Raw genomic sequence first — 56,583 nt, forward strand, 5'->3', positions numbered from 1 at the left:
CTGTTTATCACCCGGATGTTAGGGTATGGGAAATATTCGATCACGATGGCGTAGGGCTGGCGTTATTTTACGGCGATTTCTTTGCCCGGGAATCGAAAAGCGGTGGTGCCTGGATGGGCAATTTTGTTGAGCAATCGCAACTCAATGAAACCCGGCCGGTTATTTACAACGTGTGTAATTATCAAAAACCAGCAAAGGGTCAGCCTGCATTGTTATTGTGGGATGATGTTATTACGTTATTTCATGAGTTTGGGCACACGTTGCACGGCCTGTTCGCCACTCAGCGTTATGCCACGCTTTCAGGGACCAACACTCCGCGTGATTTTGTTGAGTTTCCTTCGCAGATCAACGAACACTGGGCGAGTCATCCGCAGGTCTTTGCTCGTTTTGCTCGTCATGTTGATACCGGGGAGCAAATGCCGCAGGCGTTGCGGAATAAGATGCAGCGGGCCAGCCTGTTTAACAAAGGTTACGACATGACCGAACTGCTCAGTGCCGCATTGTTGGATATGCGTTGGCACAGTCTGGAAAAGAGCGCGTTATCTCTTTCGGTCGAACAATTTGAACAGCAGGCGCTGGCGGCTGAAGGTTTGGATCTCAAGGCTGTGCCGCCTCGTTATCGCAGCAGCTATTTTGCCCATATCTTCGGCGGCGGTTATGCCGCAGGTTATTACGCCTATTTGTGGACGCAAATGCTGGCCGATGACGGCTATCAGTGGTTTGTAGAGCAGGGCGGATTAACTCGCGAAAACGGGCAGAAATTCCGTGAAGCTATTTTGTCCCGCGGTAACGGTACTGATTTAACTGAACTTTATCGCCAATGGAGCGGGCGTGCTCCAAAAATGGAGCCAATGCTGGAACATCGTGGTTTGAGCGTCTAAGAGAATATTAGCCAGAATATTGAGCCGGGCGTGATGCCCGGTTTTTTATTATTTTAAAAGATGGCAATTTTTAGGGTTTTATATGAAAGTTGACAATAATAGTTATCAACAAATGATGATGAAATATATTCAGGAATGCTAGTTTAATAATGATGATGCCTTTGGATGTTTGATAAGATTAGCGTTCATGTACGGGCAGGTTTCTCAGGTAATTGTTAATGAAAATAGGGTTTCTAATAGCTGTGCTTGTTATGTCCGGATGTGCAGATAGTACAATTGTGCAATCCAGCGTCACTCCGTTTACGCCACATGTTTCACGCTCAAATGCTGAAATCATCGCACGGTATAAAGAAGCGCGTGAATCCGGGTTTTCCCATGGTTCTGCGTATCAATATGCCAGAGGCGACAAGACCTACACATCCGATCAATTAGAGGTGATTGGGCTTAATGAAATGCTGAATGAACCGTTATTGGTTTGACCGCTTTAGTGACAACGCTATGCCACACCAGATGGTATAGCGTAATATCCTGTTAATTACGATTTATTAATTACTATTAAAAAATTTACATAAATTTTCTTTTTTATCGTTAAGATAATTCCATCAGAAACGCTCGAACAGGGAGGGAGAACGTGATGATGAGAAATACGAAGGAAATAGATGCAATTTTGATTGAGTTGAACAAATCCATTGATGCCCACTACAAATGGTTAGTGACCATGTTCCGCTGCGTGGTGTCTTCAGATGTTACGCAGCCAGATATTATGGGTGAAAACTCGCATTTTGTTTGTCGATTTGGACAGTGGCTTGATAATCAATCACGGTACAATGAGGATGATTGTAGTTACGTAAGCAAGATAAGCGCCACCCACGAAAAAATGCATTTATCAGGCAAGAAATTGCTAATGGCTATCGTGGAGAATCGTAGCCATTCATGGCATTTCGACAGCTTCCAGGACGCGCTGCTGGCATTTACCTCATCTGTAATGGACTACAAAATATATTTATTGAGTATCCGCAGTAATATCGACGCATTAACAGGTTTACCTGGCAGAAGAATGCTCGATGAGTCTTTTGATCGGCAGTTGCTCGATGCCGAACCGCTTAATCTTTATATATTGTTGTTAGATATCGATCGTTTTAAATACGTTAACGATACCTACGGCCATTTGGTTGGTGACGTGGTATTGCGGGCTCTGGCATCAAATTTATTGTCATGGACGCGATATGATGAGGCGGCGTACCGCTACGGTGGAGAAGAGTTCATTATCATCATCAGGACAAAAACGGACGAGCAGGCATGCCAGGCGGGTTTGCGACTTTGTCGTCTGATTGGTCAGAAAAAAATTCCCTACGCTGAGGGAGAGATCGGTATCACGGTGACGGCAGGCATAACCCGGGTTCAACAGGGTGAAACGCTGGATACCGCGCTTGGTCGGGCCGACAGGGCGATGTATCAGGGGAAACAGACCGGCAGGAATCGCTGCATGTTTATGGATGAAAATGAGCAAATTGCGTTGGTGGACACCAATGACGGAACCTCGTATCCCCTCAGTGCGTGAGTTTTCGAAAAACGCTTTGAGGTAGTTGCGTTTCGTTTAACTTTCATTGGGGTTGTCGATGATAGGTTAGCTGACTATCCGTTATCTTCGCAGGGAATTGCCAGATAGCGTATAAAAGCAAAACACAAATCTATCCATGCAAGCATTTACCGCTGGTTTATCCGGCGGTTTTTTTTATCTGTAAATCAGGAAAAAGGCACAGCGAGTGCGATTCAGGTAAAAAAATGGCCCCTTGTGCAGTTACGCTACAAGGGGCCGGGTCGGTGCAGGACTATCTCCGTTCATCAATCATCCCATCTGTGGCTAAAATACGCGGCCAGGAAACCGGAAAATAAAATAATTCCCAGAACAGCCATAAAAATATTCATATTACCCAGCATAGTAAATGCTCCTTTATCTGTGAGTTTCCTCTCTTACCTTAAGTTCACCTCGCTTATGACTATAGTAGCAATTCAATCTTAAACAAAGGCTGAACTGTGTGATTATTTCGACTGAAAAGTAAATTTTTGACATGATCACGTCGAATAAAATAAATAATAGTGACGAGACACATTTATCTGCGCACAAATAACTCTGTTTTTAAACCCTGAGACGCTGTTATGACGGTGTGCTGCTGATACAGATTGTTGCACGTTTATAATGCAGAGTTGTCTCATGGTGGTTCAATTTTTCGTGTGATTAATCCTTTTTGCGGGAAAATGTAATACTGATTTATGTGTGCGAGATGCTAATTTATTGATTTTATATGAGGTTTTAATATCTGGCATTGTTTTTGCCTTATCACTTCTGAACACCCTTAATTTGCACCCTTTTGTCTGCCCGGCTGCACCGGAGCTTTCAGCAAGTCTAATTTCAGGAGTGAAACTATGCAGCGTCGTACATTTTTAAAAGCTTTTGCATTTTCTGCCTCTGTTGTCGCAATGGGCGTGAGTTTTAGCGTTCAGGCAGCCGACACCATTAAGGTTGGCATCATGCATTCGTTATCCGGCACGATGGCCATATCCGAAACGCCGCTAAAAGATGTGGCGTTGATGACCATCGATGAAATAAATGCTCAGGGCGGTGTGTTGGGTAAAAAGCTGGAACCGGTGGTGGTTGACCCGGCCTCGAACTGGCCGTTATTTGCTGAAAAAGCAAGACAACTGCTGAGTCAGGATAAGGTGGCGGCAGTTTTCGGCTGCTGGACATCGGTTTCGCGTAAATCGGTTCTACCGGTATTTGAAGAGTTAAACGGTCTGCTGTTTTACCCGGTGCAATATGAAGGTGAGGAGATGTCGCCTAACGTCTTCTATACCGGCGCAGCCCCCAATCAGCAGGCGATCCCTGCGGTTGAGTATCTGATGAGCGAGGACGGCGGTAGCGCGAAACGCTTCTTCCTGCTGGGCACGGATTATGTTTATCCGCGCACGACCAACAAAATTTTACGCGCTTTTTTGCACTCAAAAGGGGTCGCCGATAAAGACATCGAAGAGGTGTACACCCCATTCGGACACAGCGATTACCAGACCATTGTCGCCAGCATTAAAAAATTCGCCGCAGGGGGAAAAACGGCGGTGGTATCAACCATCAATGGGGATTCTAACGTACCGTTCTATAAAGAGTTAGCGAATCAGGGGCTGAAAGCCACCGATGTGCCGGTGGTGGCTTTTTCCGTGGGTGAGGAGGAGCTACGCGGTATTGATACCAAACCGCTGGTGGGTAACCTTGCCGCCTGGAACTACTTTGAGTCCGTCGATAATGCGGCCAACAAAAAGTTTGTCGCTGATTACCGGGCGTATGCCAAAGCGCACAAATTACCGAATGCTGATTCGGTGGTGACGAACGACCCAATGGAAGCCACATATGTTGGCCTGCATATGTGGGCGCAGGCGGTAGAAAAAGCCGGAACTACCGATGTGGATAAAGTTCGTGCAGCTATGGCGGGGCAATCCTTCGCTGCGCCATCAGGTTTTACCCTGACCATGGATGCGACCAACCATCACCTGCATAAACCCGTCATGATTGGCGAGATTGAAGGCAACGGCCAGTTTAACGTGGTGTGGCAAACCGATGAGCCGGTCCGCGCCCAGCCGTGGAGTCCGTACATCGCTGGTAATGATAAAAAATCTGAACAGCCAGTGAAAACCGCCAGCAACTGATCTAACGCCCTCCTGCGGGAGGGTAATGCTTTGGAGAACGCTCATGAAAGCTATGCGCTTTATTCGTGGTGTGTTGTTGCTGATGTGGTTTTTGCCGTGGATAGCCCAGGCCGCAGATGCTGATACCTTTACCGCCGCCAACCGTGCTCAGCAGGGCGCCTTGCTTGAACAATGGGCGGTGAATCCTGACGTTCAGCGCATCCCGCTGCTCAGCGCACTGCGAGATGAGAACCTGCTGACCGATAACACGAAAAATGCCTTTATCATGAACGGCTCGCACGTACAGCCGTTAGGAACAGCGATAGCCCCAAACGGCGAGCTAAAAAAAATTCGCCTGACTAACCGCCTGCGTAATCTGGTAGCCGGAGCGTTGGCTGTCCATCAGCTTTTAAGTGACAGTGTCACGGTAAGGGAGGAGGCAGCTCGTACATTACAGCGTGAGGCGCAGCCGGACATGCTGCCGTTTTTACAACAACGACTGGCTCAGGAGTCAGATGGTGATGTGAAATTCGCACTCGCTATTGTACTGGCAAATCTGCAATTGGGTAGCACCTCGCCGGAAGTCAGGCTTCAGGCAATCGAACTATTAGGGGCGTCAAATGATCCTGAAACTCAGGCGCGCCTGCAGCTATTCACCAGGGCTGAACATGAACCCGATGCCCGAGTGCGTGCTGCCGCTGACGAAAGTCTGAATTCCATCTCGCATCGCATGAAGGTTGGGGATCTTCTTGGGCAGGCTTTCATGGGACTGTCGCTGGGCTCAATTTTGCTGTTGGCGGCACTGGGGCTGGCTATTACCTACGGGCTACTCGGCGTCATTAATATGGCGCATGGCGAGATGTTAATGCTTGGGGCGTACTGTACCTGGATGGTGCAACAGCTTATGGGCCAGTTTTTCCCGCATGGGTTAGCCTGGTATCCGGTTATTGCACTTCCGGTCGCCTTTTTGCTGACTGCGGCAGTAGGAATGCTGCTCGAGCGTGGGGTGATACGCCATTTATATGGCCGTCCGCTTGAAACGCTACTGGCGACCTGGGGTATCAGCCTGATGCTCATCCAGTTGGTGCGTATGACTTTTGGCGCGCAAAACCTGGAAGTCGCCAATCCGGCATGGCTTTCCGGCGGCATTCAGGTTTATGCCAATCTGATATTGCCGTGGAACCGAATAGTGGTGCTTGGCTTTGCCATGCTGGTGCTGTTCTTCACCTGGCTGCTGTTGAACAAAACGCGCCTCGGGCTGCGCGTGCGTGCCGTGACGCAAAATCGCAATATGGCGGCCTGCTGCGGCGTACCTACCGGACGAGTCGATATGCTGGCCTTTGGCCTTGGTTCAGGAATTGCCGGACTGGGAGGTGTGGCGCTCTCGCAACTAGGTAACGTAGGACCGGAGCTGGGGCAAAGCTACATTATCGATTCGTTTTTGGTGGTGGTACTGGGCGGCGTTGGACAGCTTGCCGGGAGCGTGGCTGCAGCTTTTGGGCTGGGGATCTTCAATAAAATTCTGGAGCCTCAGGTGGGGGCGGTTCTTGGCAAAATCATGATCCTGGTGTTGATCATTCTGTTTATTCAGAAACGACCTCAGGGACTGTTCGCGCTGAAAGGGAGGGTTATTGACTGATGACGATGCCAATGACAATAACGCTGGCGCGTAAAGCGCCGCGTACAACACGCGTGCTGGGTCTGGGCTTACTGCTGGCGTTGATTATTCTGCCGTTTCTTGCGCTGTTACCTGCGGAGCATCCGCTGGCCATATCGGTGTGGACGTTGACGCTGGCCGGGAAAATTCTCTGCTATGCCATTGTGGCCGTTGCGCTGGATCTGGTGTGGGGCTATGCCGGAATGCTCTCGCTGGGACACGGTATCTTCTTCGCGCTGGGGGGCTATGCGATGGGAATGTACCTGATGCGCCAGGCTTCCGGCGAAGGATTACCGGCCTTTATGTCGTTCCTGTCGTGGAGCGAGCTGCCCTGGTTTTGGTGGGGGACGCAACATTTTCTCTGGGCGATGCTGCTGGTTGTTCTGGTGCCGGGCCTGCTGGCGCTGGTATTTGGTTGGTTTGCCTTCCGTTCAAAAATCAAAGGTGTCTATTTCTCCATCATGACCCAGGCCCTGACTTTCGCCGGAATGCTGCTGTTTTTCCGCAATGAAACCGGCTTTGGTGGAAATAACGGTTTTACCGGTTTTACCACCATTCTGGGGTTTCCGGTGACCGCGACGTCCACCAGGATCGCGCTGTTTCTGGCGACGGTTATGCTGCTGGTGCTGGCAATATGGCTGGGACTTGCGCTGGCACGCAGTAAGTTTGGGCGTATTCTGACCGCCGTACGCGATGCCGAGAACCGTTTGATGTTCTGTGGTTACGATCCGAAAGGTTTCAAGTTACTGGTGTGGACGCTTTCCGCTGTACTGTGCGGCCTGGCCGGGGCGCTTTATGTCCCGCAGGTAGGGATTATCAACCCCAGCGAAATGTCGCCGACCAACTCGATTGAAGCGGCGATTTGGGTTGCTCTCGGCGGACGTGGAACCCTGATCGGCCCGGTATTTGGCGCTGTACTGGTGAACGGTGCTAAAAGCCTGTTTACCGTCATTATGCCGGAATACTGGCAGCTGTTTCTTGGCCTGATCTTTATTGGCGTTACGCTTTTTTTACCCCGTGGTGTGATTGGCCTGTTTCGCAAAGGAGACAAATAATGCAGCCGGATGAAGGACTTTTTACTCGCCAGATGCCGGGCGATCGGTTTCGCGAACAAACGGACCCAGTGCTCCAACTGGAAAAAATTAACGTTAATTTCGACGGATTCCAGGCGTTAACGGATCTCTCGCTCAATATTGGCGTCGGGGAGTTGCGCTGTATTATTGGCCCTAACGGCGCCGGGAAGACGACGTTAATGGATGTCATAACCGGTAAAACCAGACCGCAAAGTGGTCGTGCGATATACGATCAGTCGACCGATTTAACAACGCTGGATCCCATTGCCATCGCGCGTCAGGGGATTGGACGGAAATTTCAAAAGCCCACGGTATTTGAAGCATTAACGGTGGAAGAGAACCTGGAGCTGGCGCTGAAAAATGATAAATCTGTCTGGGGGTCACTACGGGCACGACTCTCAGGCGAACAACGGGATCGTATTGATGAAGTACTGGCGCTGTTGCGGCTGGGTAATGAGCGGGCCCGCCGCGCCGGTCTGCTTTCGCATGGGCAAAAACAGTTTCTCGAAATTGGCATGCTGCTGGTACAGGAGCCGCATTTACTGCTACTGGATGAACCCGCGGCGGGGATGACGGATGCGGAAACGGAATACACGGCGGAGCTGTTTCGCCAGCTTGCGGGTAAGCACTCTCTGATGGTTGTTGAGCACGATATGGGATTTGTTGAAACCATTGCCGATCGCGTCACAGTATTACATCAGGGACGTGTCCTCGCTCAGGGGAGTCTTCGCGATGTGCAGGCCAACGAGCAGGTTATTGAAGTTTATCTCGGGCGTTAAGGAGTTTACATGCTGCAGGTGAAAGAACTGAATCAATATTATGGTGGCAGCCATATTCTGCGTGGGGTGAGCTTTGAAGCGCGTATCGGTGAGGTAACATGCTTGCTGGGGCGTAACGGCGTGGGGAAAACAACACTACTAAAGTGTCTGATGGGGCTTATTCCGGCCCGTAGCGGAAGCGTGCTCTGGCAGGATAAAAATGTCACTCACTGGAAGCCGCATCAGCGGGTCCGGTCCGGTGTGGCGTATGTCCCACAGGGGCGTGATATTTTTCCGCGTTTGACGGTCGAAGAGAATCTGCTGCTCGGTCTTTCCCGTTTTTCAGCACCGGAGGCCCGGCATGTGCCTGATGATATTTACGCGCTCTTTCCTGTTTTACAGGAGATGAAGCATCGGCGTGGCGGAGACTTGTCCGGCGGGCAACAGCAGCAACTGGCCATTGGACGAGCGCTGGCAAGTCGCCCACAGTTGTTGATTCTTGATGAGCCAACGGAAGGGATCCAGCCGTCGGTGATTAAAGAGATTGGTCAGGTGATTTCTCAACTGGCGCACCGGGGGGATATGGCTATTTTGCTGGTGGAGCAATTCTACGATTTTGCGCAGCAGCTGGCCGACAAATACCTGCTCATGTCGCGGGGCAGCATTATTCAAAGCGGCGATGGTAAAAATATGGAGGCCGAGGGCGTTCGGGGACTGGTTGCAATCTGAGGTATGCGACAGAGCGGCTTCGGCTCTGTCGCTATACTCATCAACAGACCACCGTCTGCCCCCAGGGCTTGGCGCGCATGCCTTTTATCATGAGCGCCCAGGCAAGAACGATCGCCACTATCAGCGCGACAAACAGCGACCATGGCGGCAATGTGGTTAAAATGACGCCGCTGACTAATGGGTTAACCGCTGCGCCAAGCCAGCCCAACGACTGGGCGGAAAAATAGCTGGCTTTCATGCCTGCTGGCGCGATGTTGTCGATAAGCATGTATTCACCCGGCGCGTAAATGACTTCGCCGATAGTGAAAAAGGCAGCAGAAATTCCCCATAACAACAGACTGTTGCCGGAGAAAGCGAAACCGACCAGGCCAACGACAAAGAAGACTGTACCCACTGTCATCAACGGGCGGATATTCGTGGCGGTGAGCCTGCGGCCAAGTGCGTATTGCAGTGATACTACGATGGCGGCGTTAACGGGCAGGACGACTGCTACCACTTTCTCGGCAAAATCGCCATCCGCTACCACCATAACGTATTGCGAAATACAGGACGCAAAAGCACCGCCAACAAACGATGCCAGAAAGGCCGATAACGTAAACCAAAATAATGCCCGGTCGCGCAGGAGTACCGAAGGGGACCACACCGCGGCGTTTAAACCTTCTGATGGTGCTGTCGAACGTTTTACCCAGGTCTGGATAAACACCAGTGGCAATGCTGAACAGGCGGCAGCCAGCCAGAATGGCAGGTTAATGCTTTGCATCACCAGTAGAGTGCCCAGCGGTGGACCAACGGTCCAGCCAATATTCAGCACGGTATAGTTAAGCGAGAAAATTTTAGTCTTGTTGGTGGCAGACAGATTATCGGCAAACCAGGCCTTCAGCACCGTGGCGAAGACGGAGTAGGCACAGTTGATCAGGGCAAAGAGTAAAACCACTACCGCCACGTTATGCACCAGCGGGATTGCAATAAAGCCAGAAGCAAAGCCACAAATTGCCAGCAGCATATAGCGTTTTTTATCGAACTTGTCGGCCAGAATACCAAAGCCAAGGCTGAACACCACGCCAATGGTCAGCGCGACCGTCATCGCATAGCCGATCAGGTCAACGCTCAGATGATACTGCCGACTAAGGTAAATCGTCATGAACGGCAGAGTGGCGCCACGGCCAATTGTTAATAATAATGATGACGCGAGTAACGCGAGAGTGGACCTTCTCAAGGAGATATTCATTTGCCTGCCCGACAATGCATGTTGTTATGTTTTTTTTAGATATAAGAAACAAATAGCATGCCAAAACTGTGATGTACACTCAATAAGTTGTCCGAAAATGCCTTGCGTGGCCTACCTGAAATAATGATCTGTTACGGCACAACGATTTCCGTTACTTTAACTTGTTTACAAAAATTTAATATTTGCAGGGGCGGTGGTATGTCGCGTAAAGACGGGTTGTTAGCGTTACTGGTTGTCGTGGTTTGGGGACTGAACTTTGTCGTTATTAAAGTGGGTCTGCACAATATGCCACCGCTAATGTTGGCGGGATTACGTTTTTTACTGGTGGCGTTTCCGGCAATACTCTTTGTTGCCAGGCCGAAAATCCCACTTTCGTTATTGCTAGGCTATGGCCTGACCATCAGTTTTGGGCAGTTCGCATTTCTCTTTAGCGCTATCAAATTCGGCATGCCTGCAGGGTTAGCTTCTCTGGTATTGCAGGCTCAGGCGTTTTTTACCATTGTTCTGGGCGCATTTGCTTTCGGTGAGCGCCTGCAGGGTAAACAATTGGTTGGGATTGCGCTGGCGGTATTTGGCGTGCTGGTACTGATTGAGGCTAGTCTGAACGGTCAGCATGTTGGCATGCTCGGTTTTATGCTGACGCTGGCGGCGGCGCTAAGCTGGGCCTGCGGTAATATCTTTAACAAAAAAATCATGCAGCATACATCGCGTCCGGCCGTTATGTCGTTGGTGGTATGGAGCGCGTTAATTCCCATTGTTCCATTCTTCCTGGCATCATTGATTCTGGATGGTCCAACGCAAATGACCCACAGTCTGGTGGAGATAGATATGACCACCATTCTTTCACTGGTTTATCTGGCGTTTGTGGCGACCATTGTGGGTTACGGTATCTGGGGTTCGTTACTCGGACGCTATGAAACCTGGCGTGTCGCGCCGTTGTCGCTGTTGGTGCCGGTCGTTGGACTGGCGAGTGCGGTCGTGCTGCTGGATGAAACGCTGACCGGATTGCAACTGCTCGGTGCGCTACTGATCATGGCAGGGTTGTATATCAATGTGTTTGGCTTTCGGTTGCGTAAGGTTGCGTCGGTGAGGGGCTAAAAAAGCCCCGCAGTGGCGGGGCAATATAATTACAGGTTGCGCATATTGTAATAAGGCACACCTAGTTCGTCGGACTTGTCGCTGCCTGCACCCATATGATTAAAATCGAACGGGGACTGATCGTGCGCAGGGGGCATAATCATCGCGTCGCGACTGTTCTGGGTGGCAGGTTGCGCGGTCTGTTCCGCCATGCTCTGGCCCGAAACAACAAACAGCAGGGCCAGCATTGCATAAGACAGAAGTTTCATGATTTCCTCGGTTACGTCGTTAACTGGCGATTAGCAATTACATTGATTGAGTGGAAGCAAATAGCGTGATTCACCGTGCATATTCGTCATACGGTACTTATGCGGCGGAACATCAAAATAGTTTTTGAATGTCCGGGTCAGCGTCTGCTGAGACTCAAAACCGTAACGCTCTGCCAGATAAAGAATGGGCTCGTTACTCTCTTTTAATTTTTGCGCTATTTCAGTCATTTTACGGCTGCGAATGTATTGACCCAGTGAATGGCCGGTTTCTTTTTTAAACATCCGTTGCAGGTGCCATTTGGAGTAACCTGAACGCTCAGACACTTTTTCCAGCGAGAGCGGCGATTCAAGGTTATTTTCGATCCAGTCCAAAATGCTATGAATAGTGATTGTGTCAGTATTGCGTCTGGACATCGTCATACCTCTTTCTGTTTACGGCAGGATTCTCTTAAGCAAGTGCTCAAGTATGGCTACTTCATCCGCCGTTAAGTTTTTTGTTAGTTCCTGGTGCAGGTCTTGCCCTACTAATTGATGACACTGCTCGCAAATTGCTGCGCCATGCTCAGTGAGTTTCACCAGCACGCCACGCTTGTCATGTGGATTCGGAAGCCTTTCGATCCAGCCTTTACAGGCCAGTCTGTCCAGCATTCGCGTCAGGGCGCCAAGGTCGACAGACAGCACTTTTTTCAATTCGACAGGGGTGATGCACACCGCGCAACGGATGGAGCAGAGCACCTTGAACTGCGATGCCGTGATATCCAGCGGTGACAGATAGTCGTTTAGCAAACGATCTTTTTTCTGATTAACCATATAGATCAAACGACCCAGTGGGATTATTTCGTTAAACAGATCACTGGTGTTTTTCACAATGGTTGCCCTGGCAAGTAGTTAGTCACGGCTGATATTATTGCTTAGGCAAATATAAGTCAAATGAATGAGTCAGCAAATGCCACGTTTTGTTAAATCATCAGACTCAACATCCGATGAGTGAAATTTTAACGATCTGATAATTATGGTTTATACGCGTGGATGAAAAATGAATCCTTACATCGCGAAAATGGCTTATCTCGCGGATTTCACCGTATACTTGCCGTTGACGATTAACGCACAGGAAAGATGACATTATGATGGACTTGTTTAAAGCGATAGGACTTGGGCTGGTAGTCCTGTTACCGTTGGCAAACCCGTTAACCACCGTAGCGTTGTTCCTTGGCCTTGCCGGCAATATGAACAGCGCAGAGCGTAACCGTCAGTCACTCATGGCGTCCGTTTACGTGTTTGCCATCATGATGGTGGCGTACTATGCCGGGCAACTTGTGATGAATACCTTCGGGATTTCGATTCCCGGACTACGTATTGCGGGTGGGTTAATCGTTGCGTTTATCGGCTTCCGGATGCTGTTTCCGCAGCAGAAGGCGCATGATTCTCCGGAAGCGAGAAGTAAGTCAGAAGAGCTGGAAGACGAGCCGACTGCCAATATCGCCTTTGTACCGTTGGCTATGCCAAGCACTGCCGGTCCGGGGACGATTGCGATGATCATCAGTTCCGCGTCAACCGTGCGTCATGGTTCCGAATTTCCGGACTGGGTGATCATGGTCGCACCGCCGATTATTTTTGCGGTTGTTGGGATTATCCTGTGGGGCTGTTTGCGCAGTTCCGGGGGGATCATGCGCCTCGTCGGCAAAGGTGGTATCGAAGCGATTTCTCGTTTGATGGGCTTCTTACTGGTGTGTATGGGCGTGCAGTTTATTATTAACGGCGTGCTGGAAATTATTAAAACCTACGCTTAGAACGCTGTGCCCGGTAATCGTTAATGTCTACCGGGCGCATTTTTCACGAATGCTGAGGCTGTTCTTCCAACGATACCGGCCATTTACGAAAGATAATCACCGACCATATCAACGCGGCAACGGCAGGCACTGCGCCGACGTAACCAATCGTAGACATCGACCAGTGTAAACTCACCTGATTGCCTACCAGCGCACCAGCGCCAATACCGATATTAAAGATACCTGAGAACAGTGCCATTGCGACGTCAGTCGCATCCGGAGCAAGCGCCAGCACTTTCACCTGCATTCCCAGACCTATCAGCATGATGGCGACGCCCCAGAAAATACTCAGGACAGCAAGGTGCATTTCGCTGTCAGCAGCGGGAAGTAACAGCACCAGACATACCGTCAACAGGGCAATGGCACTGCTAATCAGCACTGACGCATGCAGATTCCCCAGCTTACCGAAAATGACGCTACCGACAATTCCCGCGCCACCCAGAACCAGCAACAGCACGGTAGCAAAGTTTGCGCTCAGACCCGCGACGGTCTGCACAAACGGCTCGATATAGCTGTAGGCCGTGTAATGTGCGGTGACCACAATCACCGTCAGTAGATACAGACTCATCAATGCCGGACGATGGAATAACACCGGCAGGCTTTTTAAAGAGCCGGAGTGCTCACTGGGGAGTTTGGGCAGGAGCTTTATCAGGCAAAGCAAGGTAACTAACGCCCCCATACCGATGGCGAAGAAGGTCGTGCGCCAGCCAAAATACTGACCGACGATACGTCCGATTGGCAGGCCAAGCACCATCGCCAGCGCGGTGCCGGTGGCAATCAGGCTGAGAGCCTGTGCACGTTTACCGGCAGGGGCCAGGCGGATCGCCAGCGATGCGGTAATCGACCAGAAAATAGCGTGCGCAAAAGCAATACCAATACGGCTAATTACCAGCACGGTAAAATTCCATGCCAGGAAAGAGAGCACATGGCTGGCGATAAACACAACAAACAGACAGATCAGCAGTTTTCGGCGCTCCACCTGACTGGTAAGTAACATAAAAGGGAGCGACATCAGGGCGACAACCCAGGCGTAGATCGTCAGCATGATCCCGACCTGAGCGGTCTGCATATTAAAACTTTGTGCGATGTCGGACAGCAAGCCGACAGGGACAAACTCGGTGGTATTGAAAATAAAACCGGCAATGGCAAGCGTAACTACCCGTAGCCACGCGACCTTGCGGGAAACAGTGTCTGTTGTCATATCAAATAAGAGGATTAGCTGCGAAAAGGTAAGGCCACGATCTTAAAACGTTTGCTGGCGAAAATACAATCATTTTGTGATGTGGATCTCATTTCATTGGCAGGGCGCCACAATGTGCTGCCGAACATTCCTCGTATTTTTAAGTATTTCAATAATAATGAAATTCCGGGCGTATGACTTCACCCGGATTTACAGGTATTCATGTTCTTTGAGGATTGCCAGTTACTCCGGGCTCTGTGATAACTGAGGGTTCAACACCTCAATAAACGCTTCCAGCTGACGTGTCATTGCACCTCTGCGCCAGACCAGCCATGTATTCAGCCAGCGCCAGTTCTCGCTTAGCGGCCAGGCGTTGACCTGATGATGCCCTGGCATACTCTCCAGCATCGATCGCGGGATTAGTGCGATACCCGCACCGGCAATGACGCAGGCCAGCATGCCGTGATATGACTCCATTTCATGAATGGTGCCGGGCATGGCGCGATCGGCATGAAACCAGCTTTCAAAATGGCGGCGATAGGAACAGTTGGCGCGAAAGGCGTAAATACTGCAACCGTTGACGTCGCTGGCCCGCTGAATGGGGGGATGGCCGTGCGGCGTCACGATCATCATCTCTTCACGGTAGACCGGCATTCCTTCAAGTCCCGGATGGGTAATTGGGCCATCGACAAAGGCCGCGTTCAATGTTCCGTCGAGTACGCCGTCCAGCATTGTGCCTGAAGGACCTGTCGCCAGCGCGAACTGAATTTTGGGGTAACGCTGATTATATTCAGCCAGCGTAGCGGGGATGCGAACTGCTGCTGTACTTTCAAGCGAGCCGAGAGAGAAGAGTCCTTGTGGCTCATCCCCGGCGACGACCATCCTGGCTTCCTCAACCAGTGCCAGGATCCGCTGGCTGTAGCGCAAAAAGTTGTGCCCGGATGGGGAAAGCCGCAGGCGCTGGTTTTCACGAATAAACAGATCAACGCCCAGGTCGGCTTCAAGCTGACGTATACGGGTGGTGAGATTGGATGGCACGCGATGCACCTTCGCGGCGGCCTGCGTAATACTGCCAGTCTCCGCGACGGCATTGAACATTTCCAGCTGCGTCAGATCCATAATCTTCTCTATTCGTGAATGGTATGGTTAATATTATTCATTTTTCAGAAAGAGTAAATATGCTCATGATATAACCATACCCTGCGATAAAGAGAGGCACTTATGACTATCACAGCAGCAACACATGCGATTTCCATTGACCCTGCCAGCGGTGAAAGGCTGACGGCGACGCCGTGGGCCAGCGCGGAAGAGATTGATCATGCGCTGAACCTTGCCGCGAATGGCTATAGCGAATGGAAACATACTTCCGTTGAGCACCGTGCGCAAACGCTGCGCCAGATCGGGCAATCTCTGCGCCATCGTGCGGAAGAGATGGCGCAGTGTATCTCACGTGAAATGGGTAAACCCATTAAGCAGGCGCGTGCTGAAGTCGCCAAGTCAGCTGCATTGTGTGACTGGTACGCCGAGCATGGACCGGCGATGCTCAATCCGGAACCTACGCTGGTGGAGAATAACCAGGCAGTGATTGAATATCGTCCGCTAGGAACCATTCTGGCGATCATGCCGTGGAACTTCCCGCTCTGGCAGGTAATGCGAGGTGCCGTCCCGATTCTGTTGGCCGGAAATGGCTACCTGTTAAAGCATGCGCCAAACGTAACCGGCTGTGCTGCAATTATTGCGCAGGTTTTCGCTGATGCTGGTGTACCCGCGGGGGTTTACGGTTGGGTTAATGCCGATAACGCTGGGGTCAGTCAGATGATCAATGACCCGCGTATTACGGCGGTAACGGTGACAGGCAGTGTACGTGCCGGTGCGGCGATTGGCGCTCAGGCTGGGGCCGCTCTGAAAAAATGTGTGCTTGAACTGGGCGGCTCCGATCCGTTTATTGTCCTCAATGATGCTGACCTCGATCTGGCCGTTAAGGCGGCGGTCGCTGGGCGTTATCAGAACACCGGGCAGGTTTGTGCGGCAGCCAAGCGCTTTATTATTGAAGAAGGGATTGCGGCAGAGTTTACTTCACGCTTTGTGGCCGCTGCGAGCGCGCTCAAAATGGGTGATCCGCTGAACGAAGAAAACGATCTGGGGCCGATGGCGCGATTTGATCTGCGTGATGAGCTGCACCAGCAGGTAGAAGCTACCCTTGCCGAAGGGGCACGGTTACTTCTCGGCGGGGAAAAAATTGCTGGTCAGGGCAATTACTATGCCGTGACGGTACTGGGCGATGTCACTCCAGAGATGACGGCGTTCCGCCAGGAGCTGTTTGGTCCGGTTGCGGCAATTACCGTGGCGAAGAATGCTGAACATGCCTTAGCGCTCGCGAATGACAGTGATTTCGGCTTATCCGCCACGGTGTTTACTGCGGATGAAGCGCTGGCGCAGAAGATGGCGTCACGCCTGGAGTGTGGTGGCGTATTTATCAATGGTTACAGCGCCAGCGATGCTCGCGTTGCGTTTGGTGGTGTGAAGAAAAGTGGCTTTGGCCGCGAACTTTCTCACTTTGGCCTGCATGAGTTTTGTAACGTGCAGACCGTCTGGAAAAACCGCCTTTGATGGTGTGGGTGCCTCCGCTGGGGGCACCTGTCTTATTTCTGCAATTTTTCTGTCATTTACTCTCCGTACACTCGCGGCTAACGCTTTGATACAGAAGAGTAATATGAACATAACGCAAATTTTCCATCGTCTAATACCCCGTCAGTTCGGTCTGTTAACCGGCATTTTTTGCATTATTGCGCTGTTCTCTGTTTTGCAGGTCGTGTCCTCCTTGATGCTCTCGGCCTCAGTCAGCGACGCACAGCATAATGAAGGGCGTAATCAACTCGCGCTTTTGCAGCAGGCAAAGGTCGATGAAGCGCGGGTGGCGTTATTATCTGCCAGCGATTTACTTAACCGTGCGGGAATTTATTTTATGCAGGATGCCGCCACCGGTTCGGACGGGAGTTGGCGTCCGTTAATGGAAGAGGCATACCGGGCGCTGGCGCAGTCAAAAAGTGCATGGGATGCCTGGCGGGATATGAAGCCGCAGTCGGACCCGGGTCTAACGGAGAGCTATCAGCGTTTTTATAGCGGTATTCAGGAGCAGGCGGATGGGCTGACGCAGTCAGGTTCCATTGATGCGTTTTTTGCCGTACCCGTGCAGGCCTTTCAGACAGACTTTAACGGTAATTACGCGCGCTTTCAGCAGGACAGTGGGCGACATGCGGAAGCTGGGCGTCAGCAGCTGTTGACCAGTCTTGAGCGTTTACAGAATCTATTTTTGTTTATTCCTCTGGTGCTGGTGGCTATCGCCTTTCTGGTCTGGCGTAGTATGTTCCGTTGGGTGATTATGCCGCTGCGACGGCTGATCGATCATATCGATATTTTAGCGGCGGGTGATCTTTCTCGGCCAGCCCCGCAGGTGAGTCAGTTTAATCGGGAAGTGACGCAATTAAGTTCGCGTATTGCTGCAATGCAGCAGGGGCTCTGCGCGCTGGTGCGGCAGGTGAATAATGCCACCACCGCAATGGTAGGAAATATCAACGAACTTGCGCAGAACAATAAACAACTATACCAGCAGTCGGCAAAACAAAGTGAAGAGTTGAGCACTGTGACATCGCATATTTCGGTTCTGGAAACGCATGTTGAGGATAACAGTGGCTTTGCTGAACTGGCGAATCAACGCGCAGTGCAGGCGCGTGATATTGCGGCAGGTGGAGACCGAATGATGGCGACGGTAAATGCGTCAATGCAGGCGATTGTGACTCGCTCGTCTGAAATGCGAGGGATTACAACGCTTATCGACAACATTGCATTTCAGACAAATATCCTGGCTCTCAACGCCGCAATCGAGGCAGCACATGCCGGGGAGCAAGGGCGCGGGTTTGCCGTAGTTGCGAAAGAAGTTGGGCTGCTGGCGCGGAAAAGCGGTCAGTCTACGCAAAACATTCAGACACTGATTAAACACTCCTTACAGGGCATTGAAGAGGGCTTTCACGCGGTTAACGGACTGGATAAGAATTTGCAGCAGGTTATCGCACTGGTGGAAAACCTCGGCGCGTTACTGAACGACATTTCGACTGCAACGTTAAATCAGGGGAACAGTATTCATCAGTTAACCCGTCAGCTCCATGTCCTGAACGGCGAAGCCCGACAAACCAGTGATCTGGTGAATGCTGCATCTGATTCTTCCTTACAGCTTCACCATGAATCTAACCAGCTTATGCAGGCCGTGGCCAGATTCCGCCTTCCGGCCTGACGCTGCGTATTCAGCTCTGTTATACTCGCAGGCCTTTCATACCTGCGAGCAAGGAGCATGTTGTGGCCAGGGCCATGGACAATTCAATTTTAGAGACTATTGTGCAGCAGGTTCGTCCGCTGATTGGTCAGGGTAAGGTCGCTGATTACATTCCGGCATTAGCCTCCGTCGACGGTTCAAAACTGGGTATTGCTATCTGTACCGTTGATGGACAGCACTATCAGGCGGGAGATGCGCAAGAACGTTTTTCTATTCAGTCGATTTCAAAGGTGCTCAGTCTGGTCGTGGCGATGCGTCACTATCAGGAAGAGGAGATCTGGCAGCGCGTCGGCAAAGATCCTTCCGGTCATCCTTTTAACTCCCTGGTGCAGCTGGAAATGGAGCAGGGTATCCCTCGCAATCCCTTTATTAATGCCGGGGCGCTGGTGGTTTGCGATATGCTGCAAGGGCGTCTAAGCGCACCGCGTCAACGGATGCTGGAAGTGGTGCGGACATTAAGCGGCGTTTCGGATATCGCCTATGATGCGACGGTCGCGCGATCGGAGTTTGAGCACTCGGCGCGTAACGCCGCTATTGCCTGGCTGATGAAATCCTTCGGCAATTTTCACCATGACGTGCCCACCGTTTTGCAGAACTATTTTCACTACTGCGCGCTGAAAATGAGCTGTGTGGAACTGGCGCGGACTTTTGTCTTTTTGGCAAATCAAGGGCATGCCTTTCATCTTACTGAGCCTGTGGTCACTCCGATGCAGGCCCGGCAGATCAATGCGCTGATGGCGACCAGCGGCATGTATCAGAACGCAGGGGAATTTGCCTGGCGGGTCGGGCTTCCGGCGAAATCAGGCGTGGGTGGCGGCATCGTGGCGATCGTGCCACACGAGATGGCGATTGCTGTCTGGAGTCCGGAACTGGATCCGGCGGGAAATTCACTGGCCGGTATCGCCGTGCTGGAGCAATTAACACAACAGCTGGGGCGCTCGGTTTACTGATGAAAACGCTCGATCCTCTTTTTGCCCGGTTGGCGAAATCAACGTTTCGCTCGCGGTTTCGTCTTGGTCAGAAAGAAAGGCAGTATTGTCTGGATAAAGGGGCGCCAGTTATCGAACAACATGCTGCGGATTTTATAGCTAAACGACTGGCACCTGCGTTTCCCGCCAATGATGGAAAACAGACTCCTATGCGTGGTCACCCGGTATTTATTGCTCAACATGCTACGGCGACGTGCTGTCGAGGGTGTCTGGCGAAATGGCATGATATACCTCAGGGTGTAGCGCTAAACGATGAACAGCAACGTTACGTTGTCACGGTTATTTACCACTGGTTAGTGCTCCAAATGAACAAGCCATAGATAACATTATCCTATGATATGCCCCCTTGTGTTGTGTAATTGTTAAAAGCAGTATGAAGGGGTCAATCTAAGGAGAAACCATGGCTTCCGGCAAACCCTGCTTTGTGCTGAGCGCGGCACAGATTCTGTCGCGAATCGACGAGCTCAGCGATGTTCTTGAACAGTGCGTCAATGACGGCGCCTCCATCAGTTTTATGCTGCCCTTTAATCGCGAAAAATCAGAGCCTTTCTGGATGAAGGTCGCGCAAAGTGTTTCTCGCGGAGAACGGATCGTTCTTGGTATGCAGAATGCGCAGGGGGTGCTTGTCGGTACCGTCCAACTCATTATCGATCAACCCGAAAATCAACCTCATCGTGCTGATGTCGCCAAACTGCTGGTTCACCCCTCAGCGCGACGCGGTGGCCTGGCCCGTGAATTGATGAACGAACTGGAAAGTTGCGCGCGTCAACAAGGTAAAACGGTGCTGGTGCTTGATACGGCGACGGGCAGTGGTGCGGAGTTGTTCTACCACAATTGTGGGTGGAAAAAGGTAGGGGTGATACCTGACTATGCCCAAATGCCCGATGGGATGCTGACCGGAACCACACTTTTCTATAAAACGCTCTAATTTGTCGCCGGGGATTGATCAAAACAGGGTTTCAATGTATTAAAGTTTGCTAACCTATTGGACCAATTCAATCAGGTTGTATGACTAATCATAAAGGGAACCCATTGTGCAAACACTAAATCGTCGCGATTTCCCCGGTGCTCAGTATCCTGAACGCATTATTCAGTTTGGTGAAGGAAACTTCCTGCGCGCCTTTGTAGACTGGCAGGTAGATCTGCTCAACGAGCATACCGATCTGAACGCTGGTGTGGTCATTGTTCGTCCTATCGAAAGTTCCTTCCCGCCATCGCTGAGTACGCAGGATGGCCTCTATACCACTATCATTCGTGGTTTGAATGAGAAGGGCGAGGCCGTCAGTGATGCCCGTCTTATTCGTTCAGTTAACCGTGAAATCAGCGTCTATAGCGAATACGATGAGTTCCTGAAGCTGGCGCATAATCCTGATATGCGTTTTGTGTTCTCTAACACCACGGAAGCAGGTATCAGTTACCACGCGGGCGATAAGTTTGACGACGCGCCAGCGGTTAGTTATCCGGCTAAACTGACGCGTCTGCTGTTCGAACGCTTCAGCTATTTTAACGGCGCATTGGATAAAGGCTGGATTATCATCCCTTGCGAACTGATTGATTATAACGGTGATGCGCTGCGTGAACTGGTTCTGCGCTACGCTCAGGAATGGGCGCTGCCGGAAGCGTTTATTCAGTGGCTGGATCAGGCCAATGCATTTTGCTCCACGCTGGTGGACCGTATTGTTACCGGCTATCCGCGTGATGAGGTAGCTAAGCTCGAAGCTGAACTGGGCTATCATGATGCTTTCCTCGATACCGCAGAACATTTCTATCTGTTTGTCATTCAGGGGCCGAAGTCATTAGCCGCAGAACTACGTCTGGATAAGTATCCGCTGAATGTCCTGATCGTGGATGACATCAAACCGTACAAAGAGCGCAAAGTGGCGATTCTCAACGGTGCTCACACCGCGCTGGTCCCTGTTGCCTGGCAGGCAGGGTTGGACACCGTGGGTGAGGCAATGAATGACGCTGAGATTTGTGCTTTCGTGGAGAAAGCGATCTATGAAGAGATCATTCCGGTACTGGATTTACCACGTGATGAGTTAGCTTCTTTTGCCAGCGCGGTAACCGGTCGATTCTGCAATCCGTACATCAAACATCAACTGCTGTCGATTGCCCTGAATGGCATGACCAAATTCCGCACCCGTATATTGCCGCAACTGCTGGCAGGGCAACAGGCCAGCGGTAAGCTGCCGGCGCGTTTGACGTTTGCGCTTGCCGCGTTAATTGCTTTTTATCGTGGAGAGCGCAACGGTGAGTCTTATCCGGTTCAGGATGATGCGCACTGGATAGAGCGTTTTCAACAGCTGTGGTCCCAGCATCGCGATCGCCAGATAAGTACCGAAGCGTTGGTCAAATCTGTACTGGGTGTCAAAGAACACTGGGAACAAGATCTGACGCAGGTTTCTGGACTGGTGGAACAGGTCTCTGCCGATCTGGATACCATTCTGGCAAAAGGTATGCGTGAAGCCGTTAAGCCACTGTGCTAAGACGACTACCGACAACCCGGCTCAGGCCGGGTTTTTTCTTGATATGCATTAGTTACAACATACTGTGTGGTTTATATCATAAACCCGGTCTGTGACTTAGGTGCGGCTTCATTTTAAGCAGGGCAAAAGTTGTTGGGTTAATGTTGCGATTAACTTGCAACATTGATCGCTATCGCGTCTAATGTGACGGATTTCACATTTTCCCGAAGATAACCATGATCGTTCGTCCCCAACAACACTGGCTGCGCCTGATATTCGTCTGGCATGGTTCAGTATTATCTAAAATATTCTCACGGTTGCTGCTGAACTTCCTGCTCTCCATCGCCGTTATCATCATGTTGCCCTGGTATACGATGTTGGGTATCAAATTTACCCTGGCACCGTTCAGTATTCTGGGCGTGGCGATTGCTATCTTTTTAGGTTTTCGCAATAACGCCTGCTATTCACGTTATGTCGAAGCCCGACACCTGTGGGGGCAGTTGATGATTGCTTCCCGATCACTACTTCGCGAGGTGAAAACCACCTTACCGGATGACGCCGAACTGGGACAGTTTGTTCGTCTGCAAATCGCATTTGCCCACTGTTTACGCATGACATTACGTCGAAACCCACAGGCAGAGCCGTTGGCGAAATATCTCAGCGAGAAAGATCTGCAGACGGTATTTGCCGCACAATCGCCAGCAAACCGCATTTTGTTGCTGATGGGGGAGTGGTTGGCCGTACGCAGACGTGATGGACAGCTGTCCGATATATTATTTCATAGTTTAAACAACAGATTAAATGATATGTCGGCAGTACTGGCAGGTTGTGAGCGAATCGCGAATACACCAGTTCCGTTTGCTTATACTTTGATCCTTCATCGCACTGTTTATCTGTTTTGTATCATGCTGCCATTCGCGTTGGTGGTGGATCTTCACTACATGACGCCGTTTATTTCAGTGCTTATTTCCTATACTTTTATCTCGCTCGATGCGCTTGCGGAAGAGCTTGAAGATCCGTTTGGTACTGAGAACAATGACCTGCCGCTGGATGCGATTTGCAATGCAATCGAAATCGATTTACTGCAAATGAACGATGAAACCAATGTGCCAGCAAAACATATGCCGGATAAACATTACCAACTAACTTAGTTTCGTTCAGTTTCCCACCATGCTGGCCGCATATCAGAAAACGAATGAAACTCCGGCGCCAGATTTTCATCATTAGGATCGTCAAAAATGCCGGCTAAAAGCGCAATGACCGGAGCGTCATCGATGGCGCCCACGGAACTACCGCACTGAGGGCAAAAAGCCCGACTGGTGGTTTCAGATGAGCGCCAGGTTGTCGGTTTTCCGGCTTTTCCCGTCCATTCTACATTTTCTGCATCAAACTCAATCCAGACGACGGTCGGGGCACCCGTATGTTTCCGGCATATATCGCATGAGCAGGTATGGGAATTATTAGGACTGCTGGCAGTGAAGCGGATCGAGCCACACAGACACCCACCAATGTAGACTTTAGACATAACAACCCCCGTCAGAAACATGTGGCAAGACACTAGCAGATGCCTGACATAGCCACTAGATCCTTATGATAAAAAGGCGAGGGCGCGCATACTCGGTAGCCCTGTCCTGTGATCTGTCTGATGATAAACGCTTAACTATTGCGTCTGGCAACAATAAACAACCGCGGAAATGCCAGCAAAATATTGCCGTTTTCCTGCAACGGATATTGATCCTGAAGCAGTTCATGGTAGCGAGCCAGGTAATGACGCTGCTCGCTTTCGCTCAAATCCTGCAACCAGGGGCGTAGTCCCGTTGAGCTTACCCAGTCGATAATCGCCTGATGCGAATCCATAATGTGATAATACGTTGTACGCCAGATATCCACATCACAACCCGCTTCGGTCAAAATATCATAGTAGGCGTGAACGCCAGGAAGCGGAGCACGCCCTCGGTCGGGGTAATCTTGTTCATAAGCCACTTCGCGCATCAGTACATGCGTGGGCTCCAGCCAGTTATCCGGCATTTGCACGGCCAGAACGCCGTTGTGACTCAGTTGTGAGACCAAATGTGGGAATAATTCATAGTGATCGGGCACCCACTGTAACGACGCATTTGCATAAAGCAGATCCACGGGATGCTCGGGCTTAAACTGGCTAATATCCGCTTCGATAAAATGGCAGTCAGGTAATGCGTTGCGCGCTTCATTCAGCATAGCAGGTGAAGAATCGACACCTGTTGTCTTTGCCGTGGGCCAGCGCTGATGCAGCAATGCCGTACTGTTTCCCGGACCACAACCTAGATCAACAACTGAGCGGACATTTTCTAACGCCACACGGCTGAGTAATTCTGCTGCGGGTCTTGAACGTTCAGTTGCATATTGCAGATAAAGCCCAGGGTTCCAGTCGGCCATGTATAAATCTCCAGTATGAGAGGAAAAGTCGGAAAAGGACGGTATAAGACCTTGCCGATGAGCCACTTATTTTAGAAGATTATATGAAAATGAATGATAAGGGCAGGAATATGCTGGAAACATCAAGGTTGATATTACGACAGTGGGAGGCTAAAGACCGAGCCCCTTTTGCTGCACTCAATGCCGATTCTGACGTGATGCGTTATCTCCCCGCGCCGCTACAGAAAGCTGAAAGCGATAAACTGGCCGATAGATTTAGTGAAGGTATTGCAGAACGCGGCTGGGGATTTTGGGCCGTAGAGCTAAAAGAAACACACCAGTTTGTGGGCTGTGTGGGGTTGCATCCACAACCTGATAAATTTCATTTTTCACCCTGTACCGAAATTGGCTGGCGCCTTGCTAAAGCATACTGGCACCAGGGTCTGGCGTTAGAAGCCGCGCAAGCGAGTCTTGCATTTGCTTTTGACGTACTGGCGCTAAATGAAGTCGTTTCATTTACTTCTGTGCTGAATAAACCGTCAGAGAATCTGATGATACGACTTGGTATGAATAAAACAGAAGAGTTTACGCATCCCGCGTTGCCGCCAGATCATCGATTGGCACAACATGTTCTGTATCGTCTTTGCCGATAATTAATCAGTCTATTTTGCTCCTTTTCTCATATCAGAGAAAATAACTAAGCCAATTCCAGCCAAAATAATGACGCTTGCGAGAAGGATTCTGACGGTGAGCGTTTCGCCCAAAAATATGATCCCACCGAGAGTGGCCAGACAAGGTACGCTGAGTTGAATAGTACTGGCCGTTGTGGACCTGAGTAAGGGGAGCAATGAATACCAGAGCAGATATGCACCTCCCGATGTAATTGCACCAGAAAGCACGCCCAGAACTAATCCATATATATCAATATGAAGATGAGAGCGGAAGAACAGAGGGATAATCAATGCGACCGGGATTGCCAGGATGAAATTCCCCCCGGTTGAGGCAGCAGCATCCGTGATTTTTTTCCCTGTGATACTGTAGAAAGCCCAGGCTAACCCAGCAATAACCATCATTATTGCAGCATACAAGGAAGGGCGTTCTGCACCAGGAAGCAGCAATATGGCTATTCCAGCCAATGCCCCGAGTATTCCTGTTATTTTTAAAATTATGAGCTTTTCTCCCTGAGCTATCCCCCATACTGTCATGACGAGCTGAACGGTACCAAAGAGCAGCAGGGCACCAGCACCGGTGCTGAGAGAAACATAGGCAATGGAGAATGAAAAAACATAGATACAAAGGAGCAGGGCATTTAACCACTTGAACTCAAATTTTCTGCTGTCAGATGTTATCGCAATAAATAAGAAAAGGGCAATTGCGCCACTTATCAACCGGAGGCTGCTGAATGAAATAGCATCAGCATGCATCCCCTTCAATGCGAGTCGGCAAAGTACGGAGTTGCCGGCAAATGCGACCATTGCGATGATGATTCTGATGAGCAAGATAACGTCCTTTAGTCGATACGATAATTAGCGCAAGATGCAGGTGTTGTCTTTAAAAACAGGTGTGTTGATTAACATAATTGCCAACATCAACGACTCTATTCGTGTTGGGATCGACATTAAGAACGACAAAACGCATTTGCGGGCAGAACAGCTCTGCACTTTTCTTGCTGCATTCAGTTTGTAGCCATCGATGCTCACCCTGTTCGGTTACAACCGTGTTCACGTTTCCGTATTCGCTGCACACAAAACCTTTTTCAGTTGCTCTTTGCCTTGCTCCCTCCAGGCTCAGACCAATAACATTCAGCTCATCGACCTCTTTGGCATGTGTGCTGTCGGAAACACGGGTTAATGTGCAGCTCGACAGCGTAGAGGTAGAAAGTAGTAATAATATGATACGTAAGAAGATGTTATCGTCTTTTAGGAACATGGACTGATGCCTTAAACAGATCGTTATGGTGATGATTTCACGACGCACTGCGCCGGGTCAAATACGGTCTTCCAGTCCTGTTTCATATCAACCACGGTCCAGCCATGCGATTTCGCCTGCGTTAATCCTTCAACAAGTTTTCCGCTTGCGGGTGGGTGACTATCATAGGCGTATTCACGTGCGGCATCGGTATGATGGACCAGCAGTCCGAAGGTTTTCGCGTCCGGATTGGCGGCCGTGTACTGCAGCATGGCGAGATCGCCATCGCTATTGCCAAATGCGCCCACGGGGCGCTGCCCCATAAACAGGTGGATCGCCACGGGCTTGTTCGCCGCGTCATCATTGAAGGCTCCCGACATCGTCTTGGTGATTGTTGTCCCATCTCCGGATAACGCGAACTCGCCGAGCGCGAACGATCCGATCACCTGTTCTGGCGGAATACCATACATTTTTTGCGAGAGCACGCGCATGAAATCTATCCCGCCGCCGGAAACAATCCAGGTTTTAAAGCCATTCTCTCGTAGATAATCCAGCAACTGACGCATAGGTTGATATCCCATCTGGTCATACTGGCAGCCAAAACGTGGGTCTTTATGCGTTGAAACCCAGTTGGCAACCCGCTGAGTAAAGTCCTCCGTTGTCATGCCACTATGCGTGAGCGATAGCAGGTGCATAAGCCCTTTTTCTCCTGAACCGACGACGCTTTTGAGGTCGTCTTTCAATACGGCCTGCACCAGCGGATCGTTCGACCAATTGGGATTTTCTGGGGCAAGACGTTTAATCTCGTCCAGCGCGAACTGGATCTGAAACGTCATCGGCGCTTCCGGCCACAGTGTCCCGTCATTATCAAATACGACGTAGCGTTTATCAGTGGGAATAAACGTTGGACGATCGGGGTTGGTGGCATTTTGTACCCATTCTTCAATAGCGTGTTTGGCTGCCGTGTCATTCCATGCGGAGAGGGGCTCAGCCGCGGCGGTGCTGCAAAGGCCGCATAAAGCCAGTGTAATTAACGTATGCTTCATTGTGAGTTCCTGTTATCTGGGGTTTGTCCCGGTAACGAAATCGGCTGCCAGAATCGGCACCAGCGGTGAGATAAATAACGCGTGCTACGCAGCAATGTGCGGCGGAAAATAAACATAAGAACGAGTAAAGCGAGGCCGCCCGTCAGCAGCAGCACGGTCGACCAGGTGAAGGTGTCGCGGCTGCCTTTTAACACAGATTCTGCCCCAGCGGTGCGTGAAGCGGCAACGGTATATTTACTGCCGGGCAGTTCAGCGATTTGCCATTGCTGATGGGTTGTATCCCACCAACGTAATTTAATCGGCGGTAGTGTGATTTCTCCTGCATCAACCGGTAAATAGCGGAGTGTTTCCACGCGTTCAGCGCCTGTAATGTCACCGCGCCCCGACGTCAGCATACGGTTTTCTGGTGTCAACCGTTGGGTGTGCGTGCCGTTTATAGCATACAGCAGCTGTGGGATCTGAGCGGGCATCACATCGGTAGCGTTGGCTGTGACGACGCGTTCGATTACGTCACCGGCGCGCAGCGTTTTATCTTCACCACTGCGGTAAATATTGACCTTCTGGCTGAGCGAAAAGCTGGAAGCGGGCAGAAAACGGTCCGGTTGTTGGACTCCTGTCGGCCAGCTAACCGCCGTTTCCAGTGCAGGCAGTTTGACCGTAACGGGTGCTTGCCCGGATGCGGTTAATGTCATTTCGAAAGCCGGTAAATCCAGCTTCCCCTGATCCCATGCAGTGATTTGGCGTTCCATGCGCACGCCGCTCCAGCTTGTACCGCCATCGTGACGGGTCAGCAATTGATTCGGTGATGTGCTGGTTAGAATATCGCCATTTTCTACTGGGAAATCGGGCCACTGCGGCGGCGGGTTAAACCAGGAATCTGTCCAGAACGTTACCGCTACCCGCACCGGCTGGCCAGGGACAACGTGTTCTGGGGCGATCAATTCGCGGGAGACCGTCATTGCCGCCTGGCAGGGAAGTACCGCCAGCAGTAATAACCAGATAAGCTTCATTGGTCTTCTCCTGGCTGGGTTCGGTAGAGGCTTTCTAACAGCCCAGAAGGTGAAACCGCCAGATTTTCATACCACTGATTCACCTGTGGATTCCCTCCGGCAATGGGCTGAATATCCTTTTGTTCTGCCCCCTGGTGGGGCTTCAGGTCGTGCTTAATTTCATCGGGTTTGTAATCTTCTTCTTCTCCCTGAGCCGATTTATTTTCGCGCTCCTTTTGTCGCAGTTGCATGATGATTGCGGCGATTTTTGCGCGGTTACCCTGCGCCAGCTTCCAGTCCGGGCGCAGGCTTAACGCCCGATCGTAGCTGTTCAACGCCTGTTGCCACTGCTTTTGCTGGGCGTAGCTATTGCCTGTCCAGAGCAGTGCTTCTGGGGTTTGTTCCGCCTGTCGGAACGCGGCGGTAGCGGCGGGATAATTTCCCGCCCGATACCATGCGATACCTTGCCGGAGTGGATCGTTAAAATGCTGGGCCGCGCGGGCGTAATCCCCTTTGGAGAACGCACGCTGCCCCTGCACATCGGGGCTTATCCAGGCATCCAGCCAGGCGGCGTGGCCGGAAGGCTGCCAGAGCAGCAGCGGCGCGACCAACACCCAGCAAAAGAGCTGGCGTCGCCAGATTAACAGCAGGGCAAGTATTGGGATCGTTAGCATCCAGCCATCGTTCCGCCAGTGTAAATCGCTGCGGGCATTGTTTTGCGCGATGACACTTTGCTGGATGTGGCTCTGTACCACGGGCAGGTCTTCATCATCGGTGGTTACCAGCGTGACCGGAATTCCGTCGTCGCGCATCTGCTCGAAGCGCGAAACGTTCAACCGTGTATTCGTACTGCTGGCGGCATATTTCTCGGGCAGCGCGCCCCCTTGCGCGGTTCCGGGCACCCAGATTTGTAGCGGCGTATTTTGTTCGCCAAGCCATCTGGCGTCTTCCGCGCTTAAGGTATCGGTCACCAGGATAATGCTGCGCGGCGCGGCGGGCATATTGTGCATTGCCAGCGAGACCGCATGTTGTAATCCAGAACCTTCGCCAGACGGTAATAGTGCTTGGCGTTTGCGCATGCAGGAACAGCGAGTAAAAGGCCGTATCGACGGTAAGTGGGGTGGTGAGCCAGGCCCCGGCGTTATAGACCACCAGGCCAAAGCGTGTTCCCGGCATGCGTTCCATCAGCGACATGATTTTGGTCTGCATCCGCTGATGTCGGCTGGGAGACAGGTCGCTGGCAAGCATCGCGGTATCCTGCTGCAAAATCACCATCACGTTGCTTTCTGGCGTCAGGGCGGCAGGAAGCTGACGCTGCCAGCTTGGACCTGCGAGCGCGATAACACCAAGCATCACCAGCCACGGCAGCGCCCGACTGAGTTTACGTTGTCGCCCGACGATCAGCGCGTTTGCTAGCGGCTTATCCATAATGCGTGACCATGCGCTACGCCCGGCAGAGGGTAACCACCACAGCGCGATGGCAGGAATCAACAGCAGCAAACGCCAGGGGTATAAAAAGTGAAAATCACTCATGCCATTCTCTCCCTGAGCGCGCGATAAATATTAAAAGCCAGTAATAAAACCAGTGCGGCAGCGAGAGGCCAGGCAAACAACGGTATTCGCCATGACCAGCCAATACTCTTCACCTGCACCGGCGTGATGGCGTCAATTTCTTGCCAGACCGCATCCAGCGACGCACCGCTGTTCTGCGCCGTCCATGCGCGCCCGCCGGTGGTATGGGCGATATCCTGCAAAAGACCTAAATCCACCTTGTTATCGCCGCTGCTGTTGACGTCGCCAAAAGCGATGGTGTGGACCTGTACGTGATGGCTGGCCGCCAGCTGTGCGGCAAGGCGAGGTGTCAACTGCGAAGCTGTGTCGTTACCGTCGGTCAGAAGAATGGCCAATTTGCTGGCTTCATTATCGCCGCTGGAATCTAACAGTTTCACCGTCACGCCCAACGCGTCGCCAATCGCCGTCTGTTGCCCCGCCATGCCTGGCGCAAGCTGATTGATACGGGTTTCCAGCGCCTGTTTATCCTCACTGACGGGCGCAAATGGCCAAGCGCTGTTAGCAAAGATCACCAGACCGATACGATCTGATTTGCGGGCGGCCACGAATTTTTTAACCGATTCCTGCACCGCCTGTAGCCGGGTAATGCCCCCCGCAACATCGTTTTTTTCCATTGATCCAGAAACGTCCAGAATCAGCATGATGTTGCGCATTGGTTTTTCAATATGTTGTGGCGGAGTCAGCAATTCCGGGCGGGCAAGCGCGCAGACCAGCAGCGCCCAGACCAGCCAGAACAGCCCGGTCGATAACTTTCCGCTGTGGGCAGGCTGGCTATTGAGCTGGAGTTCATTGATCAGCCCGGGCAAAAAAGGGACCCGAACATACTCTTTAAGTGAGCGCTCTTTGGCCATCACAAAGCGGCCTACCAACGGTAGGATAAGTAGCAGCCAGGCCCATGGCCAGGCGAACGCCAGGCGTGAGAAGTATTCAGACATGGGGTAGTCCTTCAAGCCAGGTGCGAAGCTGCACACGCAGCCGCGCGGTATCGGCATCACTCAACTGGTTGTCTGGTTGACAGTATCGTTCGCAAAGACGTTGGCGCAGCGCATTATCCAGTGGGACGGACGGGAGCCATTGGGCAGGGTCCAGCGCACCGCTAACCTGTTCACGCGGCTGATGCACCAGCAAAATACGTTTGATCAGCAGCAGCCAGCTGTCCACCGTTTGTGGTTGAGTGAGGGCCGTCAGGGCCTGACGACGCCACAGATTACGGCGCCATCTGGCGACGCGAATGATGAGAAAAACAAGTATCACGAGGAGCACGACGCCGCCCAGAGCGAACCATCCCGGCGGCAGGGGAAACCATGACGGTGAATCGGGGAGAACCGGTTCCGCCAGTTCGGGTACCGTAAATCCTTTCTCCAGCATCTAAACCCCTTTTTGTAGCTGTCTGAGCAGATCCCCGGCGACAACAATCTGCTTCACCTGGACGCCAAGCCGCGTGAGGCGCGACGCCTGTGCCGAAAGCCGCGCTGTAATACTCTGTTTGATGCCGTCCTGTAGTTCAGGCGAGAGTGAAAATGCCGCCTCTTGCCCTTCATAACGGGCCGCCAGTCGCCCGTGAGCAGGCAGGCGCAAATGCAGATCGTCGAGCATCACGAACGCGCTCACTTCTCCCCGACGGCGCAGGGCCGCCAGCAGTGCATCGCATTCACTATCCATATCGTGAAAGTCGCTGATTAACGCGACCCAGCAGCCGGTTGGAATCAACGGCAGGCTGTGGCGCAGGATGGCTGCCAGCGTGAGCGGATGGGGAGCTTCATGCGGATAGTTGTCCGCCACGGCGTGGTTGTACTGCACTAAATCGTCGAGAAATGCAGGGAGTGAAGCGTTTGGCGCACGGCATTTGCGCAGGGAAAAGTCCTGGTCACCAAAGACGATACCGCCTAAACGATCGCCGTCGTGCCAGCTGCGCCAGGCCAGCAGCCCGGCGGTTTTAGCCGCAGCGACGGATTTTGTCTGCACGCGCGTCGAAAAAAACATATTCCGCCGCTGGTCGACCAACAAGAACACGGGACGTTCTTTCTCTTCGTTATACAGGCGAATCCACGGCGTACGCATGCGCGCGGTGGCCTGCCAGTCAATCAGCCGGACGTCGTCGCCGGGCTGATAGCGACGTAGGCTGTCAAAGTTCAGCCCGCGACCTTGCTGTCGTGATGTGCGCTCTCCGCCAAGTGCGCCTGGTGGGATCTGCCCTGGCGGATTGGCAATGGCTCGCGCATCGCCAGCGAGCTTCAGCAGCGTATCGCGGTCAACGCGAACGGCACTGTTCATCACGCTACCACGGCATCAAGGAGCATCCGTACGGCATCATCCGGCGTGCAGTTGTCGGCGCTGGCCTGGTAGCTGAGCATCAGGCGGTGGCGCAACACGGCCGGGGCTATCTTTTTAATGTCTTCTGGCAGCACCGCATCCCGACCTTCCAGCCAGGCCTGCGCGCGACCGCAGCGCTCCAGCGCCAGGGTGCCGCGGGGACTAATGCCAAAGGTCAGGTACCCGGCCAGCGTATCGCTCACCGACTGCGGATGGCGGCTTAAGTCCACCAGATTGACGATATAGTTTTCGACAGTAGAGGAAACATGAACGGCGGAAATAGCCTGCCAACATTCGGCAATTTCTTGTTGGCTCAGCATCAGCGCATCGGGTTGTTCAGGTGCGGCCGGTGTGACGTTCGTCAATTGTTGGTACTTTTGCTGCTGTTCTCTGCGCACCAGTTGCATCACTTTCTGTTCATTTTCTTTAGATGGATAATGCACCAGCACCTTCATCAAAAAACGGTCCAGTTGGGCTTCCGGCAGCGGCCAGGTTCCTTCCTGATCCACCGGGTTTTGCGTGGCAAGGACCATAAAAACACCGGGCAGAGGCCAACTGTTGCCCGCCACCGTTACGTGACGTTCTTCCATGGCTTCCAGCAGAGCGGACTGCACGCGCGCCGAGGCGCGGTTAATTTCATCGGCGAGAATGATATTGCCGAACACCGGGCCAGGGCGGAAGCGGAACTGATCCTCTTCGCGGGAAGCGTTTTGCTGATAGATTTCGCTGCCGGTGATGTCTGAAGGCAGAAGGTCCGGCGTGAACTGAATACGGCGGTAATCCCCCTCAACGTGGCGCGCAAGCTCACGCACAGCGCGAGTTTTCGCCAGACCCGGTAGGCCTTCCAGCAGAACGTGTCCATCACAAAGCAGGGCGATGATCAGCATGCGCACCAGCTCTTCCTGACCGAGAACCTGCTCATTCATGCGTTGTTCAAGCTGTAATAATTTTTCTCGATTTATCATCGGCGTAGCCCTGCAAAATCACGTTTAAGTAAGGTTGTGATGCCCACCACAATCGGCTCGGCATAGTTAAAAAAGGCTTTAATGCCCGGGCAAAGGTAGTTCAACCCCAGCTCGCCGTCCGGTGCGCGTACAATGCGGTTTTTCGGGCATTCGCCCCAGCACAGCTTCAGATAAGGGCAGGTTTTGCAGTAGTTGGGTAGCGTGTCGCGCTTGCCCATGCCGAAGGCTTTTTGCCGTTCGGAAAAAGCCAGGTGTGAAAGTTGGGCATGTTCAATATTGCCGATCTGGTACTCGGGATAGACGTAGTGATCGCAGGAAAAAATATCGCCGTTTTTCTCGATCGCCAGCCCTTTACCGCAGAACTCTGAATGGGTACAGATTTGAGCAGGCATTCCCATAGTCTGCGCGACCGCCGTTTCGAACAGATTGACCTGTACGCGGCCCAGATCGTTATTAACCCACTCTTCAAACACGGCGATCAGAAATGTGCCCCAGTCCTCCGGGTCAACTGACCAGTCGGTGACGATCGAATCGAGATCGCCAGGGCGCGCGCGGCGGCTACCGATCAGCGGGATGCTTTCGTCCTGCCAGAACTGTGGTGCGGTTTGCTTGAAATCGACCGGTTCGACGCACGGGTTAAACTGTACGTAGGTTGCGCCCAGTTCACGGGTGACGAAGCGGTATACTTCCAACGGAAAGCGGGCATTGGTGCGGTTTACCGTGACCAGGGCGTTAAATGGGACGCCGTGACGCTTGAGGGCCTCAACGCCCGCCATCACTTTGTCGAATGTCGGTTTGCCGCTACGGGTGACACGGTAGCGGTCATGCAGTTCTCGTGGGCCATCAATTGACAGCCCCACCAGAAATTGATGTTCTTTAAGAAATTCAGCCCATTTGTCGTTCAACAACACGCCATTAGTTTGTAAATCGTTCTCGACGCGTTGGCCGGGCTTCTGGTACAGCTTCTGAAATTTGACTACTTTCTGGAAGAATTCCAACCCCATCAATGTGGGTTCGCCACCTTGCCAGGAAAAGACCACCTGGTCGCCGTCCTGGCCATCAATGTATTGACGAATGAAATTCTCTAGCACCTCATCGCTCATGCCAGTATGTCTGTCCTGATGCAGCAGCTCTTCTTTGTGCAGGTAAAAACAGTAGGAACAGTCAAGGTTACAGGTCGAGCCGGTGGGCTTGGCCATCACATGAAAGCGGCGCTTGTATTCTGGCCCTTTGCCGTCATATTTTTCCGCCGACGGAAGCGCTTTAACCGGTAGTGTGGTGCTGTACTTCATATAGCAGACCCCTAACAAGAAAACGTCACTACTCTTCAAAAAACGGGCAGGCTGTCTGAACAGCCTGCCCGGAGGCTTAGGTTATTTATTGATATTAGAGCCTTGTTCCAGCATCGCCGAAGCGTCGGAAATGGTGAACGAACCCGGTTTCTGACGCGGTGGGAACTCTTTGAAGGTTTCCAGCATCTGTTTCGCGTATTTCTGCGCGCCGCCCATCAGGAACAGACGGTCGTAGAACCAGGAGTTGTAGCCCATACCGTCGCTGCCTTTCTCCAGCGGATCGACTTCAAGGTCAAAGATTAGTGGCGTACGCAGCTTGGTGAACGGGTATTTCCACAGATCAAGACCGGTATGCTCCTGAATCATAAAGTGAACTTTCCAACGCTCGTAGCGCATAGCCAGCAGATCGCCGTCATCGCTCCAGTAGAAGAACTCTTTACGTTGATTCGGGCCCTTGCCCTGGAGGTAGTCGAGCTGGTTGTAGCCATCCAGGTGCACCTTGTAGGTAATGGACGGCGTTTTGTAGCCTTTTAACAGCTCGTTTTTAATGTTCGGATCGCCCGCAGCCGCAACCAGGGTAGGGAACCAGTCGTTACTGCCGAAAATACCGTCAACGATGGTGCCTGGCTTAACGTGGCCCGGCCAACGAATCATCGCAGGTACGCGGAAACCACCTTCCCAACCGGTGTTCTTCTCGCCGCGGAAAGGCGTTTCGCCTGCATCCGGCCAGGTTGCTGTCATCGGGCCGTTATCGGTGGTATAGACGAGGATCGTATTGTCTTCGATGCCGAGATCTTTAATCTTCTGCAGCACTTCACCAATCATCTTGTCATGTTCCACCATGCCGTCGGCGTAGGTTCCAAGGCCCGTAGCACCAATGCTCCCGTCTTTCAGGTGCGTTTTGTTATGCATACGGGTGGTATTGAACCAGGTGAAGAATGGCTTACCGGCTTTAACCTGACGTTCCATGAAGTCGTTGTTGGCCGCGAGCGTTTCTTCGTCCACGGTTTTCATACGCTGGACGGTAAGCGGACCGGTATCTTCAATCTTGCCATCGGCGGTGCTCTTAATGACGCCACGTGGGCCAAACTCTTTGCGGAAGGCCGGATCTTTCGGGTAGTCCGGGTTCTCCGGTTCTTCTTCGGCGTTCAGGTGGTAAAGGTTACCCATGAACTCATCGAATCCGTGCGCGGTTGGCAGGAATTCATCGCGATCACCGAGGTGGTTTTTACCAAACTGGCCAGTAGCGTAGCCCAGTTGCTTCAGGATGTTCGCAATGGTCGGATCTTCTTTTTGCAGACCCTGCGGCGCACCCGGCATCCCCACCTTACTCATCCCGGTACGGAACGGCATTTGACCGGTAATGAATGAAGAACGGCCAGCGGTCGAGCTTTGCTCAGCGTAGTAGGAGGTGAACTTGGCACCTTCGGCAGCGATGCTGTCGATATTTGGGGTTTTATATCCCATGGTGCCCTGATTGTAGGTACTCAGGTTCCAGTAGCCGATGTCATCGCCAAATATAACGACAATATTTGGTTTAGATGAGTCTTGCTTTGGCGCATTTTCCGGTGCGGTAGATGTCGCCGGTGCAGCATGAACAGTGGACACAGCGCCAGCTGCTAACGTTAGCACACTGGCAATCATCGTCCTTCTAAAAGGGACACTTTTATGCATGGTGGGGAACTCCGTTCATTAGGAAAGCCTTTTGAGTATAGACACGAAAAAAATCCTCCAAATTTTTTCTAATGGAGGTTAATTACTTTCACAAGATAACTATTCGAGAATTCCTGCAAAAATATGAATAATGCAGGGCATATCTTTCGCATCGTGATTAATTTAATGCAGCTTAATTAAGGCGGAGGGGTTATTCCATCTGGAAGTTATTTAATAATAAATTATGGAAGAAGTTATCATTATTGGATTTCAACATAATGCTGAATCGATGCAACACACACTGACAGTTAATTTTATGCACCAGGACGCTATGCAAGCCACGCGGATACATAGCTGCCAAATGCTCTATTCAGGTCAAAGAGGCGCTATTTCTTTACGAATGGATACGCTGACTGACCCCGTAGGGAAACGTTATTTACCTTTTTATCAGAGGGGATAATCGATCGTTTATATTTAGTGATGAGGAAAAGAGCCTTTGAAAGGCAATGTCATCTTTCACATGAAATGAAGATCTCTTTATCACTAACATTGCGTAAGTGAAAGGCTGGTCTATGCTAGAAAAAGCAATCAAATTTGCGTTGGCTTTTTGAATAATAACGATAATTCTCGTGTTTTCGGTGGCGAATATGAACAGGATTGTGATCGCTTTTTTAATGTGCTTTCTTTCCTCTTTGGTTGTTAACACATATGCGGCGGAACCTCGTCAGGAGCCCACCGAAAAGGAACGCGCGCGAACGGTTTATATTTTTCATCAACCGATTGTCATGCTCCAGGCGAAATTCGGCCTTACCACGCCAGAAGAGCGGGTGCTGCGCATCCGCAATACGCTACGAAATTTCACTGAAGCCGATGTTCGCGAACCGCTACAGGTTGTATCGGTCACGCGTTATAACCAGCCGGGAAGGCTTATCGTGATGAACGGTAAACCGGTGATGTTGCTGACACAAGGCGATCTCGACGAAGGAGACGATCTTACGCTCGACCAGGCGGCGCAGCGCGTACTGGCGCGCATGGAGGCGCAGCGGTCTGCATTGAGCGATCAGTATAACAGCGGCTGGCTGGCGCTGTCGGCGGTGAAAACGGTGGCTGGTCTGGTGGGACTGGTACTGTTTTGGTTCGGTGCATACCGTTCCTGGCGTTGGGTCAGACGCGTTTATCGTCGTCGCATTTTTGAGAACAAAAGCTGGATCCCCCAGAGTTGGCGGCGTTTTATCGGCGCTATCGAGACGCGCCTGTACGCACTGTTGATGATCCTGCTGGGTATCGTTGCACTTTACGTTTGGCTGAGTTGGGTCTTTAGCCTGTTTCCCTGGACGCGCGTCTGGGGAGAGTCCCTTGGTGACTGGTCTGTACGCGTAGTGCGTGATATTGCATTGTCGATTGTCTCAGCGTTACCTGGCTTGATGATCGTCCTGATCATTTTTCTCATCACTGCGTTCATACTGAAGCTGCTTAAGGTGGTTCTCAACCAGGTGGAGGCAGGGCGTTTGCAGTTGCCTGGAATTCATCCTGAAACCGTGGGCGCAACCCGGAAGTTGATCTCTGTGGTGGTGTGGCTCTTTGCGCTATCTGCAGCCTATCCCTTTTTGCCCGGTGCCAATTCACTGGCGTTTAAAGGTATCAGCGTTTTCTTTGGCCTGATGCTCACGCTGGGGTCGGCCGGGGTGATGAACCACGCAATGAGTGGACTGGTTTTGATCTATTCGCGCGCGCTGCGCAAAGGCGACATGATTCGGGTAGCGGACAACGAGGGATTGGTAAGCGAAATTGGTATGCTCGCGACCAAAATTATCACTCGTGAAAATTACGTGGTCACCGTGCCAAATGCGGTAGTGGTTAGTGGAAAAATTACTAACCTTAGCGCGCAAAGCACTAACGGCGGCGTCAACCTGACGGTCGGCGTTACCATTGGCTACGACACGCCCTGGCGCCAGGTCCACGCAATGCTGGAGTTGGCAGCCAAGCGGGCCAAAGGAATCGATCTTTCACAGCCGCCGTTGGTGCGTCAGCTGAGTCTGATGGACTGGTATATTTCCTATGAATTGCAGGTGCGCCTGCTGCCGGATGTATCTCTGGCAGATGCCCGTAATGAACTGCATAGCAATATTCAGGACGTCTTCAACGAATTTAACGTGCAGATTATGTCTCCGAATTTTGTGCTACAGCCAGAAAACAGCGTGATGGTGGCCAAAGAGAATTGGTATACCGCACCCGCAACACCGCCAGAAGGCGGGAAATAATGCGTTGGCTTTTTCTGCTAATTCCTCTGCTGTGCTGGCGCGCTATGGCGACAGGGCTTATCGATCCTGAAGACGGCATGGTGGACATGAGCCGTTATTTACAAGAAAACCCGTACGGTTTTCTACCGATTCCGCTGGTTATTACCGAACCGGCCGTTGGTTATGGCGGCGGCCTGTTCGGTCTGTTTCTGCATGGCAAGGGACGACAGGTTGATGGGCAGTTTATTCCTCCGGCCATGAGCGCGTTTGGCGGTGGCGGAACGCAAAACGGTACCTGGTTTGTAGGAGGGGGGCATCGCCACACCTGGCAGGATGACCACATTCGCTATCTGGTTGCAGGAGGCTATGCCGATGTCAATCTGGATATATATTCCGGTGACGTATTGGGCTTTGGCAATAACCGGGCCGTGGAAACCGAAACTCGCGGTTATGGCGGTATGCAAAAACTTCTCTTTCGCGCAGGGGATTCTCCCGTTTTTCTGGGAGCATCACAGTTCTGGGCAAAGATGGATATCTCCGCCCGCAATAATCCGCTCGTCAACCAGGTATGGCGGCAGCTATTGGGTGAAAGCAGCATCACCTCTGCATTGGGGCTGGTAGCGGAATACGACACAACTGATAACTTCTTTTGGCCCGGACGCGGGCTTTCTCTTAGCGGCGAGTATCAATTCTACGGTCACTATCTTGGGGGCGACTATCGCTACGACCTGCTGACGCTCGAAGGCAAGTTTTTCCTGCCACTGAACGCCGACTGGACGCTTTCTCTTGCAGGGGACTATCAAACGCTGTCGCAGCAGGATAAACATCTGCCACCAATGGCGCGCCCTTATATCGAACTTCGTGGTATCTCTCGCTATCGCTACCAGGGGGATGACGTGAGTACCGTTCAGACGCAGTTAGCCTGGCAAATGTCGTCGCGTTGGATTGTTTTGGGTTTTGTCGGTGCTGGAAGTGCGGCAGACAGTACATCAGAGCTTTACCGTAGCGCAGAAGTGGCCTGGGGCAGCGGTATTCGATATTTGATTGCGCGCGAATACGGACTGCGTACCGGTGTAGATGTCGCTTTTAGCGATAACGAACAAGCAGTTTATTTTAATGTTGGCTCTGGCCTGTAGGGATGAGCGGAATGAATGAGGACAAATAATGAAATGGTTCCACGCGGTTGTTCCGTTGCTGTGGGTTTCCGGCGTGGCCAGCGCAGCTGAAACTGATGCCAGCACGTTTCCGATTTGGGGCGAGGAGGCCAGGGCGCGGGGATATGCCATTCCGCTACCGTTTGGCATCAACCTGAGCTATATGAACATGCGGCAAAATATTGATGTCGATAGCATCAGTTTTTCCGGACTGGCGCTTGGCAATCACCCGATTCCTGTCGATATGTTCAATATTGATGCCGGCCATACGCGTGAACAGAGCAAAACTGAAAACCTACGTCTGGACATGTGGGTCTTCCCGTTTTTGAACATTTACGGGCTGGTAGGGCACACACGCGGATCGTCGGTCTCGAATGTTTCAGTAGATGCAGACCCTTCGCGCTACACCGGTGTTGACCGCATTATCGCATCATCTGTGCATCAGCTTTATCAGAGCGGTGAGCTACAGGATATTGATTTTGTTCTCGATTTTAAAGGCACAACATGGGGAACCGGTATTACTTTGGCAGGAGGATACGAAAACTGGTTTGCCCTGGTGGATACCAACTATACCCGTACTGATTTTGACATTCTGGATGGCAAAATTTCAGCCCTTACCGTGTCTCCCCGTGTTGGATATCGCTTTAAATTTCAGGGGCCGGTGGGCGAATCGCATCTGAGCGTCTGGGTGGGGAGTATGTACCAGAACGTGCAGCAGGAGTTCAGGGGTAGCCTCTCCGATCTGCATATGCCCGCTGAGCTTCAGCCACTGATCCAGGCCGTAAACCAGGATGGCAACGGGCGATTTGATGTTAAACAGAATCTGACCTCTCCGTGGAACATGCTGCTGGGGACTCAGTTTGAAATGACGCCACAATTTAACGTCCTGACGGAGTTTGGATTTAACGAACGCAATAGCTTCTTTATTGCCGGTGAATATCGCTTCTGATGAACGGTTATCGCGTCATGTTGACATCGCTATTGGCTCTGACGACCTGGTCTGCGGAGGCGTTAACATTGGATCAACCCTCAATTGACGCTTTCCTCGGGAAGCTGGGTGCGGATAACCAGTACGATCCGGCAAAAGGGGTGAACTGGAGCGTGTTGCCGGGGCCATTTTACACTCCAGAGCTGAAGCTGGGTCTTGGCATGGCGGTGGCGGGGATCTACCGGGTGGATGCGGCAGATAAAACAACTCAGAACTCCTCTGTTTCCTTGACGGGTTATGTCAGTGCCAGCGGGGCGTTGGGAATGGGGATCAGCAGTTATACCTTTTTTACCGACGACCGTTGGCGATTGTTTGTGGACGGCTCAGTGAACAAAGTGCCAACGGGTTTTTGGGGCATTGGCTACGACGCAGCCCAGGGTAATGAACAGGATTACACCAACAACTCCGTGAGTTTGCATCCTGTATTGATGCGAGAAATCGCTGAACGCGTTTATCTCGGCGCGGGTTGGGATTTTTCTTCTATGCAGGCGGACGTTGACGATCCGCATCAGGGGGACGTGTTCAGCCTAAATAATGCGCAGACATCGCCGTTATCGTCTGGACCCAGTGTAAGTCTGAGTTACGACACACGTGACGTTGTCACGCGCCCGCAGCATGGACACTATTTTAAGCTGGAGTACACCTGGTTTGATCCGTCTTTTGGTTCAGATACTCATTTTACGGCAGCACAGGTTCAATACGATCGTTACCTTTTACTTGATGACAGGACTGTGCTGGCGTTCGATTTATGGGGACGTTTCACTCGTGGAGACGTGCCGTGGGATCGTTTATCAATGGCCGGAGATGACCGCCGTCTGCGGGGGTATTACCAGGGGCGTTATCGGGATAAGGATGTGGTAAGTGGGCAGGTGGAATATCGAAAAAAACTCAACTGGCGACATGGTTACGTGTTGTGGTTGGGCGCAGGAGCTTTAGGCAGAAACATTGACGATATGGGACATCATCCGATCTTACCTAATGCGGGTGTCGGTTATCGCTTTGAAGTGAAGCCCGCCATGAATATCCGCCTGGATTTAGGTTTTGGGAGAGAGAGTGCAGGATTCTATTTTCAAATTGCGGAGGCATTCTGAATGGCTAAAGGATTTCTGTTTTTACTGCTGATAGCCGGATTTGCCTGCGCGGAAGTTCCTGGCCTCACTCTTAAACAAGCGCATAAGGCATATCCCGTTGTCGGCCATTTAGCACCACCGGAGTCACTACGCCCATGCTGCGCGTTTGGCTATGATCTTCATGTCAGGGCGATAGGTGTGCCGATCCCTGTCTACCAGATTGGCAATGTATTAACGTTAGATTCACTGGGGCGTCATCACTATAACGATAGTGCGTTGGGGGCCGTGAAAAATATCGTTGGACTGAGTGAGGAAAAAAACGGACTGCTTTATACCCACCGTGGGGGTTTTATCGACATAGCGCACGTTCGCGATACGGCGGATAACACCTTTTACCTCTTTTCTCGTATTTATCCAAAACTTGGTCAACAGTGGCGTTTTTTTTACAGCGAAGAATTGGGCGTCAGACGGATACAGCTACACGGTTTCACACCTCCTGCAGCAATGGCGCAGCGTTACACATTGGCCGCCTGGTTGGCGGGGAATCTGGCCTTTGAACTGGCTCAATGGCACGAAATTGCACAGTGGTATGGATTCGAGTCTGTTCCCGGTTTTTCTGAGCAGATTTCTGCATTTTCCCCGGAAGATCTCTATTCAAATCTACTGGGTGCTCGTATCGCCATCAACGTGATTTTACAGGGCAGGGTGGAATCCATTGCGGCCTACAACGCGGCAGTGGATCGCGAACTGCAGCGGGTTTTACTGCAACTTGGCGTCGCAACCCGGACTGAAACTGAGCGTAAGTTTCGCGAATTGGACGGTGACTGGTGGAACAGTAAACGTAGGGTTCCAGATAAATTTCTGGTGTTAAAGCGTAACTATAATCTTGAGCATAACCGGTTACCAACCCCAGTTTCGTACGAGAACGCCACGCCACTGCAACTGACTTTTCCCGCCGTGATCGAAGGATATCGGCTTGCGCGCCTGGGCGAGTTACAAATTTACCCGGGCACTTCCATGCAATCGCTTCCGCGACCGAAAACTTATTACGCACCAGATAGTTTTCAGTCCCTGGCTGACACAGCGAGTGAAGCAGACAAAATCCAGCTCGAACGTATGCACAAGTCGCGCTTTTAATCCGGTGCTTTTGCCTGACAATTTAAATGCTGCGAGCTACGCTTTTACAGACGCTAACTACTTCAATAATGAAGAAATTCTGCAGGTGGCCTATGAAAAAATTGACCTTGATTTATCTTAGTCTTTTTTGCTCGCCGTTAGCACAAGCTAGCGCACTCTATTTTTATGAAATAGGCACCGAAGATACGGCTTTGGCAGGGGCGGGGCAGGCAGCGCGTGCGCAGGATGCCTCCACCATCGTGACTAACCCCGCAGGAATGACGCGACTTCCGGATCATATGTTCACCGGTGGATTACAGGCAATGGATGGTGATGTGTCCTACACCCTTGAAGACGAGACGGGGCGTAAAAGCCCCGGTGACATCATGCGCTTCTTTCCAAATGCCAGCGCATTCTATGCCCAGAAGGTGAATGACGATCTTTATGCTGGTATTGGGCTATACGGAAATTACGGTCTGGGGATCGATTTTGGCAATTGGTCCGGCGACCGGCTGATTAAGAAAAGCACCATGGTTGCGATGACGCTCAGTCCATCGCTGGCTTATAAGCTTAGTGACAGGGTTTCCGTTGGGGGCTCTGTTAACGTCAATTACGGTTTTCTGTCACTCACTCGAAATGTTGATGGCAACGATGAAAAAGAAAAGGATCATGACTGGGCGATGAGCTATCGTCTGGGATTATTGATGGAACTGACCGATCAAACCCGGGCCGGTATCGCCTGGACCAGCAAAACTGAGTACGATTTTGATATTGACGGCAAAGCGCGTTTCCCGAACTTACCGAACGTGGAATACGATTTGCCTATTTCTGCGCATGTCAAGGCTCAATTGAAATGTCCGTTATCCAGCTCAATTAAAATGACCACTTTGATCTCTCATTCTCTTTACTGATAGACTTTCCTCCGACTGAAACAACAGGATGATTGAGCCCATGCTTCGATACGAGTTAACGCCGAACAATGCAGGTTTTATACTGTGGGGAGATTCAGAAGCCCTGAATGAATTACATGAACTCATTCATTACATCGTGGATGAAAGCCCACTGATTAAAGTTAAAGACGGATTTATGTTATCCCTTGCCTATGATATTCGTAAAGCACGGGAAGGTAATCGTCGTGTTGAGCAACATCAGTATGATCAACATGATACATATAAGCTTTATGGTGTTGAGCTTTTATGGCCTCTGGTCCTGGTACAGTCCTCAATACTCAGAAACTCAATGGGTTATATTCAGACAGACAAAAACCAGCTGTCTGTCATGTATGCCTTTGAATACCTGATAGAATCAGCATTAACAGAGTCTGAGAGAACAACGTCGAATGATATTATGCTAACAGTAAAATATGCATCAGACTCTGATTTTAATTTCATTGAGGATAATATTGACAGCAGGTGCTGCTATTTTATCAGCCTATCTCCGGAGCAAAGAAAAAAGCAGTTAATCAGTATTGTTCGTTCTTTTCATTCATTATGGGGTAAGTATGCCCGTGAAAAGCAGGACATAAAGATGCTGAACGAAATGAATAATACATCATGGGTCTGGCCGGACAATATCAACTGGTGAGCAACCACTGTCCGGCCAGTGAGTACCATCAGCGGGCTCTTTTACCAAAAATGTCCTCTGAACGTGACTGAAGCTGTTTGAGTGCTTCGAGCATGTCATCATTATCCAGTGAGCGCTGGGATTTCTTCCCTTCCTGCTTTGGCCGTCGTCGGGAAGGGCCATCTCCAGCGGGAATTGACTGAGAGCGCGTGTTATCCCGCTTGCTCTGCACCAGACTGATAAACTCCAGGGTTCGGCCAAGACGCTTGTTATCGACAATCGCGCCCTGGTCGATTTCTGACAGTCGGTCGTAGGTAGAGTAGGGAAGTAGCGTACCGTTCAGGCGCAGCTCTTTTCTGCCATCAGGATAGTGATACACATCGATATATTTACCTATTGCACGGCGACTCAGTTCGCTGTCTTCAATCAGGTACAACATTTTATCATATTGTATCGTCAACGATTTTGAGACTTTACGTTTTTCACGAACAGTGAAAATAAGCCCCAGGTCCTCATCATGTTCTACAGCACGGTGTACGTCAAAATCATGTCGCGGTACTTTGCCAAAACGGCGGTTATAGTCAGCCATATAGGCCTCAGCGAAGTCATTTGCAGCCTCCATTGAACAAATGCCCTGTAACCGCAGCTCTTTGACCAGACGATCCTGTAAAGTGAGGTGAGCTCGTTCTACACGCCCTTTGGCGGGACTGGTTTCTGCACAGATAGTCTGGATGTTCAGTTCATGCATGGCTCGCCCAAACTGAGTATGCCCGTCTCCGCCTGTGGCGTGTTTATTGTTAACACGAAAAACACCGGCTTTATCGCTGTACAGTGCCAGCGGTTTACCATGCTTATCGATATAGCGCCGCGTGGCTTCGAAGTAAGAAAACGTGGACTCCGATTTAACAAACAACAGTTCCATCAGTTTGCTGGTTGCATCATCAACATAGACCAGCGCGGTGCAGGCCGGGCCACGGCCTTCAAACCAGTCGTGATCACAGCCATCTATTTGTATCAGCTCACCAGTACACGGACGCCGGTACCGTGGTTGAGGGATCCTTGCGGCACGTTGTTTACGGGGAACCCATAAGCCAGCCCGCACCATGATGCGCCGGACAGTTTCTTTGCCAAGAAACAGTCCGTGGAGTTCTTCGAGCTTTTCACGCGCCAGAGTCGGACCGAAATCAGCATAACGCGTCTTGATCAGTTCCAGAGCCTGATCTGCGAGCCCGGGTGGCAACTGGCGGTTACCACGCATGCCACATCGTCTGCTGGCCATACCAAGCGGTCCGCCTTCACGGTAACGGGCAAGAAGTCTGCGGCATTGCCTGTCGCTGATACCGAGGTGCTCGGCCGCACGGCGCGTTGTGATGCGACGTTCAATGACGTCCTGTATAATCTTGATCCGGTTGATCTCTTTCAAAGTAAACACTCCTGAGCTTTCTGCGCTCATGATATGCCTCCCGGTAGTTTAAACGGACCAGTGAAGCTTACCATAGCGCGGACATCTGAATTGAGCCACAGGCGGACATTACTATTGAGCCATTACAACGTTAGTGCGCATAATGTATATTATGTTAAATGGCGTGGCGTAACGCGTAAGTCGCTTGTAATCTACGTTAAAACAGAGAAAGCCTTCTCTCCCATGCCTTTCATCGTATATGTAGTTCACTTCTAATGCAACTACAAACAAGCGACCAACATCACAGCCCCGCCCTTTTCATTTCATCACCCCTTTTATCAATCACATACGGGCATTAATTGATCCGTTTCGATCACTCAACAGATCGCGTTACTGCTTCATAGGTGCGCTCGCAGACGCTCCCGGCGCTTGCGGCTGCATCAGCATACTTAGCGATTTCTCCCGCGCGGCGGTCAGATTCTTCGTACAGGTCGGCAAGCAAACTTGCGGTTTCGGCGGCTGTCTGCCTTCTGGCGGCATCTGCGGAAATGCGGCTTGTTTCACTGGCTGCGAGTTCACGCCTGATATTGGCAATTGCTCCGCGCAACCTGTCAGCAGCATCGTTAGCAGTAACGGCATCAGCCAGGGCTTTTTGTTTTTCCTTTTCAGCGTTATTGACGATTTCCTGTGTTTCTTTGTGACGGCGCAATTCTTCATTACGTTGTTCCTTTTCCTGTTTCAGTTGCGCGGCTCTGTCAGCTTCATCGCGTTTTGACCATTCAAATTGCCAGTCTTTACGCTCCGCTTGTTTTCCAGCCTCATAAGCCTGCTGGTGAATTACATAACCTGTCCCGCATAAAACTGACGCAACCAAAAAACCAGTTAAAAGCGTGTATCTGGTTTTCATTTGTCCAAACCCCAGCACGTTAATTCAGATTCCTGGTCTCGTCGGATAACCTGACCGTAACAATTATTCTCACGGATGCGGCAATCACGCCCGGCGTCATGCACCCAGCGTTTTATTTCTGCGCATGCCCCGAATCTGTCTCCGGCATTTAGCTTTTTGTAAAACGTTGATGAGAAACATTTACCGGGACCAATATTCCACGGACAAAATGATGCAATGCCAACTTTCTGAGGTTCACTTAGTGGCACATGGACATTTTTATCTACCCATGCCAGCGCTTTAGCCTGTTCAGCTTTGTCTATCTTGTCGCATTGCTCACGCGTTAATTTCATGCCTTTGATTACCGGCTTTCCATTAACGTAAGTCACACCGCCGCAAATAGTCCAGATTCCACGGCTTTTGTCCTGATATGCTGTCAGACTTGTACCTTCTTTTTCATGCTGAAATTGTGCCATCATCACAGGAGCGCTTGCCCCGGCTGCAATAAGTGCCAGCATTACCGCGCTTAGTTTGCTTTTATTCACAATTAATATCTCTGGTTGTTGAACGTAAAAACTTTTTATGTTCGTAATACCAGTTGACAAAAAAAGTTCCTATCGTGCAGAAAATACCCGTTAATACCGCCCATTCATTTAGAGATAACATTGCCATTGCGACTGTAATCACTCCTACGCGGTATTTAATCCAGTCCCAAAACTTAAATGCACCAAATACCAGAGCCATAAACAAAACAGCTACAACGGCTAGTTTTCCAGATGGCAATGCCGCCTTTATTTGTCTAAGAATCCTCACTTAATCACTCTCCGTTTCGTCATAAAAGAAAAGGCCAAAATTGCCAGCAAAAGCATACACATCGCCAAAAGGCTCATTAGGACGTAAACGCGCAACACCGACCGCGCCAGCCCCGGCATAACCTGGTATTTTCCCGCTAAGCCTGTGCCAGACACCCGGACGCAAGCAAATTTGTGACAGTGTAACTGCCCTGTCAGCGTCAGATATTTCCAACCACCATAGTTTTGTTGTGGTCGCATAGAACAATCGCATGTTCAAAACCATGCCATTCAGAGATGATGTAAATTCCTGGTCTGCTATGGATGGGATTACGTTGATTTCGTAGTAAGCAGGCTGCACTTAAGAGCCTCCCAGCATGCGGCGCATCTTCTCAAGCGCGAAAACTTTTTGAGGTTCCTTTTTTGCATCAACAGGCGCGGCGCTTTTCTTACCTGCGGCAACTGTCCCCTTCCCTGCCGGATTGGAAGTTTTTGATTGTGCTGATTTATTGCGCGAACGCTGGAATGTTACCGTTTCGACTTTTTGCGCGGTCAGTTTGATGGTGTAGCAATTTTTCTTAGGTACGGCTTCGATGTTTAGCGATTGGATAACGCTTTGAGGCATCGCCATAAACGATGTGTAAACTGATACAAACTCTTTTAACTCATAAGCCGCGATGATTTGCTGAGCCTGATTCATCGCCCAAATCATGTTTTGCGTTGTATAAAGTAGTCCGTATGTATAAGGTAAATCAGCACCAGTAATGATGCCTTCAAAAGATACAACCTTTGGATCGTCTACCGTGCCGTCAGAGATTTTATAACCTGTTTCGACTTTCCCCTGAGCTATGGTGCGTTTCGCTTCAAACCCTTCTCTGGTCTTTAGCCTTAGTGACACTGTAACGCCGGATTCAAACACCATTACTGCGCGTTGGTCACGTGGTGCTGATATTGCACCCTCCATACCGTCAGCCATGAAAACCCCATAAAAAAATCCCCTACGTGGAGGGGATTTTCACACCTTATTGGCGTGGGTAACATTGCGTGACCGCTGGCGATTACTCCGCTTTCTTTTCCTCTGCTGCCTCACAGATTCTACGAAGGTATTCATTATTTTTGAATGAAACCATAATCAACTCAAAAATAACTCTTGTCGCGATAAGTGATACAGCAAAGCTAATACTTACCCCTTCTCTCTGCTGTAACCAGCTTAGAATAGTACCTGCGATAAGCAGTATCGTAGCGAGCCAATATACAATCGTAATGATTTTTGGCGTAATCAATGTTTCAAATGTTGCAAAGTTTTTAAATTCATTTTTTGGCATCGCATCTTCCTTATCTCGCGCCCGTCGATTCTGCAATATTACCATCAATATTCCCGTAGGTGTTTCCTGTATCATTGATATTATTCAAAGTTTCAGCGGCTTCCTTGCCACTGTTAACATGAATGTGCGTGGTCTTATTACCACTGTTGCTAATGGTCTGATTCCCTGCTGTAGATGGAGAAGGCATTAAACCAAGTGTGTTTTCTATGTCCGGTAGAGGATTCAGGTCAAACATATCATTTAACCCACTTAGCGCTCTAAATGTGGTGGCTAATGGTGTTAAGTTATACAAGCCATTCACTACTGCTGACAACGGACTTTCAATCGCATCAGTGAAAACACCGTCACTTTTATCGTTTTTTGTCGCTGAATTAACGCTTATCGCTGCTTTGCTTGCCAAGCTAACAATGGTTCGGAGAGCCGATATTAAATTTGGATAACGTTTTTCAAATTCATCAAAACTACCGAATAAGCTATCAAAGATGGTTCCACCTTCACCATTCAACCAGGCTTTCCATTCAACAAAAGCCTCATAAACCAGCCACACAGCCGCGCCAATAGCGAGGAAAGGCCAAAGCGCCGCCATAACCGGAATTGCCAGCGCGGTAAATGCCGCACCTACAGCGCCAAGAATCCCAATGAGAATAGCTGTTTTACTTTCATCAGCCAGGGTAGACCAAAACTCTGCAACTTCTTTCTCGGCCTTCCTCGCCAGTGGAATTAAGGTATTTGCCGCCCAATCGGTAAATTTTTGCCATTCGCCGCCGATGGTTGCCTGAGCTAAGAAGGCTTGCCAGTCATTTTTCATGACTGTCATTGTCTGTCCCCACGTCCAGCCCTGTTTTTTCAACAAATCTATGTTGCTCGCCGCCAGCTTTTCAAAGGCTTTAATCATGGTTTCTGAGGTCAGCTTCCCTTTTTCTGACATTTCACGGAGTCCTTTAACGTCTGTACCAAACGCCTCCGCTACTTTCGGTGCCATCGTCCCTATCGCTTCCATGAATGAGCGGAATTCATCGCCGCCGAAACGGTCTGATGAAAATGCTTGCCCCATCTGATAAAGCGCTGCATTGACTGCCTCAGCACTGCCCCCGCCTAATTGCAACGCCCCAACAAGCCCCTGTGTTGCGGTTATTGTTCTTTCCTGCGACAACCCTAATTTTTGTGTCGCTGTTGCCATATTGGTATAGGTGGAGATAAACGCCCCGCTGTCGCTTCTAACGTCGCTTGCCGCCGCGTTAAGGGCAAAAAATGCCTCTTTTGCATCCCCTGTAGTCTGCGCCAGTCGTGCAATCTGTGCCTGTTGGCGCTGGATAGAATCAAGGCTATCAGCCAGAGCATTACCAGCGGCGACAATACCTGCCGTCAGCCCCGCGCCCGCCAGCATGCTATCAACACCAAATGGATTGCGTGTCGCTTTCTCTACACCCTCTGCAACAGGTTTCTTTTTCGCCTCCAGCGGTTCGCCGGAAAAACTTTTTGTTGAAGTATCGTATTTTAAGAAGGGATTACCGGCATTTGGATCTGCCAAACCACCAGCGCGACCTGCTGTCCAGCCAGAGCTACCCGGCGTAGGTATATTTATGCCTCCACCACCAGACCGACCAGAAGAAAATCCAGAGTCTACATGAGGCGGTAAAGTAGACCGACCAGCGCGAGGCGGCGGGAGATAGCCGCCAAACTCATTATTATGCGGTAGCCGGTACAGATTATTGGCTGGGATACTGATTTTATCCATCAGGCCGCTGGTTGTACCCTCTACGGCTGCACGTGCGACCTTCTGAGCCTCTTTTCTAACTGTATCGGCTAATGGCGTCCGGCTAACCAGATTTGCGCCTGTGGCGGCTATTGTCGCTACTGCTGCCGTTGTTGCTACAGATGGCGCACTGGCGGTACTGGCTGGCGCATATGGGCTGGCGGGTTTCAGGTTGTTAACGCGCTTAATGGCTGCGTCAAGCTGGTTTACTTTGGCAATTGCGCGCTCTATGGCTGCGTCAAAACTGTTTAATCCCTCCAGTTCGGGGATAACGTCAATTTTCGTTACGAGATCGGCTGACTGGTCTGTCATTTTTTCACCTTACTAAGCGCGTGTTGAACCGCGTTATCGAACTGGATAACGGCGGAGGCTCTCATAATGGAATCGAAGGAGACGCGGCCTGACGCTACGGCGTCGTAGCTAATCAGGCCGCTTTCAATCACTCGCCAGATGACGAGCTCTGTGCGGATGGTTCGGTCAAGGTTTTCAGCAAGGCGTTGAACAGTTGCCGCATGGCTCCCTGCATTGTTGCCGCTGTGTCCAGCCCAATATTTTTTTTTAACCCTGCTGTTACCGGAAGAATGGACAATTTAAGGCACTCAAGCGCCACCAGATACACATCAGCAATGTTTGCTGCGGTGAAATTGGTGTTAACTGCGTCCCAAGAATCCAGAAATTCGCCGTTATCCACCAGTTGGGCGCGTGACTTTGAAAGCAGCGTAAACAGCAATTCGTCGTGGTCTTCGCGGTTGAGCATACCGAAGATTTTCGACGACATAGAAAGGATGCTTTCTACCTGGCTGATACCATGTTTCGCCAGAATTTCAGCTACACGCAAGTTGAAGTGAACTGCATCAAAGGCGCTCATACGGATGATGCAGTATTTTTGCCCGTTAATTTCTATGTGTTTGATTGAATCATCCATTGGTTAAATTCACCCCAAGAATCGTTGAATCAAGCTCGCCCGTCAGGAGTTTCCATTCCAGTGTTTGCGCTCCGACGCCGTTATTTGCACCATCAGACGGCTGACGGGCAAACATCGCATAGCCCAGCCGGTGCACGGAAAGATTGCGTGTATTGGTTACGGTTACAGGTATGACGGCCTTTGTTTTTTGCATCAGCGCCAGCGCGGTATTTACAGGGGAATTACGTTGCGTGGTGAATGTTACTGAGCCTTCCTCGCTAGGATTCTCAATAAATGACCAGTCACCGCCGATGCCGGATGAAACAGTAATCTGGTCGTCCGGTACTTCAACGATGATATTGCTGTCTTTCGCCAGGCCAATTACCGGGACAACGCCTACAGTAATCAGCCAGTCTTTTGAGGACATATTGCCTAAATACATAATTAAATCCCGTAGGTCAGTGCGGTACCAACAGCATCTACATGCTTGATGGCATAGCGAAGATAGAATCTGAATTTAACGGTCAGGTCGCCTTTGATGCGCTGGGTCGCGCTGACTTCTGCCATTGTTGGACGGATAACCTCATATCCACGGACATAATCACCGTTTTCATCGGTAAAGTTTTCCAGAATACCGCCAGCAGTTTGACCTGCTTTAAGCGAGCTTTCCATTTTGTTACAAACGACTTCATACCCCGGCATGTCGTGACCAACTTTGTTACGGTTCACAAAGAGCGTTGCGAGGTCTTTTTGCATGCGGTCAGCCTGCCAGTAAGCAAAGCGCACAACCTCAATCGACTCACCGTCACCACACGTACCCGGATAAGTTACCGTGATGCCGGAACCGTAATCCTCGAAGGTGTTACCGTTGAATGCCTTAATTTTCTGGTAATCGGTTTCGGTAAAGTCATCGGCTTGCACGGCGTTAAGCGTCTTAAGCGCCCATGTTTCTGAGCCCGGTTGCATAACCAGACAGCGACCAGCCAGAGCAGCATCAAGGAAGTTCTTTTCTCGTTTGGTGGATACGGCGAACGAACCTGCAATATTTTTTTCGCAGATATATTTGGTGATGTTGTCCGTCGCCCATGTTGGCGATGAATAGTCATCAATAAATACAGCCATTTTATCAATCTGCGATTCAGTCCAGTCAGCAATCACTTTCTGAATTGAAAGGTCGCGGGATGGGGTCATGAGCATGAAGAACTTATTGTACTGGTTCTTTATGGCTGCAATTGCCTGGCTGACTGCTGCCGACAGTACAACAGATGATTTGTGAACGACTTCCGCACCTTCCAGATAAACGATGCGCCCATCAACAAGAAACTGACCTGCCGCACCAGAATCAGCAACGATATCAGTCGCTACACCTGTGCTTCCTGACCATGCTGTGCCGTTAAATTTCGCATAACGATATTCATCGCCCTTTACATAGCCAATGGTCGCTTTTATGCCCGCTGGAGCACCAACAACCGGAACATCAGTCAATTTAATCATGGTCTTGCTGTAGGCTGCGGAAAAATCGCCTACAACGAGTGTGTCTGGTGATGGACTCTGCGAAAAATAAGCCTGAACCGCCAGCAGGTTATCACCACTCACGCCGTCAGAAATCGCATCATCAGCACTGGTGTAAACCCGGTACAGGTCTTTGAAATTTTCTACTTTTGCGCTTTCATAGGTCGAATACTTCAAACCAAAAAACGCCGCGCCCGGTGCAAGGATAATCCCCACACCGAAAACGCCATATTGGGCGGCTGTTGTTTGCCGTCCAATTTTCACACTAAAAAGCCTGCTTAAATTCGCCATTTATGCACCCTTGATATGGAACGTCACTTCGTTCGCTTTCACCGTTGCGCTATCAATCCAGCGCTCTTTTTTGTAGTGCTGGAAAACAAATTGCAGGGTTAATGTCACCTGTGCCATTTGCTGATAAACGAGGTTATCAATTAGAGGTGAGCTATTCTCGAAATCGCCTGAGCGGTCAATAGAACAGTTGTTATCAAACTGCCAGAATTCCCCCTCAGTTGAATCGACCTCATAAAGAAAGTTTTCGAGATATGCCTGAGCGTCGTCAGATGAGCGAATCGCAATAATTTGAGCGGCACAGTTATAGTGATACACCCTGTATTCACCGTCCCAAGTTTTGGCGAACGGCTGCGGCTCACGCGCTGACGAAAGCAAATGAATGGCGGTAAATGGGTCTTTAGGTTCTGGTAGCTTTTGCTGGGCGTATAGTGGTTTATCGCCTGCTAGCTCAAGAAATGCCTGGCGAAGCCGAACCATAGCAAGATAAGGTGCTCCACTTAGTATCAATGGTGTTGCCTGAGCGTCAGTCTCTTTTAACGTCCCTTTGGGAAACTTAACGACATTTCCCACATCAAGACGGAAATTTGCCGGGATGTTAATGCTATTTCCGTCACCATCATCCAGAATAACCGAAGTAATGAACGATGGATCTCGCCCGTTATATGGTGTGAATAAAATTTCTTTGCTGTTTCCGCTGTCGGTAAAAGTCGCCTTCTCAACATGGTAATCTGAATAATCGACTTCCCCCGCAACGGTCATTAATTTAACCGTATAGATACTCATTATTCCACCAGCGCTAATGCGTCTTTTTCTTTCATGCCAAATAACAAATATTCGTAGTGGCTAATGACGCCGTTCTGCCATTCCTGACGTTGTATCACCTCATAATATTTGCCAGCACAATTCACGATAGCGCCGTTATGTTCGCCTTCCTCGGTTACTGTTAAATCGGCTTCCCCTATAGCTTCCATATGGTCTTGAGGCTTACGAGACGCAAGATACGTCTTAAATGAGCTACCACCGTCTACTGGTTGCATACTGAGGAATGCTGTTTTTTGTTCTGAATATGCCTGGCGAACCATGCCGCCCACAATTTCAATGGGGAGTGGTTGCCAGTATTGGATTAATCGTCTCATAAAAAAGCCCTGTAATTTACGGTCTGAATGAGTACCCCGCTGTGTATCAGCGGTTTAGTGCTCCCTTTCCGGGCGATGGTGATATCTGAGTTAGGTTTGTATAGTGCGGAGTCAGCTATAGTCTTGCGGGTAATCGACACGGCTTTAGCGCCGATTCTGGCTATAGCTTGCTGAGGTGTTATTCTTCCAAGCGCTACGTCACGTAAAATATCTCTGTACTCGTTTGACCTCATCCAGTCGGCAATGCGGTCTGATGCAAATCTCATAAACGGACGTTCGGGTATTAATTCCCAGCCCATCGCGTTTTTAGTACCAAAGTTATTCCATGCCCCATAAAGCGCCACATCAACGCCGTTATTGGTTTTTCCCCGGTGAATACCAACAGTCAGTTTTACTCCTGCCAATCCCTTGATTCGCTGGCGTAAAACCCGGTCAAAACCCTTTGTATCTAACGTTGCACCGCCACGCATAGATCAAACTCCGAATTCATTTTTAAAAATCTGGAATATTCATCTGCGAAAGTGTGTTTTAACCATTTTTCTACCGTGGGCGCCAAGGCTAGCCAATCGCATTTATCAGGATAATATTCTGCTAATCGGCATGACCGATGAGAATACAACCACCAGACAATGAGCCTATAGCGTCTGAGAATTCCTCACCCCACGTTGTACCCTGCCAGCCCGCCTTTTGTGCTGACTCAGTAAAGGTCATCGCTACTTTCCCTTCACGGCGGCTTGCCACCCCGCGAACACTGGCGCTTATTCCCTCAACAGCTATCGGGGCGAGATTAGCGGCAACATACAGAGCTTTGAGGCGCTCTACGTCATAACCGTAATCCGCTGCGGCTCGAAGGTCGTATAGCCGCTCACATTGAGAAGAAAGGGCGCTAATAGCGCCCTCATCAAGTGATAACCCCGGTAGCAGAATGGCAAGCCAATCTTTTACCGTCATGCTGTGCCCCTACTCGTCGTCGGATTCAACTACGCCATCGTGCTCTTTATTGAGCTTTTCGGCGTCTGCGGCTGAAACTTCTTTTAACCAGCCTTCATCAAGAAACTGCTTAACACCTCCAATAGCCAGTGTCGCAGCGTCAACCGCTACCGCCTCAAGTGGCGCAATGGAAATAGTGATAACAGTCCCTTCGCTGTTTTTGGCACCGATATGAATCGGCGCTTGTGTGGTGTTGGTTAGAAACTTTTTCCCTTTCTCAGTCATGACTTAAACCACCTTAGAAGATTTAGCAGCAGCCAGCGGCGCACGGACGATTACGCCAGCGGAGCGCGACAGGCACGGAATAGACAGGTCAAGCCCACTACGTTGCACTGGCAACTGACGGAACAATACCGGGGTAGCCTGTGCGAAGTGGCGGCGGTTATTCGCCAGCGCGATACAAATACCGTCATCATCCAGATCGGAGTTTTTGCGGAAAGTCACTTCCGGGTAAGAAGTTCGCAGGAATGAAAGGACTGTTCCGAGCGTACCGCTAAGGCGTAGCCCCTGAATTCGCGCCCATGCCTTAGACGGCATATGGAACTCATTTACTTCGTAGATTTTGGTGGTGTTCACTGCAGCGATAATTGCTGAAACATCATCGCAAATTTTATCACCGTCAGTCGTCGCCCATGCACCGGCTACTGCTACCAGAGGAATATTCGGATGCTCGATAAAACCGATAATCTGGTATTCCTTATTGCCACGCCACAACAGATTAGAAACTGTGCGCTCATGCGCTTCGCGGGTATTCAGCGCCAGCATGTTATCAAGCGGCGTACCTGACATTGCCGCTGCCATAACGTCGCTATAGGTATAGCCATAGCCGAGGCCAATATCGTACATCAGCGCGAAGTATTCCCGGCCTTTAGCGCTCATCATCGGCATATCAGTACCGAATGCCGCCATGATTTTTGCCATACCTTGTGCCGAGTACATGCGATACCCCGCCCACTTAGCCCCTTCGTTAATCCCTGGCTCCTGCTGGAACATGGTTAACGCTACGGGGGCGGGCATTTCTTCCATGTAAACATCTTTAGACATGGAAATCAGGTCGCGGGCAAAAATTAGCCCTTGCTCGTCGGTGTTAACTCCCTGCATTACGCCAGTTACCTGAGCTTCGGTAAAAAGCTGCGCCATCAACGCGGCTAAATAGTTCTCATTCATATTTCGGAGGTTCCCTG

General features: G+C 50.7%; 60 protein-coding genes and 2 pseudogenes (1 of these 62 running past the window's edge). 25 read left to right on the plus strand and 37 right to left on the minus strand.

Going from position 1 to position 56,583, the window contains the following annotated elements; genetic code table 11:
- From dcp to C2U43_RS11945, 3 genes are all read left to right on the plus strand, one after another.
- Positions 1–881: the 3' end of a peptidyl-dipeptidase Dcp gene (gene dcp / locus C2U43_RS11935; RefSeq protein WP_103285185.1), read on the plus strand. The gene continues 1,165 nt to the left of window position 1, outside the view; the window shows 881 of its 2,046 coding nt (coding positions 1,166–2,046); its start codon lies beyond the left edge, outside the window; it ends in the stop codon at positions 879–881.
- A 218-nt stretch (positions 882–1,099) separates the two neighbouring features.
- The gene (locus C2U43_RS11940; RefSeq protein WP_103285186.1) at positions 1,100–1,360 is read left to right on the plus strand and encodes a hypothetical protein; all 261 of its coding nucleotides are present in this window, start codon (positions 1,100–1,102) and stop codon (positions 1,358–1,360) included.
- Between the two features lie 155 nt (positions 1,361–1,515).
- A complete protein-coding gene (locus C2U43_RS11945) occupies positions 1,516–2,442 on the plus strand; it encodes a diguanylate cyclase (protein WP_103285187.1) in 927 nt (308 codons plus the stop codon).
- A gap of 284 nt (positions 2,443–2,726) precedes the next feature.
- Here the strand turns inward: C2U43_RS11945 and mgtS are convergent, their stop codons facing one another.
- Positions 2,727–2,822: a protein MgtS gene (gene mgtS, locus C2U43_RS11955; protein ID WP_003032406.1), complete on the minus strand. Its 96-nt coding sequence runs from the start codon at positions 2,820–2,822 to the stop codon at positions 2,727–2,729.
- A 486-nt stretch (positions 2,823–3,308) separates the two neighbouring features.
- On the opposite strand from mgtS, the gene urtA reads away from it, so the two are divergent.
- From urtA to urtE, 5 genes are read left to right on the plus strand one after another with little or no spacing between them, the layout of a single operon-like run.
- Complete coding sequence (gene urtA / locus C2U43_RS11960; protein WP_103285188.1) at positions 3,309–4,580, plus strand: urea ABC transporter substrate-binding protein; 1,272 nt, start codon at positions 3,309–3,311, stop codon at positions 4,578–4,580.
- Between the two features lie 43 nt (positions 4,581–4,623).
- Positions 4,624–6,198 carry an urea ABC transporter permease subunit UrtB gene (gene urtB / locus C2U43_RS11965; protein ID WP_103285189.1) on the plus strand — a complete coding sequence of 525 codons (1,575 nt, stop codon included), beginning with the start codon at positions 4,624–4,626 and terminating at the stop codon, positions 6,196–6,198.
- Entirely contained in the window at positions 6,198–7,271 is a 1,074-nt protein-coding gene (gene urtC / locus C2U43_RS11970) for an urea ABC transporter permease subunit UrtC (protein WP_008784742.1), read from the plus strand. The genes urtB and urtC overlap by 1 nt, the downstream gene beginning before the upstream one ends.
- Complete coding sequence (gene urtD / locus C2U43_RS11975) at positions 7,271–8,068, plus strand: urea ABC transporter ATP-binding protein UrtD (RefSeq protein ID WP_048235402.1); 798 nt, start codon at positions 7,271–7,273, stop codon at positions 8,066–8,068. The genes urtC and urtD overlap by 1 nt, the downstream gene beginning before the upstream one ends.
- A gap of 9 nt (positions 8,069–8,077) precedes the next feature.
- Complete coding sequence (urtE, locus tag C2U43_RS11980) at positions 8,078–8,776, plus strand: urea ABC transporter ATP-binding subunit UrtE (protein WP_060682225.1); 699 nt, start codon at positions 8,078–8,080, stop codon at positions 8,774–8,776.
- Between the two features lie 40 nt (positions 8,777–8,816).
- Here the strand turns inward: urtE and ydeE are convergent, their stop codons facing one another.
- Positions 8,817–10,004, minus strand: a complete 1,188-nt coding sequence (gene ydeE / locus C2U43_RS11985; protein ID WP_060682224.1) for an efflux MFS transporter YdeE — start codon at positions 10,002–10,004, stop codon at positions 8,817–8,819.
- Between the two features lie 198 nt (positions 10,005–10,202).
- Here ydeE and eamA point away from each other — a divergent pair, with 198 nt between their 5' ends.
- Complete coding sequence (gene eamA, locus C2U43_RS11990; protein WP_103285190.1) at positions 10,203–11,102, plus strand: O-acetylserine/cysteine exporter; 900 nt, start codon at positions 10,203–10,205, stop codon at positions 11,100–11,102.
- A 29-nt stretch (positions 11,103–11,131) separates the two neighbouring features.
- Here the strand turns inward: eamA and marB are convergent, their stop codons facing one another.
- Genes marB through marR form a run of 3 tightly spaced genes read right to left on the minus strand, consistent with a single transcriptional unit; the run spans position 11,132 to position 12,217 of the window.
- Entirely contained in the window at positions 11,132–11,350 is a 219-nt protein-coding gene (marB, locus tag C2U43_RS11995; protein WP_003832934.1) for a multiple antibiotic resistance protein MarB, read from the minus strand.
- A gap of 30 nt (positions 11,351–11,380) precedes the next feature.
- The gene (marA, locus tag C2U43_RS12000) at positions 11,381–11,764 is read right to left on the minus strand and encodes an MDR efflux pump AcrAB transcriptional activator MarA (protein WP_003032424.1); all 384 of its coding nucleotides are present in this window, start codon (positions 11,762–11,764) and stop codon (positions 11,381–11,383) included.
- A gap of 18 nt (positions 11,765–11,782) precedes the next feature.
- Positions 11,783–12,217, minus strand: a complete 435-nt coding sequence (marR, locus tag C2U43_RS12005; protein ID WP_103285191.1) for a multiple antibiotic resistance transcriptional regulator MarR — start codon at positions 12,215–12,217, stop codon at positions 11,783–11,785.
- 257 nt (positions 12,218–12,474) lie between these two features.
- Between marR and C2U43_RS12010 the strand changes: the two genes are divergently transcribed.
- Complete coding sequence (locus C2U43_RS12010) at positions 12,475–13,140, plus strand: MarC family NAAT transporter (RefSeq protein WP_003832936.1); 666 nt, start codon at positions 12,475–12,477, stop codon at positions 13,138–13,140.
- Positions 13,141–13,183: 43 nt separating this feature from the next.
- Here C2U43_RS12010 and C2U43_RS12015 read toward each other — a convergent pair whose 3' ends face one another.
- Together C2U43_RS12015 and ptrR are read right to left on the minus strand one after the other, a co-directional pair.
- Complete coding sequence (locus tag C2U43_RS12015) at positions 13,184–14,380, minus strand: sugar transporter (RefSeq protein ID WP_032943422.1); 1,197 nt, start codon at positions 14,378–14,380, stop codon at positions 13,184–13,186.
- Between the two features lie 222 nt (positions 14,381–14,602).
- Complete coding sequence (gene ptrR, locus C2U43_RS12020) at positions 14,603–15,478, minus strand: putrescine utilization regulator PtrR (protein WP_048214206.1); 876 nt, start codon at positions 15,476–15,478, stop codon at positions 14,603–14,605.
- A 102-nt stretch (positions 15,479–15,580) separates the two neighbouring features.
- Between ptrR and sad the strand changes: the two genes are divergently transcribed.
- The 7 genes from sad to C2U43_RS12055 all read left to right on the plus strand — a co-directional run bounded on the left by sad (position 15,581) and on the right by C2U43_RS12055 (position 23,294).
- Complete coding sequence (gene sad / locus C2U43_RS12025; RefSeq protein WP_103285192.1) at positions 15,581–16,969, plus strand: succinate-semialdehyde dehydrogenase; 1,389 nt, start codon at positions 15,581–15,583, stop codon at positions 16,967–16,969.
- A 103-nt stretch (positions 16,970–17,072) separates the two neighbouring features.
- Positions 17,073–18,650, plus strand: a complete 1,578-nt coding sequence (locus C2U43_RS12030; protein ID WP_103285193.1) for a methyl-accepting chemotaxis protein — start codon at positions 17,073–17,075, stop codon at positions 18,648–18,650.
- A gap of 62 nt (positions 18,651–18,712) precedes the next feature.
- Positions 18,713–19,639 carry a glutaminase B gene (gene glsB / locus C2U43_RS12035; protein WP_103285194.1) on the plus strand — a complete coding sequence of 309 codons (927 nt, stop codon included), beginning with the start codon at positions 18,713–18,715 and terminating at the stop codon, positions 19,637–19,639.
- Complete coding sequence (locus C2U43_RS12040) at positions 19,639–19,998, plus strand: DUF4186 domain-containing protein (protein ID WP_008784753.1); 360 nt, start codon at positions 19,639–19,641, stop codon at positions 19,996–19,998. Before glsB ends, C2U43_RS12040 begins: the two co-directional genes overlap by 1 nt.
- An 80-nt stretch (positions 19,999–20,078) precedes the next feature.
- Positions 20,079–20,606: a GNAT family N-acetyltransferase gene (locus C2U43_RS12045; RefSeq protein WP_103285195.1), complete on the plus strand. Its 528-nt coding sequence runs from the start codon at positions 20,079–20,081 to the stop codon at positions 20,604–20,606.
- Between the two features lie 106 nt (positions 20,607–20,712).
- Entirely contained in the window at positions 20,713–22,164 is a 1,452-nt protein-coding gene (locus tag C2U43_RS12050; RefSeq protein WP_008784755.1) for a tagaturonate reductase, read from the plus strand.
- A 215-nt stretch (positions 22,165–22,379) separates the two neighbouring features.
- Positions 22,380–23,294: a bestrophin family protein gene (locus C2U43_RS12055; RefSeq protein ID WP_032943428.1), complete on the plus strand. Its 915-nt coding sequence runs from the start codon at positions 22,380–22,382 to the stop codon at positions 23,292–23,294.
- On the opposite strand, the gene C2U43_RS12060 is transcribed toward C2U43_RS12055, so the two are convergent.
- Together C2U43_RS12060 and tam are read right to left on the minus strand one after the other, a co-directional pair.
- Positions 23,291–23,668 carry a GFA family protein gene (locus C2U43_RS12060; RefSeq protein WP_103285987.1) on the minus strand — a complete coding sequence of 126 codons (378 nt, stop codon included), beginning with the start codon at positions 23,666–23,668 and terminating at the stop codon, positions 23,291–23,293. The genes C2U43_RS12055 and C2U43_RS12060 overlap by 4 nt on opposite strands.
- A gap of 131 nt (positions 23,669–23,799) precedes the next feature.
- Positions 23,800–24,558 (minus strand): trans-aconitate 2-methyltransferase, encoded by a 759-nt coding sequence (tam, locus tag C2U43_RS12065; protein ID WP_103285196.1) that lies wholly within the window; start codon positions 24,556–24,558, stop codon positions 23,800–23,802.
- Between the two features lie 110 nt (positions 24,559–24,668).
- On the opposite strand from tam, the gene C2U43_RS12070 reads away from it, so the two are divergent.
- The gene (locus C2U43_RS12070; RefSeq protein WP_103285197.1) at positions 24,669–25,190 is read left to right on the plus strand and encodes a GNAT family N-acetyltransferase; all 522 of its coding nucleotides are present in this window, start codon (positions 24,669–24,671) and stop codon (positions 25,188–25,190) included.
- A 9-nt stretch (positions 25,191–25,199) separates the two neighbouring features.
- On the opposite strand, the gene C2U43_RS12075 is transcribed toward C2U43_RS12070, so the two are convergent.
- From C2U43_RS12075 to C2U43_RS12125, 11 genes and pseudogenes are all read right to left on the minus strand, one after another.
- A complete protein-coding gene (locus tag C2U43_RS12075) occupies positions 25,200–26,036 on the minus strand; it encodes a DMT family transporter (RefSeq protein ID WP_103285198.1) in 837 nt (278 codons plus the stop codon).
- Between the two features lie 52 nt (positions 26,037–26,088).
- Positions 26,089–26,466, minus strand: coding sequence for a hypothetical protein (locus C2U43_RS12080; RefSeq protein WP_048235393.1), 378 nt, complete (start codon positions 26,464–26,466; stop codon positions 26,089–26,091).
- Positions 26,467–26,489: 23 nt separating this feature from the next.
- A complete protein-coding gene (locus C2U43_RS12085) occupies positions 26,490–27,491 on the minus strand; it encodes an HAD family hydrolase (RefSeq protein WP_103285199.1) in 1,002 nt (333 codons plus the stop codon).
- A complete protein-coding gene (locus tag C2U43_RS12090) occupies positions 27,488–28,501 on the minus strand; it encodes a BatD family protein (protein ID WP_103285200.1) in 1,014 nt (337 codons plus the stop codon). The genes C2U43_RS12085 and C2U43_RS12090 overlap by 4 nt, the downstream gene beginning before the upstream one ends.
- A pseudogene (locus C2U43_RS12095) lies at positions 28,498–30,013 on the minus strand (vWA domain-containing protein). Before C2U43_RS12095 ends, C2U43_RS12090 begins: the two are co-directional and overlap by 4 nt.
- A complete protein-coding gene (locus tag C2U43_RS12100) occupies positions 30,010–30,987 on the minus strand; it encodes a VWA domain-containing protein (RefSeq protein WP_103285201.1) in 978 nt (325 codons plus the stop codon). The pseudogene C2U43_RS12095 and the gene C2U43_RS12100 overlap by 4 nt, the downstream one beginning before the upstream one ends.
- Entirely contained in the window at positions 30,980–31,420 is a 441-nt protein-coding gene (locus C2U43_RS12105; protein WP_103285202.1) for a DUF4381 domain-containing protein, read from the minus strand. The genes C2U43_RS12100 and C2U43_RS12105 overlap by 8 nt, the downstream gene beginning before the upstream one ends.
- A complete protein-coding gene (locus C2U43_RS12110) occupies positions 31,421–32,326 on the minus strand; it encodes a DUF58 domain-containing protein (RefSeq protein WP_103285203.1) in 906 nt (301 codons plus the stop codon).
- Entirely contained in the window at positions 32,326–33,330 is a 1,005-nt protein-coding gene (locus C2U43_RS12115) for an AAA family ATPase (protein ID WP_079934029.1), read from the minus strand. Before C2U43_RS12115 ends, C2U43_RS12110 begins: the two co-directional genes overlap by 1 nt.
- Positions 33,327–34,622 carry an anaerobic sulfatase maturase gene (locus C2U43_RS12120; protein ID WP_103285204.1) on the minus strand — a complete coding sequence of 432 codons (1,296 nt, stop codon included), beginning with the start codon at positions 34,620–34,622 and terminating at the stop codon, positions 33,327–33,329. The genes C2U43_RS12115 and C2U43_RS12120 overlap by 4 nt, the downstream gene beginning before the upstream one ends.
- 81 nt (positions 34,623–34,703) lie before the next feature.
- Complete coding sequence (locus tag C2U43_RS12125) at positions 34,704–36,296, minus strand: arylsulfatase (protein ID WP_103285205.1); 1,593 nt, start codon at positions 36,294–36,296, stop codon at positions 34,704–34,706.
- Positions 36,297–36,922: 626 nt separating this feature from the next.
- Here C2U43_RS12125 and C2U43_RS12130 point away from each other — a divergent pair.
- The 7 genes and pseudogenes from C2U43_RS12130 to C2U43_RS12160 all read left to right on the plus strand — a co-directional run bounded on the left by C2U43_RS12130 (position 36,923) and on the right by C2U43_RS12160 (position 44,427).
- Positions 36,923–38,536 (plus strand): mechanosensitive ion channel family protein, encoded by a 1,614-nt coding sequence (locus C2U43_RS12130; protein WP_032943434.1) that lies wholly within the window; start codon positions 36,923–36,925, stop codon positions 38,534–38,536.
- Positions 38,536–39,651: a BamA/TamA family outer membrane protein gene (locus tag C2U43_RS12135; RefSeq protein ID WP_071446452.1), complete on the plus strand. Its 1,116-nt coding sequence runs from the start codon at positions 38,536–38,538 to the stop codon at positions 39,649–39,651. Before C2U43_RS12130 ends, C2U43_RS12135 begins: the two co-directional genes overlap by 1 nt.
- 28 nt (positions 39,652–39,679) lie before the next feature.
- The gene (locus C2U43_RS12140; protein ID WP_008784763.1) at positions 39,680–40,618 is read left to right on the plus strand and encodes a hypothetical protein; all 939 of its coding nucleotides are present in this window, start codon (positions 39,680–39,682) and stop codon (positions 40,616–40,618) included.
- On the plus strand, positions 40,618–41,748 hold the full coding sequence (locus C2U43_RS12145) for a BamA/TamA family outer membrane protein (RefSeq protein ID WP_048235381.1): 1,131 nt from the start codon (positions 40,618–40,620) through the stop codon (positions 41,746–41,748). The genes C2U43_RS12140 and C2U43_RS12145 overlap by 1 nt, the downstream gene beginning before the upstream one ends.
- Positions 41,749–42,864, plus strand: a complete 1,116-nt coding sequence (locus C2U43_RS12150; RefSeq protein ID WP_048235380.1) for a DUF4056 domain-containing protein — start codon at positions 41,749–41,751, stop codon at positions 42,862–42,864.
- 92 nt (positions 42,865–42,956) lie between these two features.
- Positions 42,957–43,709, plus strand: a pseudogene (locus tag C2U43_RS12155) (OmpP1/FadL family transporter); the annotation flags it as partial.
- A gap of 85 nt (positions 43,710–43,794) precedes the next feature.
- Positions 43,795–44,427 (plus strand): DUF6904 family protein, encoded by a 633-nt coding sequence (locus tag C2U43_RS12160; protein ID WP_001567369.1) that lies wholly within the window; start codon positions 43,795–43,797, stop codon positions 44,425–44,427.
- Positions 44,428–44,455: 28 nt separating this feature from the next.
- Here the strand turns inward: C2U43_RS12160 and C2U43_RS12165 are convergent, their stop codons facing one another.
- From C2U43_RS12165 to C2U43_RS12245, 17 genes are all read right to left on the minus strand, one after another.
- Positions 44,456–45,859 (minus strand): ISNCY-like element ISKpn21 family transposase, encoded by a 1,404-nt coding sequence (locus C2U43_RS12165; protein ID WP_001567368.1) that lies wholly within the window; start codon positions 45,857–45,859, stop codon positions 44,456–44,458.
- Between the two features lie 322 nt (positions 45,860–46,181).
- Entirely contained in the window at positions 46,182–46,715 is a 534-nt protein-coding gene (locus C2U43_RS12170; RefSeq protein WP_071446449.1) for a DUF2514 family protein, read from the minus strand.
- Positions 46,712–47,212 carry a lysozyme gene (locus C2U43_RS12175; protein WP_171845824.1) on the minus strand — a complete coding sequence of 167 codons (501 nt, stop codon included), beginning with the start codon at positions 47,210–47,212 and terminating at the stop codon, positions 46,712–46,714. The genes C2U43_RS12170 and C2U43_RS12175 overlap by 4 nt, the downstream gene beginning before the upstream one ends.
- A gap of 19 nt (positions 47,213–47,231) precedes the next feature.
- Entirely contained in the window at positions 47,232–47,438 is a 207-nt protein-coding gene (locus tag C2U43_RS30055; RefSeq protein WP_050547389.1) for an HP1 family phage holin, read from the minus strand.
- A gap of 69 nt (positions 47,439–47,507) precedes the next feature.
- A complete protein-coding gene (locus C2U43_RS12185) occupies positions 47,508–47,846 on the minus strand; it encodes a phage baseplate plug family protein (RefSeq protein WP_071446448.1) in 339 nt (112 codons plus the stop codon).
- Positions 47,847–48,461 carry a phage baseplate protein gene (locus C2U43_RS12190; protein ID WP_071446447.1) on the minus strand — a complete coding sequence of 205 codons (615 nt, stop codon included), beginning with the start codon at positions 48,459–48,461 and terminating at the stop codon, positions 47,847–47,849. It lies immediately after the preceding gene.
- An 82-nt stretch (positions 48,462–48,543) separates the two neighbouring features.
- The gene (locus C2U43_RS12195; protein ID WP_071446446.1) at positions 48,544–48,810 is read right to left on the minus strand and encodes a DUF4282 domain-containing protein; all 267 of its coding nucleotides are present in this window, start codon (positions 48,808–48,810) and stop codon (positions 48,544–48,546) included.
- Between the two features lie 10 nt (positions 48,811–48,820).
- Complete coding sequence (locus C2U43_RS12200; RefSeq protein WP_071446445.1) at positions 48,821–50,878, minus strand: tape measure protein; 2,058 nt, start codon at positions 50,876–50,878, stop codon at positions 48,821–48,823.
- A gap of 127 nt (positions 50,879–51,005) precedes the next feature.
- A complete protein-coding gene (locus C2U43_RS12205; RefSeq protein ID WP_226999269.1) occupies positions 51,006–51,434 on the minus strand; it encodes a hypothetical protein in 429 nt (142 codons plus the stop codon).
- A gap of 49 nt (positions 51,435–51,483) precedes the next feature.
- A complete protein-coding gene (locus C2U43_RS12210) occupies positions 51,484–51,912 on the minus strand; it encodes a hypothetical protein (RefSeq protein WP_008324353.1) in 429 nt (142 codons plus the stop codon).
- A gap of 2 nt (positions 51,913–51,914) precedes the next feature.
- Positions 51,915–53,246 (minus strand): DUF3383 family protein, encoded by a 1,332-nt coding sequence (locus C2U43_RS12215; protein ID WP_233899616.1) that lies wholly within the window; start codon positions 53,244–53,246, stop codon positions 51,915–51,917.
- A 27-nt stretch (positions 53,247–53,273) separates the two neighbouring features.
- Positions 53,274–54,056 (minus strand): phage neck terminator protein, encoded by a 783-nt coding sequence (locus C2U43_RS12220; protein ID WP_071446442.1) that lies wholly within the window; start codon positions 54,054–54,056, stop codon positions 53,274–53,276.
- Positions 54,056–54,409, minus strand: coding sequence for a hypothetical protein (locus C2U43_RS12225; protein WP_071446441.1), 354 nt, complete (start codon positions 54,407–54,409; stop codon positions 54,056–54,058). Before C2U43_RS12225 ends, C2U43_RS12220 begins: the two co-directional genes overlap by 1 nt.
- The gene (locus C2U43_RS12230) at positions 54,406–54,879 is read right to left on the minus strand and encodes a hypothetical protein (RefSeq protein WP_071446440.1); all 474 of its coding nucleotides are present in this window, start codon (positions 54,877–54,879) and stop codon (positions 54,406–54,408) included. Before C2U43_RS12230 ends, C2U43_RS12225 begins: the two co-directional genes overlap by 4 nt.
- Positions 54,880–55,000: 121 nt before the next feature.
- The gene (locus C2U43_RS12235; RefSeq protein WP_071446439.1) at positions 55,001–55,360 is read right to left on the minus strand and encodes a DUF4054 domain-containing protein; all 360 of its coding nucleotides are present in this window, start codon (positions 55,358–55,360) and stop codon (positions 55,001–55,003) included.
- A 9-nt stretch (positions 55,361–55,369) separates the two neighbouring features.
- Positions 55,370–55,624 (minus strand): hypothetical protein, encoded by a 255-nt coding sequence (locus C2U43_RS12240; RefSeq protein ID WP_071446438.1) that lies wholly within the window; start codon positions 55,622–55,624, stop codon positions 55,370–55,372.
- A 3-nt stretch (positions 55,625–55,627) separates the two neighbouring features.
- Complete coding sequence (locus C2U43_RS12245) at positions 55,628–56,566, minus strand: major capsid family protein (protein WP_071446437.1); 939 nt, start codon at positions 56,564–56,566, stop codon at positions 55,628–55,630.
- Positions 56,567–56,583: the final 17 nt, after the last annotated feature.

Origin of the sequence: Citrobacter freundii complex sp. CFNIH9, assembly GCF_002903305.1 — a bacterium.
Classification (GTDB): domain Bacteria; phylum Pseudomonadota; class Gammaproteobacteria; order Enterobacterales; family Enterobacteriaceae; genus Citrobacter; species Citrobacter portucalensis.

Bases quoted from the DNA above. Each gene is read 5' to 3' on its own strand.
- C2U43_RS11940 (WP_103285186.1), top strand. From the start codon at position 1,100: ATGAAAATAGGGTTTCTAATAGCTGTGCTTGTTATGTCCGGATGTGCA.
- C2U43_RS11945 (WP_103285187.1), top strand. From the start codon at position 1,516: ATGATGAGAAATACGAAGGAAATAGATGCAATTTTGATTGAGTTGAAC.
- mgtS (WP_003032406.1), bottom strand. From the start codon at position 2,822: ATGCTGGGTAATATGAATATTTTTATGGCTGTTCTGGGAATTATTTTA.
- urtA (WP_103285188.1), top strand. From the start codon at position 3,309: ATGCAGCGTCGTACATTTTTAAAAGCTTTTGCATTTTCTGCCTCTGTT.
- urtB (WP_103285189.1), top strand. From the start codon at position 4,624: ATGAAAGCTATGCGCTTTATTCGTGGTGTGTTGTTGCTGATGTGGTTT.
- urtC (WP_008784742.1), top strand. From the start codon at position 6,198: ATGACGATGCCAATGACAATAACGCTGGCGCGTAAAGCGCCGCGTACA.
- urtD (WP_048235402.1), top strand. From the start codon at position 7,271: ATGCAGCCGGATGAAGGACTTTTTACTCGCCAGATGCCGGGCGATCGG.
- urtE (WP_060682225.1), top strand. From the start codon at position 8,078: ATGCTGCAGGTGAAAGAACTGAATCAATATTATGGTGGCAGCCATATT.
- ydeE (WP_060682224.1), bottom strand. From the start codon at position 10,004: ATGAATATCTCCTTGAGAAGGTCCACTCTCGCGTTACTCGCGTCATCA.
- eamA (WP_103285190.1), top strand. From the start codon at position 10,203: ATGTCGCGTAAAGACGGGTTGTTAGCGTTACTGGTTGTCGTGGTTTGG.
- marB (WP_003832934.1), bottom strand. From the start codon at position 11,350: ATGAAACTTCTGTCTTATGCAATGCTGGCCCTGCTGTTTGTTGTTTCG.
- marA (WP_003032424.1), bottom strand. From the start codon at position 11,764: ATGTCCAGACGCAATACTGACACAATCACTATTCATAGCATTTTGGAC.
- C2U43_RS12010 (WP_003832936.1), top strand. From the start codon at position 12,475: ATGATGGACTTGTTTAAAGCGATAGGACTTGGGCTGGTAGTCCTGTTA.
- C2U43_RS12015 (WP_032943422.1), bottom strand. From the start codon at position 14,380: ATGACAACAGACACTGTTTCCCGCAAGGTCGCGTGGCTACGGGTAGTT.
- ptrR (WP_048214206.1), bottom strand. From the start codon at position 15,478: ATGGATCTGACGCAGCTGGAAATGTTCAATGCCGTCGCGGAGACTGGC.
- sad (WP_103285192.1), top strand. From the start codon at position 15,581: ATGACTATCACAGCAGCAACACATGCGATTTCCATTGACCCTGCCAGC.
- C2U43_RS12030 (WP_103285193.1), top strand. From the start codon at position 17,073: ATGAACATAACGCAAATTTTCCATCGTCTAATACCCCGTCAGTTCGGT.
- C2U43_RS12040 (WP_008784753.1), top strand. From the start codon at position 19,639: ATGAAAACGCTCGATCCTCTTTTTGCCCGGTTGGCGAAATCAACGTTT.
- C2U43_RS12045 (WP_103285195.1), top strand. From the start codon at position 20,079: ATGGCTTCCGGCAAACCCTGCTTTGTGCTGAGCGCGGCACAGATTCTG.
- C2U43_RS12055 (WP_032943428.1), top strand. From the start codon at position 22,380: ATGATCGTTCGTCCCCAACAACACTGGCTGCGCCTGATATTCGTCTGG.
- C2U43_RS12060 (WP_103285987.1), bottom strand. From the start codon at position 23,668: ATGTCTAAAGTCTACATTGGTGGGTGTCTGTGTGGCTCGATCCGCTTC.
- tam (WP_103285196.1), bottom strand. From the start codon at position 24,558: ATGGCCGACTGGAACCCTGGGCTTTATCTGCAATATGCAACTGAACGT.
- C2U43_RS12070 (WP_103285197.1), top strand. From the start codon at position 24,669: ATGCTGGAAACATCAAGGTTGATATTACGACAGTGGGAGGCTAAAGAC.
- C2U43_RS12080 (WP_048235393.1), bottom strand. From the start codon at position 26,466: ATGTTCCTAAAAGACGATAACATCTTCTTACGTATCATATTATTACTA.
- C2U43_RS12085 (WP_103285199.1), bottom strand. From the start codon at position 27,491: ATGAAGCATACGTTAATTACACTGGCTTTATGCGGCCTTTGCAGCACC.
- C2U43_RS12090 (WP_103285200.1), bottom strand. From the start codon at position 28,501: ATGAAGCTTATCTGGTTATTACTGCTGGCGGTACTTCCCTGCCAGGCG.
- C2U43_RS12100 (WP_103285201.1), bottom strand. From the start codon at position 30,987: ATGTCTGAATACTTCTCACGCCTGGCGTTCGCCTGGCCATGGGCCTGG.
- C2U43_RS12105 (WP_103285202.1), bottom strand. From the start codon at position 31,420: ATGCTGGAGAAAGGATTTACGGTACCCGAACTGGCGGAACCGGTTCTC.
- C2U43_RS12110 (WP_103285203.1), bottom strand. From the start codon at position 32,326: ATGAACAGTGCCGTTCGCGTTGACCGCGATACGCTGCTGAAGCTCGCT.
- C2U43_RS12115 (WP_079934029.1), bottom strand. From the start codon at position 33,330: ATGATAAATCGAGAAAAATTATTACAGCTTGAACAACGCATGAATGAG.
- C2U43_RS12120 (WP_103285204.1), bottom strand. From the start codon at position 34,622: ATGAAGTACAGCACCACACTACCGGTTAAAGCGCTTCCGTCGGCGGAA.
- C2U43_RS12125 (WP_103285205.1), bottom strand. From the start codon at position 36,296: ATGCATAAAAGTGTCCCTTTTAGAAGGACGATGATTGCCAGTGTGCTA.
- C2U43_RS12130 (WP_032943434.1), top strand. From the start codon at position 36,923: ATGAACAGGATTGTGATCGCTTTTTTAATGTGCTTTCTTTCCTCTTTG.
- C2U43_RS12135 (WP_071446452.1), top strand. From the start codon at position 38,536: ATGCGTTGGCTTTTTCTGCTAATTCCTCTGCTGTGCTGGCGCGCTATG.
- C2U43_RS12140 (WP_008784763.1), top strand. From the start codon at position 39,680: ATGAAATGGTTCCACGCGGTTGTTCCGTTGCTGTGGGTTTCCGGCGTG.
- C2U43_RS12145 (WP_048235381.1), top strand. From the start codon at position 40,618: ATGAACGGTTATCGCGTCATGTTGACATCGCTATTGGCTCTGACGACC.
- C2U43_RS12150 (WP_048235380.1), top strand. From the start codon at position 41,749: ATGGCTAAAGGATTTCTGTTTTTACTGCTGATAGCCGGATTTGCCTGC.
- C2U43_RS12160 (WP_001567369.1), top strand. From the start codon at position 43,795: ATGCTTCGATACGAGTTAACGCCGAACAATGCAGGTTTTATACTGTGG.
- C2U43_RS12165 (WP_001567368.1), bottom strand. From the start codon at position 45,859: ATGAGCGCAGAAAGCTCAGGAGTGTTTACTTTGAAAGAGATCAACCGG.
- C2U43_RS12170 (WP_071446449.1), bottom strand. From the start codon at position 46,715: ATGAAAACCAGATACACGCTTTTAACTGGTTTTTTGGTTGCGTCAGTT.
- C2U43_RS12175 (WP_171845824.1), bottom strand. From the start codon at position 47,212: ATGCTGGCACTTATTGCAGCCGGGGCAAGCGCTCCTGTGATGATGGCA.
- C2U43_RS30055 (WP_050547389.1), bottom strand. From the start codon at position 47,438: ATGGCTCTGGTATTTGGTGCATTTAAGTTTTGGGACTGGATTAAATAC.
- C2U43_RS12190 (WP_071446447.1), bottom strand. From the start codon at position 48,461: ATGGCTGACGGTATGGAGGGTGCAATATCAGCACCACGTGACCAACGC.
- C2U43_RS12195 (WP_071446446.1), bottom strand. From the start codon at position 48,810: ATGCCAAAAAATGAATTTAAAAACTTTGCAACATTTGAAACATTGATT.
- C2U43_RS12200 (WP_071446445.1), bottom strand. From the start codon at position 50,878: ATGACAGACCAGTCAGCCGATCTCGTAACGAAAATTGACGTTATCCCC.
- C2U43_RS12205 (WP_226999269.1), bottom strand. From the start codon at position 51,434: ATGAGCGCCTTTGATGCAGTTCACTTCAACTTGCGTGTAGCTGAAATT.
- C2U43_RS12210 (WP_008324353.1), bottom strand. From the start codon at position 51,912: ATGTATTTAGGCAATATGTCCTCAAAAGACTGGCTGATTACTGTAGGC.
- C2U43_RS12220 (WP_071446442.1), bottom strand. From the start codon at position 54,056: ATGAGTATCTATACGGTTAAATTAATGACCGTTGCGGGGGAAGTCGAT.
- C2U43_RS12225 (WP_071446441.1), bottom strand. From the start codon at position 54,409: ATGAGACGATTAATCCAATACTGGCAACCACTCCCCATTGAAATTGTG.
- C2U43_RS12230 (WP_071446440.1), bottom strand. From the start codon at position 54,879: ATGCGTGGCGGTGCAACGTTAGATACAAAGGGTTTTGACCGGGTTTTA.
- C2U43_RS12235 (WP_071446439.1), bottom strand. From the start codon at position 55,360: ATGACGGTAAAAGATTGGCTTGCCATTCTGCTACCGGGGTTATCACTT.
- C2U43_RS12240 (WP_071446438.1), bottom strand. From the start codon at position 55,624: ATGACTGAGAAAGGGAAAAAGTTTCTAACCAACACCACACAAGCGCCG.
- C2U43_RS12245 (WP_071446437.1), bottom strand. From the start codon at position 56,566: ATGAATGAGAACTATTTAGCCGCGTTGATGGCGCAGCTTTTTACCGAA.